Below are 55,659 nucleotides of genomic sequence, written 5' to 3'. Positions count from 1 at the left end.
TATCGCATCCGCCTCGACAGTAAAGTGGGGCCCAACACGCGCATCGAAGTGGTCACCGAAGGCATCCTCACCCGCCGCCTGCAGGACGACCCGGCGCTGGACGGCGTGGGCCTGCTGATCTTCGACGAATTCCACGAACGCAGCCTCGACGCCGACCTGGCGCTGGCCCTGAGCCTGAATGGCCGCGACCTGTTTCGCGATGAGCAGCCGCTGAAAATCCTGCTGATGTCCGCCACCCTCGAAGGCGAGCGCCTGGCCGCGCTGCTGGACAACGCGCCGATCCTGCGCAGCGAAGGGCGTATGTTCCCGGTGCAGATGCGCTGGGGGCGGCCGTACCAGGCCGGTGAATTCATCGAGCCGCGCCTGGTGCTGACCATCCTCGACGCTTTGCATGACGAAACCGGCAGCGTGCTGGTGTTCCTGCCCGGCCAGGCGGAGATCCGCCGGGTCAACCAGCAACTGGCGGACGCGCTCGGTGATCGCCGCGATGTGCTGCTCTGCCCGCTGCATGGCGAACTCGACCTGAACGCCCAGCGTGCCGCCATCGACCCGGCGCCCGCCGGCAAGCGCAAAGTGGTGCTGGCCACCAACATCGCCGAGACCAGCCTGACCATCGATGGCGTGCGCGTGGTGATCGACGCCGGGTTGGCGCGTGTGCCGCGTTTCGACCCCGGCAGCGGCATGACCCGCCTCGACACCCAGCGCATCTCCCGCGCCAGCGCCACTCAGCGTGCCGGCCGGGCCGGGCGCCTGGAACCGGGCGTGTGCTATCGCTTGTGGTCCGAGGACCAGCACGAAGGCCTGGCCGCCTATGGCAGCGCGGAAATTCTCGCCGCCGACCTCGCCGGGCTGGCCTTGCAACTGGCGCGTTGGGGCGTTGCGCCCGCGCAGTTGGTGTGGCTCGACATGCCGCCCGCTGCCGCGTATGCCCAGGCCCAGGACCTGCTGCAACGCCTCGGCGCCTTGAATGACGACAAACTGACCGCCCACGGCCAGAAGATGGCCGAGCTGCCGGCCCATCCGCGCATCGCCCATCTGCTGCTGCGCGGGCAGGATCTGGGGCTGGCGGCCAGCGCGTGTGATGTCGCCGCGCTGCTGGGCGAGCGCGATATCCTGCGCGGGGGCGGCGCGGATCTGCACAGTCGCCTGGCGTTATTGTCCGGTGAAGAACGCGCGCGGGGCACTCAGGGTGGTGTTCAGCGCGCCAAGCAGTTGGCCCGGCAATATCGCGGCTATTTGCGCGGCCAGGCGACCCAGCCGGTGGCCGACCCCGAACACCCGCGTTGGCTTGGCGCGCTGCTGGCGTTGGCCTATCCCGACCGCGTGGCCCAACAACGCCGCCCCGGCGGCGCCGAATACCGCCTGGCCAATGGCCGCGCCGCCTTGTTCGCCGAGGCCGATAGCCTGATGAAACAAGCCTGGCTGGTGATTGCCGACCTGGGCAGCCGCCAGGGCCAGCGCGAAGAACGCATCTACCTGGCGGCGGATTTTGATCCGGCGCTGTTCGACACGGTCCTCGCCGAACAAGTACGCACCGTCGACCAATTGGATTGGGACGAGCGCGAAGGCGTGCTGCGCGCCGAGCGCCAACGCAAAGTCGGCGAACTGGTGCTCAGCCGCGAACCCCTCAGCGGCCTCGACGAAAACGCCCGCAGCCAGGCGCTGGTCAACCTGGTCCGGCGCAAAGGCCTGGAGCTGTTGCCCTGGACGCCGGAACTGCGCCAATGGCAGGCCCGTGTGATGTTGCTGCGCCAGCTGGACACCGGCAACACCAGCGAATGGCCCGACGTCAGCGACAGCGCCTTGCTCGCCGGCCTGGAGCACTGGCTGATGCCTTACCTGGGCAAGGTCTCGCGCCTCAGTCATTTCGCCAATCTGGATATTTCCAGCTACCTGCACAACCTGTTGCCCTGGCCGTTGCCCCAACGCCTGGACGAACTGGCACCGCACCATTTGAAAGTGCCGTCGGGTTCGTCGGTGCGCTTGGACTACAGCGAGCATCCGCCGATTCTGGCGGTGCGCCTGCAGGAATTGTTCGGCCTGGCGGATACACCGCGCATTGCCGGCGGGCGCCAGGTGGTCAAGTTGCACCTGCTGTCCCCGGCGCGACGGCCGGTGCAGGTGACCCAGGATCTGGCGAACTTCTGGCGCAGTACCTACGCCGAGGTGAAGAAAGATCTGAAAGGGCGCTATCCCAAACATTACTGGCCGGATGACCCGTTGGTGGCCGAGGCCACCGCCCGAATCAAACCCCGCAAGTAAGCGTGACCGCGACTCAAATGTGGGAGGGGCGGTTATTGCGCGGCGGGCAGCAGGAAGCGGGCGATGACCGGCAGATGGTTGGAAATGCGCAACGTATCCGCCTGGCGCACCTTGGCTTCTACACGCTTGATCCGCGAGCTGTAGAACAGGTAATCGACGGTGCGATCCGGCCCGTCCAGGCTCGGGTCATTCGGAAAGTGCGTCAGCCACTGCTCACGATCAATCCCGGTGGATTCGCTGTTGCTCGGGATCATCGGGTATTTGTCCCACAGCAGATGCAGTTCGCTGTCCGGTGAATACTGCCCGCGTTTACCGGCATCCAGGCGCAGGAATTGCCCCAGCGGCAGCAAATTGAAATCCCCACCGATCAACCACGGCGTACCGCGGCTTTCGAACTTATCCAGCAGTTTCACCGTGGCCTGGACTTGTGCTTGCACCGCACTGCGCCCGGGTGCGTCGCCCTCCAGGCGAGTGTTGAGCACCGCCAGTTGGCCGCCGTCGCTCAAGGGCAGATAGGTCAGCAGCAACGCCGGTTTGGGTTGGAACTGACGGCTGATGAAATCCGCGGGCGGTACGGGCAGTTGCAGGCGTTCGGCGTGTTCGATCTGGTAGCGGCTCAGGGTCACCAGCTTGCGGCCGACGCTGCCGAAAATATGCAGGTTGGGGATAAAGTCGGCTTTCCAGTCGAAGGCCTGGGCGCTGCAGGGGTAGAGATCGACGAGCCGCTCTTGCAGCAGCGCCACCTGATCCTGGTAGTGGGACGGCTTGGCGCCTTCGTCGAGTTCCTGCAACAGCAGGATGTCGGGCTGTTCGTCGCGAATCACCCGGGCCACTTCGTCGAGGCTGAAGGCCATGTCTTCGACGGTGGGGCGGTCGTCCGGGCCGCTGCCGTCGGCGGTGTCGTACCAGAACACGTAGTTCTTGCCGGCCAGGTACTGCACGTTCCAGGTCATCACCTTGAGCGCCTGCCCGGGCAGCAGGGTCGGCGCACGTGGCGCGATGCAGCTCACGGGCAGGGTTTGCTTGTCGGCGGGGCGCCAGGTCAGGCTGTAGATCAGGGCCGTCAGCAGGCCCGCGATGATCAGCAGGCCCAGCAAGGTGAGGCGCAATAAACGGGTCATCGGCTCGGCTTATAGCGTGTCAGAGGTGACACGGAGCATATCACCGCACGTCGGCGTCGCCACCGATCAGCATAAATAAACGGAACAGCACCACACTGGTAAACAGCTGCAGGAAGCTGTGCGCGCTGTCGATCAGCACGCCCAGCAACGGCGCGGGCTCGGGATACGCGGCCATGCTGGCGCCTTTGAGCAGCCACAGTGGCGTCATTACGCACAGCAGGCACACCAGGATTCGCCAGAAATGCCCGCGGGTCAGACGCAAACTTTCCTTCATCGCCGCCAGTGCGGACATGCCGCGCAGCACCAGCAGGTACTCGGCGAACGCCAGCACCACCATCAGCCACAGGCCCGGCAGGAAATACAGCGACAGCCCGAGCAATATCAGCAGGGTGCTCATCGCCGTCAGCAGGGCGAAGCGCGGCCACAGCGTCAGGGCCATGGCCCATACATCCTTGGTGCGCGGCGATTCGCCACGGGTGCGGGCGTCGAGAAACAGGATCAGCGCCCCGGTGTACAGCGGATACACCAGCAACCCCACCACCACGCTGTAGCCGGGGAAGGCATCCGGGCCGAGCGTGTGGTCGAGCACCTGTTGCAGCAGGGCTTCGAGGATCACCAGCGGCAGGCACAGCTGGACGATGGCGCCCAGGTTGCGCTGGGTGAAACGGAGGGAGTCGCGCAGCACATCTAACGGATTCATCAGAGTCATCACAGGCCGAAAAAAAGCAGGGGCACACTTTAACCGATAGGTGCCGTGAGCAAGCAAACGTAAACCTTGAGTAAAGACCATTGAAACAACTGGTAACACCCCCATAACTAGCAGGACCGAGCCTGATCACAGGCCGGACCATGATTTCTACCGGCAATCTAACGAGGTCGCCATGAACAGCGAAGAGCAAACCCTGATCGATGGACTGTTTTCACGGCTGCAACAGGCCGAAACGGACTCAGCCCCCCGCGACGCGCAGGCCGAAGCGCGGATCAAGGAGCATATGACGCGCCAACCGGCGGCCGGGTACTACATGACCCAGTCGATCCTGGTGCAGGAACACGCGCTCAAGAGCCTCGACGCGCAGAACAAGCAGCAGGCGCAACAGATCCAGCAATTGCAGGACGAGCTGCAGCGGGCCAAGTCCCAGGCGGCACAACCGGCGCCGAGCAGCGGTGGCTTTCTGTCGAGCATTTTCGGCGGCGGTTCCCGTGACGCGCAACCGCCACAGAGCGCTCCGGCCTCATCCGGCGGCGGTTGGCGTGAACCGGCTCGGCCGTCTTTCGGACAACCTGCACCGCAACAAAACTACGCCGCCCCGCAGCAGAATTACCAACAGCCGCAACAACCCGCCGCCGCCCCCATCGGCAGTGGCTTTCTCGGTGGCGCCCTGAAAACCGCAGCGGGTGTGGCCGGTGGTGTGATGCTGGCGGAAGGTATCAGCAGCCTGTTCAACCACAACTCGCAACAGCCGCAAGTGGTGGAAGAAATCATCCGTGAAGTGCCCGCGCCTGCCAGTGACAACAGCAACTGGGGCAACGATGACCAGAAGTTTGCTGGCAATGACAACTGGGGCAGCAACAATTCCGACAGCTTCGCGGACAGTGATTATTCCGACAACTCGTCCTCCTTCGACGACGACGATTCCTTCGTCTGACGCATCCAGGCCGGGGCGCTTTGCCGCCCCGGGCTGATTTTTCCCGGAAACTTTCCCGTGGCTGGCATACTGGCAACCTTTGCGGACCTTCGCGTCCGGGGTCCAAGCGGCAGTCATGGGGAAGTGCGGTGAAGAAAATTGCAGTGTTCGCCGATGTACAAAACCTCTACTACACCGTGCGCCAGGCGTATGGCTGCCACTTCAACTACGCCGCCCTGTGGGCTGACATCAGCTCGCGCGGGCAGATCGTCGAGGCGTATGCCTATGCCATCGACCGTGGTGACAGCAAGCAGCAGCAATTCCAGCAGATCCTGCGCAACCTGGGCTTTACCGTGAAGCTCAAGCCCTACATCCAGCGCAGCGACGGCTCGGCCAAGGGCGACTGGGACGTGGGCATCACCATCGACATCATGGACGCCGCCGCTAACGTTGACGAAGTGGTGTTGGCTTCCGGCGACGGTGATTTCGACATGCTGCTCGACCGCATCATCCACAAGCATGGCGTTGAAGCCGTGGCCTACGGCGTGCCGGGGCTGACGGCCAACTCACTGATACGCGCCGCCAGCCGCTACGTGCCGATCGAAGGCGCGTTGCTGCTCAAATAAGCGCTGCGGTTCAATAGATAAATGCTTAGACGGAGTTGGAACAGGTTTGGAACGTATAGCGGTCATCGACTTTGAAACCACCGGCATCACCCCGAGCAGCCACTGCCGGGCCACGGAAATCGCGGTGGTCATCCTCGAACGTGGCCAGATCGTGGACCGCTACCAGAGCCTGATGAACGCAGGTGTGCGCGTGCCGGGCTTTATCGAACAGCTCACCGGCATCAGCAACGCCATGCTGCGCAGCGCGCCGCCGGCCGAGCGGGTGATGAACGAAGTCAACGAGTTCGTCGGCACCACACCGCTGCTGGCGCACAACGCCGCGTTCGACCAGAAGTTCTGGGACTTCGAACTGGGCCTGATCCGCCGCACCCGCCTGCAAAAATTCGCCTGCTCGCTGCTATTGGCCCGCCGCCTCATGCCGGCTGCACCCAACCACAAACTCGGCACCCTCAACAGCTACGCCCAACTGCCCCACACCGGCCAGGCTCACCGGGCCATGGCCGATGCGGAGATGGCGGCTAACCTGACGGCGCACCTGGCCGAGCAACTGCGACGGACCCATGGCTTGCGCGAGCTGTCCCACGACCTGCTGTGTACCTTGCAGAAAGTCCCGGCGGCGAAGATCAATGAGCATTTGAAGAAGCATCGCGGGTTCTGATAGAACAACGCCGTTCAAAATGTGGGAGGGGGCTTGCCCCCGATTGCGGTGGGTCAGCTACACATAAGCTGACTGATCCACTGCTATCGGGGGCAAGCCTCCTCCCACATTTTGACTGTGTTCATCCATCAAAGTGGGAGGGCGGTGCGACGATTCGACTTGCCCCCGATGGCGTCAGAGGCCGCACTGCAGATTTGAACGCTGAACGATCAAGTCGACAATTTGCTCAAGGGTGGTGATGTGATCCCAATCTGCCTGCGTCGCGCGCAGTTTGAATTGCCACTTGATCTGCATGACAAAGCAAGTCAAATCGTCATCGATGATCTTGAAGTCATGGATGAAATCCGTTTGTTCCGTCACCTGGCTGCGGTCGATGAAGCCGATGATATCGACGAACAGTTGAATGACCTTTTCGCTGATCTCGGCTCGGGTCAGATTACTTTCCATTTCTTGCCTCGTAGGCACACTTACCAATACTGATTAGATCAAAGACAGCCAACCCCGCAGCCACGAAGGGAATGCCTCGCCCGATCTGGCGCCATGGGTCCGGCCTGGCGAATTAGGCAAAGCCATGACTGCCGGGCAGCTTGTCATTGTGTTTCCCATATGAAACGCCATGCTTGAAGTTGAGCCGAAATCGATGCCCTTGCTTTCGAGCTCAAACTTGCTTCGCATGATTGCTGTATGAAGATCGCTTTCCTGCATGCCGTAGTCCCTGTACGTAAATGACAGGCGGATAGTAAGTTTCAGCAAAGGGCGATTGGTGGTTGGCGGGAAAAACCAGAAAGGTCCGACGAAGCAGTAGCGCTTAGCCTACTGACGTTTCAGAAGACCGCTAAAAGCCTCCACAAAGAACTGATGTTTTAGTGGCAAGCAAGACCAATCCCTTTCATTTGCGGGACGTTTCCTAGAGAATTCCACGGCCTTGCGCCCCTCGGATCAGGTAGCTAGTCTCGCCTCGTCATCGAATCATCGATGATCGGACGTGCAAGTCCGGTTCGCAAAGGTGCACTAGCGCCCTACATCTCAACGCCTGGTTTTTAGTGGTCGGCGTTTATCTGTTATGGCGGCTGTGCGCTGGAGACCTTCGGGGTCTGCCGGGTTTCCTTTGCCCCGGTCTTGCACACCTGCGTACAGCTGCCACCCTCATTCGCGTGCAAGCGAACGGTGACGGCCTCTTACTTCAGAGGAATTACACCATGGTCAAAGTCACCCCCGATCCACCAGACTTCTTGAGCGAAGACGCCCTGCTCAACCGCCGCGCCATCGACTACTACCTCAAAGCGTCCGCCCCGGATGCACCCACCTTCATCCTGAATGACAACCTGAGCCTAGAAGATGCCCTCGCCCATGCGGCGGACTTGCTGCATTGCGCGGTGAAAACTGCGCACTTGCCGGGTGAGGCGATGAACGCGCAGCAGCGTGCGGTGATGCATTTGGTGGAAATGGCGAAGGGAGTGGTGGATCGGGCGCTGGAGTGTGTGCAACCTCGTTGAACCACACATAACGAATGTGGGAGGGGGCTTGCCCCCGATTGCGGTGGGTCAGCTACACATAAGCTGACTGATCCACTGCTATCGGGGGCAAGCCCCCTCCCACATTTTGACTGTGTTCATCCATCAAAGTGGGAAGGGCGGTGCGACGATTTGACTTGCCCCCGATGGCGCTGGATCAGCCACCACTTTTCCCATTCCCCTCCAACTGCCCCAACGGCACCCGCCGCTCTATCGCGCTCGACAAAATGATCGAGGTCTTGCTGAACCCGAACTTCGCTATCCGATTAATCAAACTCTCCAGCTCCGGCATGGTGCCTACCGCCGCTTGCATGATCACGCACGGATCGCCCGTGACCCGGTGGCATTCGGTCAGTTCGGGGATTTCGGCCAGGGCGTCGTACACCTTCTGGCTGCCATGGTTGGTCAGGCGCAGTTCGATCACGCACTGGATCGGCAAACCCACTTTGGACAGGTCCACCTTGGCCTGGTAGCCGGTGATCACGCCGCTGGCTTCCAGCTTGGCCACGCGCTCGGCCACGGCGGGGGCGGAGAGGTTGACCGTGCGCGCGAGTTGCGCGTAGGACGCGCGGCCGTCTTCGAGCAGGGCGCTGAGGAGCATGCGGTCGTATTTGTCCATGAAAAGGCTCCAGCGTCAGGTGGCTTTCGAAAGCATGGTTTATAGCCCTCATAACCATGCTTTGAAAAGTGTATGGGCGGTTTAAACAGGTTTTGTAACTTATGTTTATGCACCTGTCTTTTTAGAATAAGCCTCTCTTTTTCTGCCGCAGAGCTGCCCAATGCCTGGCCCACGTCGCTTTCCCTTACCGTTGATCGCCGCCTTTTTTGCGCGGTATGTGATTTGGGGGTCTACCTACCTGGTGATCCGGATCGGTGTGGAGTACTGGCCACCGCTGTTGCTGGCGGGGATTCGGTTCTGTACGGCGGGGGCGCTGATGTACGCGTTTTTGCGCTGGCGTGGAGTGCCAGCGCCGACGTGGGTGCAATGGAAGTCTGCCGGGATGATCGGGATTTTGCTGCTCACTTTCGGTAATGGCGGCGTCACGTTGGCGGAGCACGCGGGGGTGTCGTCCGGTGTCGCTGCGCTGGCCGTGGCGACCGTGCCGCTGTTCACCTTGCTGTGCGGTTATTTCTGGGGCGCGCGTAATACCCGTCTGGAGTGGGCGGGGGTGATCCTGGGCATTATCGGCATTGCCATGCTCAACATGGGCAGCACCTTGCAATCGAGCCCGATCGGCGCGGCTTTATTGCTGTTTGCCGCCGCCTCGTGGGCGTTCGGTTCGGTGTGGAGCCGGCAACTGCCGCTGCCCCAGGGCGCCATGGCCAGTGCGGCGGAGATGCTGGTGGCCGGTGCGGCCCTGTTGCTCGGCAGCGCGGTGTCCGGTGAGCACCTGCAAGCCATGCCGCCGCTGGAGGGCTGGCTGGCCCTGGCCTACCTGACGGTGTTCGGTTCGATCATCGCCTTCAACGCGTATATGTACCTGCTCAAGCACGTGCGTCCGGCTGCCGCGACCAGCTATGCCTATGTGAACCCGGCGGTGGCGGTGTTGTTGGGGATCGTGTTTGTCGGCGAGTCCATCGGCATCGAAGAGGCACTGGCCATGTTGGTGATCATCAGCGCCGTGCTGTTGATCAGCCTGCCCCAGTGGCGAAAGCCTGGGCCGAAAATAAGGTAAACTGCCGCGCATAACGCCTTTTTACCCGCTTAGGCGCTGAATTTCCCCTACGGTAACCACATGACTTTCGCCACACTTGGCCTGATCGAACCCTTGCAGCGCGCCCTTGAGACGCTCGGCTACCAGACCCCGACGCCGGTGCAGGCGCAAGCCATTCCGGCGGTGCTGGCCGGCCGCGACCTGATGGCCGCTGCCCAGACCGGCACCGGCAAGACCGCTGCTTTCGCCGTGCCGCTCCTGCAACTGCTGACCATGGAAGGGCCGAAAGTCGCTGCCAACTCGGCGCGTGCGCTGATTCTGTGCCCGACCCGCGAGCTGGCCGAGCAGGTTCACGCCAGCGTTGCTGAGTATGCCCAGCACCTGCCACTCACCACCTACGCGGTGTACGGCGGCGTGAGCATCAACCCGCAGATGATGAAGCTGCGCAAAGGCGTCGACGTGTTGGTCGCCACGCCTGGCCGCCTGATCGACCTGTTTCGTCAGAACGCGCTGAAACTCAATCAGCTGCAAACCCTGGTGCTCGACGAAGCCGACCGCATGCTCGACCTGGGCTTCTCCGAGGAGCTGGCGAATATTTACCGCATGCTGCCGAAAAAGCGCCAGACCCTGCTGTTCTCCGCGACCTTCTCCGATGAAATCCGCACGCTCGCCGGGCAAATGCTCAACGACCCGCTGAGCATCGAAGTCAGCCCGCGCAACGTCGCCGCCAATACCGTCAAGCAATGGGTGGTGCCGGTGGACAAGAAGCGCAAGCCGGAGCTGTTTGTCCACCTGATGCGCAAGGGCCGCTGGAAGCAGGTGCTGGTGTTCGCCAAGACCCGTAACGGCGTGGACGCGTTGGTGGATAAGCTGCAGGGCCTGGGCATCAATGCTGACGGCATCCACGGCGACAAGCCGCAGGCGACCCGCCAACGCGCGCTGGACCGCTTCAAGTCGAGCGACGTGCAGATCCTGGTGGCCACCGACGTGGCGGCCCGTGGCCTGGATATCGAAGACCTGCCGCTGGTGGTCAACTTCGACCTGCCGATTGTGGCTGAAGACTACATCCACCGTATCGGCCGCACCGGCCGCGCGGGCAACACCGGCGAGGCGATTTCCCTGGTGTGCGCCGATGAAGTGAACATGCTGTCGGCCATCGAGATGCTCACGCGTCAGACCTTGACCCGGCATATGGAACAGGATTTCGAGCCGGAACACCGCGTGCCGGACACCGATGCCAGTGGGCAAGTGGTGAAGAAACCGAAAAAGCCGAAGAAGCCCAAGGCTTCCGGTGGTGGCGGCAAGCGCAACCTGGGCAAGTGGGTGGACAGTGGCGAGGTTGCGCCTGCCGAGCCGTCGATCAAGCCGGTGCGCAAGGTGCCGGTGTTCAATACCGGGCCGCGTAAGAAGAAGTGATTTTGCGGCGTGGCTGATGGCCTCATCGGGGGCAAGCCCCCTCCCACAGTTTTGATCTGTGAATACATTCAAAATGTGGGAGGGGGCTTGCCCCCGACGACGGCTTTGAATTCACCACAGATCTCAGCGCTTAAGCCACTCCAACATCCCCCGCCCGGCCGCTCTGCCACTGGCAAAACACCCCGTCAGCAAATACCCGCCGGTCGGCGCCTCCCAGTCCAGCATCTCCCCCGCACAAAACACCCCCGGCAATTGCTTGAGCATCAACTGCTCATCCAGCGCCTCAAACGGCACACCGCCCGCCGTACTGATCGCTTCATCCATCGGCCGGGTTTTCACCAGGCTCAGGGGCAATGCCTTGATAGCCACAGCCAATTGCGCCGGGTCGTTGAAGTGTTCGGCGGGTGCCAGCTCACGCAACAACGCCGCCTTGACCCCATCCAACCCCAACTGACTGTGCAGATGCTTGCTCATCGAGCGCGACCCACGCGGCTTGGCCAAGGCGGCCTGGACCTTGTCCAGCGGCTTGCTCGGCAGCAGGTCGATGTGCACCGTGGCGGCGCCATTGCGATTGATCGCCTCACGAATCGGTGCCGACAGCGCATAGATCAGGCTGCCCTCGATACCGCTGGCGGTGATCACGCATTCGCCGAGGCGCGGCTTGTCATCTCCCAGGCCGATAGCGACGTTTTTCAACGGTGCGCCAGCGAATTTGCTGACCATCAGTTCGCTCCAGGCCGACACCTCGAAGCCACAATTACTCGGCTGTAACGGCGCGCAGGGCACGCCTTTAGCTTCCAGCCGCTTGAGCCAGGTGCCGTCGGAGCCCAGGCGCGACCAACTGCCGCCGCCAAGGGCAAGCAGCACGGCGTCGCTGTGGATGGTTTTTTCGCCGTCCGGGCTGTGGATAAGTAAACCGCCGTCCGCGCTCCAGCCCAGCCAGCGATGGCGGGTGTGGATAACCACGCCGTGGTCGCGCAGGCGCTTGAGCCAGGCACGCAACAGCGGGGCGGCTTTCATGTCTGTGGGAAACACCCGGCCGGAGGTGCCGACAAAGGTGTCGATGCCCAGGCCATGAATCCATTCGCACAGCGCTTGCGCACCAAACGCACGCAGCAACGGCGCCATCTGCGGCGCACGTTCGGCATAGCGTGACAGGAACGCCGGGTAAGCCTCGGAATGGGTGATGTTCATGCCGCCCACACCGGCCAGCAGGAACTTGCGCCCCACCGAGGGCATGCCGTCGTACACGTCCACCCGCAGGCCCGCCTGGCTCAGGATTTCAGCGGCCATCAGGCCGGCAGGGCCGCCGCCGATAATGGTGACGTGTTGGGCAGGGGTCTGAGGCATGGGCAGGGCTACGGTCGCGTGAATAGGCCGAGCATTCTACCCGAGGACGGCGCAAGTTCCTGATCAAAAAACGTACAGCTTCCTACAGGCTATGCGGTTACTGGCTTTCAGACGTTTACGCTCAAGTTATCCACAGGCCGTTCCACAGGCATTGTGGGTAACGCCCATATTTCAATGACAACCTGATGACGTCCACACCCGTTGCGCGCTGTGGTGCAGGATGCCGTGGCGGCGAGCCAAGGCCACACGGTCTTTGCTGTAGCCGCCGCCGATCACGCCCATCACCGGAATGTCGCGGCCCAGGCAATGGCGCATCACGCTCTCATCGCGGGCGGCGACGCCTTCGTCCGTCAGCTTGAGGTAGCCGAGGGCGTCGTCCTTATGCACGTCGACGCCTGCGTCGTACAGCACCAGGTCCGGTTGGTACAGCGGCAGCAGGTAGTTGAGCGCGTCGTCCACCACCTTGAGGTAATCGGCGTCGCCCATGCCCATGGGCAGCGGGATGTCCCAGTCGCTCTGGGCCTTGCGCGCGGGGAAGTTCTTCTCGCAGTGCAGCGACACGGTGATCGCGTCCGGCGTGTCGTGGAGGATGCGCGCGGTGCCGTCGCCCTGGTGGACGTCGCAGTCGAAGATCAGCACGCGGTTGACCCGGCCGCTGGCCAGCAGGTAATGGCTGATCACGGCCAGGTCATTGAAGATGCAAAAGCCCGCCGGGTAATCGTAGTGGGCGTGATGGGTGCCGCCCGCCAGGTGGCAGGCCAGGCCGTGCTCCAGCGCCTGCTCCGCCGCCAGGATCGAACCGCCCACCGCGCGCACGGTACGCCGCGCCAGGGCTTCGCTCCAGGGCAGGCCGAGGCGCCGTTGGTCTTCGCGGGACAACTCGCCGCTCATGTAGCGTTCGATATACCCAGGTTCATGGGCCAGGGCCAGAATGTCCGCCGGGCACAGCGGAGGGCGCAGTAATTGGCTGTCCTGGGTCAGCCCGGTGGACACCAAGTGGTCACGCAACAGGCGGAACTTGTCCATCGGGAAGCGGTGTTCCGCCGGGAACTCGGGGCTGTAATCATCGTGGTAGATCAATGGCAAAGGCATGGGATTTTCTGACGGGAACCTGCGACGGATCTTAACAGCGCGGTACACTCACGCACATGGCAAGGGAGGGGGACCCATGGAGCCGATACTGGAATTGCACAGCGCACGCCTGGTGCTGCGCCAATGGCGCGATGCCGACCTGCCGGCGTTTGCGCACATGTGCGCCGACCCGCAGGTGATGCGTTATTTCCCGGCCCGATTGGACCGCCTGGAAAGCGCCGCGTTGATCGGCCGGATTCGTGGGCATTTCGCCGAATACGGCTTCGGCCTGTGGGCCTTGCAGCGCAAGGACAGCGGCGAGTTCATCGGCCTGACCGGGTTGCAGAATGTCAGCTTTGAAACCGCCTTCACCCCTGCGGTGGAAATCGGCTGGCGCCTGGCGCGTGAGCATTGGGGCCTGGGGTATGCCAGCGAGGCGGCATGGACCGCGTTGCGTTGTGGTTTCGACCGCCTGCAGTTGGACGAAATCGTCGCCTTCACCACCCAAACCAATCTGCCATCACAAAAAGTCATGCAAGCCATCGGGATGCATTACGATCCCCAGGCAGATTTTGAACACCCCAAGGTCGCGGCCGATGACCCGCTGCGCCCGCATGTTTTGTACCGCATCACCCGCGCCCAATGGTTGGACACGCTGCACGGATAAGCAGCCCGGAATGCCCCATAGATTGTAGGAGTTGCTCTATGAGCCAAGTATTGGAAGATCTGGTGGACTTGCTGACCCTGGAGCCGATCGAGGAAAACCTCTTTCGCGGCCGCAGCCAGGACCTGGGTTTTCGCCAACTGTTCGGCGGGCAAGTGCTCGGCCAGTCGCTGTCGGCTGCCAGCCAGACCGTAGAGGCCGAGCGGCACGTGCATTCTTTGCACGGTTATTTTCTGCGCCCCGGCGATGCCGCATTGCCGGTGGTGTATTCGGTGGACCGCGTGCGCGATGGCGGCAGCTTCAGCACACGCCGGGTGACGGCGATCCAGAAGGGCCACCCGATTTTTACCTGCAGCGCGTCATTCCAGTACGACGAAGCCGGCTTCGAGCACCAGACCAGCATGCCTGCGGTGGTCGGTCCGGAAAACCTGCCGTCGGAGCTGGAACTGACCAAGCAGCGCGTCCACCTGATCCCCGAGCACATGCGCGACAAGCTGCTGTGCCCCAAGCCGATCGAAGTGCGCCCGGTGACCGAAAAAGACCCGTTCAACCCGCAGCCGTCCGACCCGGTCAAGTACGTGTGGTTCCGCGCCGACGGCGCTTTGGCCGACACGCCGGCGCTGCATAAGTACCTGCTGGCCTACGCCTCGGACTTCGGCTTGCTGACCACGTCGCTGCTGCCCCATGGCAAGACCGTGTGGCAGAAAGACATGCAGGTCGCCAGCCTTGACCATGCGCTGTGGTTCCACGCCGACCTGCGCGCCGATGACTGGTTGCTCTATGCCATGGACAGCCCGTGGGCTGGTAATTCCCGTGGTTTCTCGCGGGGCAGCGTGTACAACCGCGCTGGGCAACTGGTGGCCTCGGTCACTCAGGAAGGCCTGATCCGCCACCGTAAGGACTGGGCGTGAGCCTGGCGCAGATTAAACATTGGGTGTTCGACATGGACGGCACCCTCACGGTGGCCGTGCATGATTTCGCGGCCATTCGCGTAGCGCTGGATATTCCGCCCGAGGATGACATCCTCACCCACCTCGCAGCATTGCCGGCGGATGTCGCGGCGGCCAAACATGCCTGGTTGCTGGAGCATGAGCGCGAGCTGGCGCTGGGTTCGGTCGCGGCGCAAGGCGCGGTGGAACTGGTGCGGGAATTGGCCGGGCGGGGTTGTCGCCTGGGCATCCTGACCCGCAACGCGCGGGAGCTGGCGCATGTGACGTTGGAAGCGATTGGCCTGGCGGACTGCTTTGCCGTCGAGGATGTACTGGGGCGCGATGATGCGCCGCCCAAGCCCGACCCAGGCGGCCTGCTGAAACTGGCGGCGGCCTGGGATGTATCGCCCAGTGCGATGGTGATGGTGGGGGATTACCGCTTTGACCTGGATTGCGGCCGCGCAGCGGGGACCAGAACAGTGTTGGTCAACCTGCCGGAGAACCCGTGGCCCGAGCTGGCTGATTGGCATGCCGCAGACTGCGCGGTACTGCGCCGGATGATCCAGCCCGGGCAATAAAGATCAAATGTGGGAGGGGGCTTGCCCCCGATAGCAGTCTGTCAGTTAAAAAATTGCTGACTGTTACACCGCAATCGGGGGCAAGCCCCCTCCCACAGGTTGAGCCGGTTTCTGCAGGTGTTACTGAGAGAACAGTGCCTTCTGCCCTTCAGGCGAAGTGAAGATCCCATCGCCGTTATGCCCAACCCCCGGCACTTCCACCAGCTTCTGGGTCAGTTGCGGGTGGCGCTGCTTGAGGTAGTCGAAATAGTTGTGCCCGCGAATCAGGCGGTATGCGCCCTGGGTCTCGGCTTCGCAGCTTTTATCCAGCGCCGGGTGGTTCGGGTCGGTGTCTTGCCGGCCCAGCAGGTAGGTGATGTCACGCGACACATAGGCCTGTTCCAGTTGCTCGGCGCTTTGCCCCTTGGCATAGGCGGGCAGGTGTTGCATGCCGTACTTCCAGTCATTGAAGCCAGGGCAGTCGGCGACCTTGAACGGCACCGGGCGCTGCGGGCTGAAGTAGGCGTAGGACGACGGGTTGGCCACCACATAGCGCAGGCGGATGCCCGCGCTTTGCAGGCTCGGTTGAGCATGGCCGGTGAGCGCGAAGCGCTGCACCACCTGGCCGCCGCCGGAATGGCCGGCCACCACAATCTCTTTCAGTGCCGGGAACACGGTGCGGTTGCCCAGGTGCTCGATAATCTGGTCCAGGGCGCCGTAGGAACTGACCTGGCCTGGGCCCGTGGAGGGCTCGCCGGCCATCCAGTCATTGCCGTTCCAGCGCAGCACTTGCGGGGCCAGGTGATGGCGTTTCACGTCCGAGTCATTGAGAAACTGCGGCGCGACCACCAGCGTCGTGCCGCCAACCCCGGCATGTTCGGCGGCGTCTTCAGCGCTCTGCAGGTAGGTCTGTGCGTTGCGCAGGCGACCATGCACGATGATCAACGCACGGGTGACGTTGGGCAGGGGTTTACTCCAGTCCTGGCTCAAGCCGAGGCTGAGGTCGCCGGCCGGCAGGTGAACGCGCTCGGGGCTGACCGCCTTGACCCCCTGCTCGGCGGCCCAGGTGGAGGCGCTGCAGGCGACCAGCACACCCAGCAGCATTCGCAATCGCGTATGCATTTAAAGGCTCTTGGCCGCGAAGGTGTCGCATTGAGTGATCTGGCCTTGGGCAAAGCCGGTCTTGAACCAACGCACGCGCTGCGCCGAGGTGCCGTGGGTAAACGAGTCCGGCACGACACGGCCCTGGCCCTGTTGCTGCAAACGGTCATCGCCAATCGCGTTGGCCGCATTCAGCGCTTCTTCGATATCGCCGGGTTCCAGCCAGTTCAGGCGTTTTTGCGCGCGGTTGGCCCACACGCCGGCAAAGCAGTCGGCCTGTAGCTCCTGACGCACCAGCAGGCCGCCGTCGCCTTGCATCTGCCGGCCTTGCTGGCGCGCAGCCTGGATCTTCGACGAGATGCCGAGCAAGGTCTGCACATGGTGCCCGACTTCGTGGGCGATCACGTAGGCCTGGGCAAAATCGCCGGCGGCCTGGAAGCGTTGCGACATTTCCCGGAAGAAATCCAGGTCCAGGTACACCTGCTGATCCGCCGGGCAATAGAACGGGCCGCTGGCGGACGTGGCGCCACCGCAGGCGGAATTGACCCGGCCACGGAACAGAATCAGTTTCGGGTTCTTGTAGGCCAAGCCGTTTTCCTGGAACACCTGGGCCCAGGTGTCTTCGGTATCGCCGAGCACCGCACGGACAAAGTCGGTCTGCTCATCATTGGCCGGCGGCGCCTGGCGCGACGGGGTGCTCACCGAGGGCGCCTGCTCCAGCTGGCCGGTCAATTGGCCGAGGATCTGCAGCGGGTCCTGGCCGGTCAGCCAGCCGATGCCGACGATCAACACAATCGCGGTCAGGCTCAGGCCCTTGCCGCCGCCAAAACGCATGCCGCCACCACCACCGCCACTGTCATCGCGGGCATCCACCACGTTGTCGCTGCGTCGGCCTTTTTTCCATAGCATGGGGCAATCCTCTGTGTGCTAAGCGTGATTGATTATGGTCGTGATTAACGGCAATAGCCTTCGCCGGTGGCGACGATCAGGCAGTTCTTTTTATCCGCCAGCCATTTCAACCCGGTTGCCGCACCGTCACCGGCGCGCAGCTGTTGCGGGCCATCGGGGCGGGTGAAGGCGATGCCGTCTTCGGCCGCTTCACCTTTGAAGGTGCCGGCGGCGTCGGCGTCGAGGCCGTATTGCATGGTAAGAAGGTAGTGGCCACGGCCGATGCTGTCGTCCTTGGCGATGGTCAGGTGCAAGCCTTCGACGCCGATCCATTTGCCGACCCAGCTGTCGGTGGGTGGGGTTTGCGGCACAAGGGTCGCTTGCACGGAAGGCGGCGCCGGTTTGGCGGGCGCCTTGGACTCTTGGTTGCACGCGGTGAGCAGGGCAAGGGTAGACAGAAGAAAGACAGTTTTTTTCATAGCGGCAAGGCCTTGGTTAAAAAGTGTGCAACGCCGGGGCGAACGTGCAGCGTTGGACTCGATTGCAGTGATTTAGTGCGCTGTTCGCACGGTGTTTGGTTATGCTCTTGGGGCAGACGCATGCCCGACTGCTAGATTAACGGGTTGAGTACCACCGCGTTCAGCCCGCCACGCAAGAGAATTCAATGACTGTCAGCACCCCACTTTCCGGCGTCAACCATCCCTTCAAAGGCATTCTGCTGATTGTGGTGGCGACTTTTCTGTTCTCCAGCCACGACGCCTTGTCCAAATTCCTGGCCGGGTTCTACCCGATCGTGATGGTGGTGTGGGCGCGTTACCTGGTGCATACCTTGTTGATGGCCGGGATTTTCCTGCCGCAATCGGGCTTGCGCGTGCTGCGCAGCAAGCGGCCGGGGATGCAGGTGGTGCGGGCCTTGTGCCTGTTGGGTACCAGCCTGTTTTTTACCGCCGCGCTGCATTACATCCCGCTGGCGGAAGCCACCGCAGTGAACTTCCTCGCGCCGATCCTGGTGACGGCGCTGTCGGTGCCCCTGCTCGGTGAACACGTGACGCGTGGCCAATGGCTGGCGGTGATCTGCGGGTTTGTCGGGGTGCTGGTGATCATCCACCCGGGCGGTGAACTGTTCACCCCGGCGGTGCTGCTGCCGCTGTGCTCGGCGTTGTTCTTCTGCTTCTACCAACTGCTCACGCGCATCCTCAGCCAATACGACACGCCCACCACCAGTAACTTCTTCGCCGGCCTGTGCAATACCTTGGTGATGAGTGCGATGGTGCCGTTCTTCTGGCAAGTGCCAACCCTGTGGCACGGCGTGTTGATGCTGGCGTTGGGCACCTGCGGGATGACCGCGCACTTGCTGCTGACCCAGGCCTTCCGCTTCGCGGCGCCGGCCTTGCTGGCGCCGTTCGGCTATTGCCAGATCGTGTTTGCGGGCGTGTTGGGCTGGCTGGTGTTTGCGCATACCCCCGACCTGACCACGGTGGTCGGCATCGGGGTGATCTGCATGAGCGGGTTGGCCGCTGCCTGGCAGCAGCGGCGGCGCTGAATCAGGCGTCGACCCTGGGAATCTTGCGCGGTGCCATGAAGTACATCCAGGTCAGCGCGATGAAGTACATCGCCGGGATCAGGGTGAACAGCACGGTGTAGTTGTTGTTCGTCACGGTCAGGATGTGGCCGACAATCTGGGTCATGAACATGCCGCCGATGGCCGCGCACATGCCGCCGAAGCCGAACACTGTACTCATCATGTGCTTGGGCGTGTAGTCCATCACCAGGCTCCAGATGTTGGCGGTCCAGGCCTGGTGTGCGCCAATCGCCAGGGAGATGGCGAACACCGCGACCCACAACTGGCTGGAGCCGGCGGCCATGATCACCCCGATGATGCAGCAGGCGAACAGCAGCATTGACAGCAGCCGCGCCTTGATCGAATTCATCCCGCGGCCGATCAGGAACGACGACAGAATCCCACCGCCCACGCTGCCGAAGTCGGCGGTCAGGTAAATGATGATCAGCGGGATACCCATCTGCGTGACGTTGATGCCCAGGTTGTATTGCTGGTTCAAGAACGGCGGCAGCCAGTACAGGTAGAACCAGAACACCGGCGCGGTCAGCGAGTAGGCGATGGCGAAGGCCCAAGTACCGCGCATGCGCAGGATACGGCTGAAGGGGACGCGGGGCTGTTCCGGTTCGACTTCCCGTTGCACGTAGTCCAATTCGGATTGCTTAACCGTTGGATGCTCTTCCGGGTTGTAGTACTTCAAGCCCCAGAACAGCAGCCAGATCCCACCGAGTGCCGACATGCACAGGAACGCCGCTTGCCAGCCCCATACGTGCAGGATCAACGGCAGCAGCATCGGCGTCATCATCGCGCCGACGTTGGTGCCAGCGTTGAAGATGCCGGTGGCCACTGCGCGCTCGCCGGCAGGGAACCACAGGCGGGTGGTCTTGACGCAGGCCGGGTAGTTGGCGGCCTCGGTCAGCCCGAGGATAAAGCGGCAAACCATGAAGCCGACGGCCGAGGTGGCCAGGCCGTGGGCGCCGGTGGCCACGCTCCACAGCAGCACCGCGCAGAAGAACACGCGCTTGACACCTACGCGGTCGATCAGCCGGCCTTGCAGCACAAAGCCAATCGCGTAGCCGACCTGGAACCAGAAGTTGATGTTGGCGTAGTCCATCGCCGTCCAGCTCATTTCTTTGGCCAGGATCGGTTGCATTACGCCGAGGGCGGCGCGGTCGATGTAGTTGAGTGTGGTCGCGAAGAACACCAGGGCCAGCATGCCCCAGCGAGTTTTACCGACGGCCATTGCACCGCGGATCTTGTCGCCGATGCCGGCGTGCGGGTTGGCCGGGCGCGCAGCCAGGACTGAGTTTTGCGAAGGCATGAGGGTTTACCCGTTTTTGAAATTTTTATGGTGTGTTCTGGGTTTTGTTACGGAATCGATGGTGCGCAGTGGCTAAAAAATCGTCAATTCGCCAATGGCCATTGTGTTCGATAATCGCCCTGAAAACTAACCGGTTCGTACATTTCAATTGCTGCATTAGGCTAGGGGGCGAATAATTTACTGTAAATAACAATTGCCGGGAGTCGCCCCATGCAACGTTCCATCGCCACTGTTTCCTTGAGCGGCACCCTGCCGGAAAAGCTCGAAGCCATTGCCGCCGCCGGGTTTGATGGGGTCGAGATCTTCGAGAACGACCTGTTGTATTACGACGGCAGCCCGCGGGAAGTCAGGCAAATATGCACTGACTTGGGCCTGGCCATCACCTTGTTTCAGCCATTCCGCGACTTTGAAGGCTGCCGCCGCGACCGTCTGGCGCGCAACCTGGAGCGCGCCGAGCGTAAATTCGACCTGATGCACGAGCTGGGCACCGACCTGGTGCTGGTGTGCAGCAACGCCTCGGCCGATTGCGTGGGCGATGAACGTATTCTACTCGATGACCTCAGCCTGCTCGCCGAACACGCCGGCCGCCGTGGCTTGCGCATCGGCTATGAAGCGCTGGCCTGGGGCCGGCATGTGAACACCTGGCAGCAGGTGTGGAACCTGGTGCGTCAGGTCGATCACCCGAGCCTCGGGGTGTTGCTCGACAGCTTCCACACCCTGTCGCTCAAGGGCGACCCGAGCGCCATCGCCGAGATCCCCGGCGACAAGATCTTCTTTGTGCAGATGGCCGACGCACCGATCCTGGCCATGGATGTGCTGGAGTGGAGCCGACACTTCCGTTGCTTCCCCGGCCAAGGCGAATTCGACCTGGCGGGTTTTCTCGCGCCGATCATCAAGAGCGGCTATACCGGGCCGCTGTCCCTGGAAATCTTCAACGACGGCTTCCGCGCCGCGCCAACCCGAGCCAACGCGGCGGACGGCCTGCGCTCGCTGCTCTACCTCGAAGAGAAAACCCGCCAACGCCTGGCGCAGGAACGCCCTGCCGTACCGCTGGATATTCTCTTCGAAACCCCGCCCGCCAGCGAATACGACGGCATCGAGTTCCTTGAGTTTGCCGTGGACGAAGACCTCGGCGCCAAGCTCACCCAATGGCTGGAGCGCCTGGGCTTCGTCAAGGCCGGCCAGCATCGCTCCAAGAGCGTCAGCCTGCTGCGTCAGGGCGATATCAACCTGATCCTCAACTGCGAGCCCTACTCCTTCGCCCACAACTTTTTCGAGGCGCATGGGCCGTCGCTGTGCGCCACCGCGATTCGGGTCAAGGACAGCGCCAAGGCCCTGGAACGGGCGGTGGCCTACAAGGGCCAGCCGTATCGTGGCCTGGTCGGGCCGAATGAACTGGAATTGGCGGCGGTGCGCGCGCCGGACGGTAGCCTGATTTACCTGGTGGACCCAAGCGAAGGCGTATACGACACCGATTTCAATCTGCAACCGGGCGCTGCCACCAGCGGCGGGCTTTTGCGCATCGACCACATGGCGATGGCCTTGCCTGCCGACAGCCTCGACAGCTGGGTGCTGTTCTACAAGAGCTTGCTGGATTTCGAGGCCGATGACGAAGTGGTGCTGCCTGATCCGTATGGCCTGGTGAAAAGCCGTGCGCTGCGCAGCCGTTGCAGCTCGATTCGTTTGCCGCTGAATATTTCCGAAAACCGCAACACCGCGATTTCCCACGCGCTGTCGAGCTATCGCGGCTCGGGTGTGCATCACATTGCCTTCGACTGCGCGGATATTTTCGCCGAAGTACGCCGAGCCAAGGAGGCGGGTGTGCCGCTGCTGGATATCCCGCTCAACTACTACGACGACCTGGCGGCGCGCTTCGATTTCGACGACGAGTTCCTCAGCGAGCTGGCGTACTACAACGTGCTGTACGACCGCGACGCCCAGGGCGGTGAGTTGTTTCATGTGTACACCGAGCCGTTCGAAGGGCGGTTTTTCTTCGAGATCATCCAGCGCAAGCATGGCTACGCCGGCTACGGTGCGGCCAATGTGGCGGTGCGTCTGGCGGCGATGGCCAAGTCGCGCAGTGGTGCGGTACGCCAGGCACGGTTGTGACGGCAGGGCCGGTGCTTCCTTCGGGGAGCGCCGCGGCCCATAATCGCGGCCTGCACAATAAAAAACGGCCGTGAGCGCACCATGACCTTGACTCCCGATCTCTCCGCAGTGTCAGACGCACCGCGCAAGAGTCGCAAGAACAACCCGGAAAAGACCCGCGAAAACATACTGCAAGAAGCCATTGTCGAGTTTGTTCAGCAGGGCCTGTCCGGCGCTCGCGTGGATGCGATCGCCGAGCGTATCCACACCTCCAAACGCATGATCTATTACTACTTCGGCAGCAAGGAGCAGTTGTACGTCGAGGTGCTGGAGAAGCTCTACGGCGATATCCGCAACACCGAATCACGCATGAACCTCACGGCCCTGGAACCGCGCGAAGCGATCAGTCGGCTGGTGGAATTCACCTTCGATCACCACGACCGGAACGTGGATTTCGTGCGTATCGTCTGCATCGAAAATATCCACAATGCCGAGTACGTGAAGCGCTCCGATTCAATCAAGGCGATGAACAGCAACATCCTGGACGCGCTGGGCACGACCTTGCGCCGTGGCGCCGAAATGGGGCTGTTCCGCGAGGGGCTGGAGCCGCTGGACGTTCACCTGCTGATCAACTCATTCTGTTTTTACCGCGTATCCAACCGCCATACGTTCAGTGAGATTTTTCAGATCGAATTGTCGGACGAGGCCGTTAAGCAGCGGCATCGACAGATGATTTGCGAGTCGGTGCTGCGTTACCTGCAAACCTGAGGTTGGCGCGGATTCACGGTGGGAGGGGCAAACACCCTCCCACATTTGGATGCGGTTTCGGCCGTCAGCTGTTCATGCTCTGGAAGTGCGCCAACATTCTGTGTGCATCCGGCACCACGCCACTGAACAATTCGAACGCCTTCACCGCCTGAAATACTGCCATGTTGCCGCCATCCAGGGTGCGGCAACCCAAGGCGCGGGCGTTGCGCAGCAGTTCGGTTTCCAGTGGGAAATACACGATTTCCGCGACCCACAATTGCGCGTGCAGCAAGGCCGGTGGCACGGGCGTGCCGGGCAGTTTGGCCATGCCCATCGGCGTGGTGTTCACTAACCCGTCGGCCTCGGCCATGGCGTTTTCCAGATGAGTGCCGACCTGGGCCCGTCCCGGGCCGAAACAGTGTGCGAGGTTATCCGCCAGGCCCTGGGCACGGCTGGCGTCCACGTCGAAAATGCTCAAGTGCTCAACGCCTTCCGCCAGCAGCGCATGGGCCACCGCCGCGCCTGCGCCGCCGGCGCCCATCTGGACCACGCGTCGCCGAACGACATCCTGCAAGTTGCGCCGGAAACCTTCGGCGAACCCCAGGCAGTCGGTGTTATGGCCGATGCGTTTGCCCGCTTTGAACACCACGGTGTTGACCGCCCCAATGCCCCGGGCCTCGTCGGACAATTCATCGAGTAGAGGCAGGATCGCCTGCTTGCACGGGTAGGTAATGTTCAACCCGGTGAAGTTCATCTGCTCGGCGGCCTGCAGCAGGTCGGGCAGGGCATTGATGTCCAGCTGCAGCGGTTCCAGGTCGATCAGGCGATACAGGTAGCGCAGGCCTTGGGCGTCACCTTCCTGTTCATGCAGGGCGGGCGTGCGGGAGGCCTGGATGCCGGCACCGATCAGGCCGGCGAGGACGCGCGGTTTCATCGGGCTCATCCTTTCACCGTGCGGCTGAAATGTTCCAGGGCCAGGTGATAGCCGTGGCTGCCAAACCCGGCGAGTACCGCCTTGGCGATGGGCGACACGAACGAGTGATGACGAAACGCCTCGCGCGCATGCACGTTGGATAAATGCACCTCGATCACCGGCACTTCACTGGCCACCAGCGCATCGCGAATCGCCACCGAGGTGTGGGTCCAGGCCGCCGGGTTGATCACGATACCGGCGCAACGGGCGCGGGCGCCGTGAATCCAGTCGAGCAATTCGCCTTCGTGGTTGGTTTGGCGAAATTCGATGGTCAGCCCCAGTTGCTCGGCACTGCGGCCACACAGCGCGGCGATGTCGGCCAGGGTTTCATGGCCATAGGTGGCGGGCTCACGGGTGCCGAGCAGGTTGAGGTTGGGGCCGTTGAGCACCAGCACGATGGGCGGCATAAGGGGATCTCCACAGTTATTGTTCGTTGTGCGGATAAAATGTACTGAATGGTTAATTTGGTCAATCGATGGCGGTAGATGTGTTCGATTATCGAACCGTTAATCAGTGAGACCGGGCATTTCCAGGTGCTGCCATGAGTCGTTACAAGACCGTATTCGACGGTTTGCCCGCTGTTACTACGCTGTGAAAAACGCCCTGATCAAGGAGCCGGTTGTCGGGTGATGCATGGAAAAGTGTTACCCGGCGGAAAATAACCTAACGGATGGGTTAAGATGAAAATAGGCACATACAAAGGACATGTGATTGCGGTGTTTCTCAGGGATGAGCATTGCCCGCCTCACGTGCATGTCAGGGGAAAGCAATGGGATGCGCGTTTTCGTTTCAGCTTTCTGGATGGGCGAGTGGAGCTTTGGGATGTAGACCCCGAACGGCGGCGGCCACCCCCCGGGATTCTGGAGGGCATTCGCCAGACGTTGATGCAGCGACACGTCCTGGCTCGTGTACGAAGGATCTGGTGGGAAAAACTGCAAACGGTTTGCCTGGAGAACCATTCCTGGGATTGGGACGCCGACGAGGTGGTGCCGGGGTTGATCATTCGGCGTGGCGTCTATGTGATTGCAAACGCCCGACACGATGTGGCGGGGCAGCGAACCCTTTTGAATCTGGTCAGGGCGCCAGATTGTGTGGAGATTGATCTATGAAAATCGTAAAAGCCAAAACTTTGCCCGATGTACCGATCACTGAGGCCGATATCGATAAGGCCATAGTGCGGGGGCGCAAACTGAAGCGTGTGTACGCCAATGCCTGCTCGGTGCGTTACGAGGATGACTGCATCTCCATCGGCTTCAGCGATGGCAGTCGCATCATGTTGCCGGTGGCCGGTCTTCCGGAGTTCGGAGGGTTTTCCGCGCAGGACCTCGAGCAATTGGAGGTCGGCTTTGGCGGCAAGGCGCTGTGCTGTGAAGCCCGCGACCTGCATGTTTCCATCACCGGCCTGATTGCGACCAGCCAGCCCTTGATGGATCTGGCCGTGAGCCTGGTGGCGTCGCACAACGGCCGCAAAAGCAGCGCGGCCAAATCCGCCGCCGCCCGAGCCAATGGCAAGAAGGGCGGTCGGCCGCGCAAGGAGCCGTAAGGGAGGTTATCGACGGGTCAACAGCACCCCGGACTCCATATGGTGCGTCCATGGGAACTGGTCGAACATCGCGCATTGGGTAATCCGGTGCGTGTCATGCAGTTGCGCAATGTTCGCCGCCAGGGTTTCCGGGTTGCAGGAGATGTAGAGGATGTTGTCGAAGCGCCGGGTCAGTTCGCAGGTGTCCGGGTCCATGCCGGCGCGCGGCGGGTCGACGAAGACGCTGCCGAATTCGTAGCTTTTCAGGTCGATGCCGTGCAGGCGTCGGAACGGGCGCACGTCGTTCAGCGCTTCGGTGAGTTCTTCGGCGGAGAGGCGCACCAGGGTGACGTTATCCACTGCGTTTTCATCGAGGTTGCTCAGGGCTGCGTTCACCGAGGTCTTGCTGATTTCGGTGGCGAGCACGTTGCGCACGCGGGTGGCCAGCGGCAGGGTGAAGTTGCCGTTGCCGCAGTACAGCTCCAGCAGATCGTCCGGGCGATCGCCGAGTGCGTCGTATGCCCAGTTGAGCATCTTCTGGTTCACCGTGCCGTTGGGCTGGGTGAAGGCGCCTTCGGGTTGGCGATAGCTGAAGGTGCGGCCACCGACGTCGAGTTTTTCCACCACGTAGTCATGGCCGATCACATCGCGTTTGCCCTTGGAGCGGCCGATGATGCTCACGTTCAAGTCGGCGGCCAGCTGGTTCGCGGCGGTGTGCCAGTGCTCGTCCAGCGGGCGGTGATAGCACAGGGTGATCATCGCGTCGCCGGCCAGGGTGGTCAGGAACTCCACCTGGAACAGCTTGTGGCTCAGGGCGGCGCTGGCTTGCCAGGCGGCCTTGAGCTGCGGCATCAACTGGTTGATGCGCTGGCTGGCGATGGGGAACTCGTCGATCAGGATCGGCGTGCGCTTGTCGTCCTGGGAGAACATTGCGTAGTGGCGTTCCCCTGCTTCGCGCCACAGGCGGAACTCCGCGCGCAGGCGGAAGTTCTGCAGGGGCGAGTCGAAGACCTGAGGCTGTGGTGCGTCGAACGGTGCCAGCAGGTCACGCAAGCGCGTGACCTTGTCTTGCAGTTGAACGGTGTAGCTTGCGGCGTCAAAAGTCATGCGTTGAACCAGCCCAGCTTGATCACAAACAGAATCGACAGAATCACCAGCGCCGGGTTCAGCTCACGGTAGCGGCCCGAAAGCAGCTTGATGGCGGTCCAGGCGATGAAACCGAAGGCGATGCCGTTGGCGATGGAGTAAGTGAAGGGCATCGCCAGGGCGGTGATCACCACCGGCGCTGCAACAGTGATGTCATCCCAGTCGATTTCCGCCAGGCCCGAGGTCATCAGCACGGCCACGAACAGCAACGCCGGAGCGGTGGCGAAGGCCGGTACGCTGGAGGCCAGTGGCGAGAAGAACAGCGCCAGCAGGAACAGGATCGCGACCACGACCGCGGTCAAACCGGTGCGGCCACCGGCACTCACGCCCGCGGCGGATTCGATGTAGCTGGTGGTGGTCGAGGTGCCCAGCAGCGAACCGGCCATGGCGGCGGTGCTGTCGGCGATCAGCGCACGGCCCATTTTCGGCATGTGGCCATCCTTGTCCATCAACCCGGCGCGCTTGGCCACGCCGATCAGGGTGCCGGAGTTGTCGAACAGGTCGACGAACAGGAACGCGAAGATCACGCTGACCAGGCCGATGTCCAGCGCGCCCTTGATATCCAGCTGCAGGAAGGTCGGGGCCAGGGACGGTGGCATCGAGGTCACGCCGCCGAACGGGGTCACGCCGAGCAGAATGGAGACAATGGTCACCGCCAGGATGCCGATCAGCACCGCGCCGCGTACCGCCAGGGCTTCCAGCGCGACGATCAGCGCGAAACCGAGGGCGGCGAGGATCGGCGCCGGTTGTTTCAGGTCGCCCAGGCCGACCATAGTGGCCGAGTTGCTCACCACGATCCCGGCGTTGTGCAGGGCGATCAGCGCCAGGAACAGGCCGATACCGGCAGCAATCGCCGAGCGCAGGGGCAGGGGGATGCTGTTGATGATCCATTCACGGATGCGGAAGATCGACAGCATGAAGAACAGCACCGCCGAAATGAACACCGCCCCCAGCGCCACTTGCCAGGTATGGCCCATGTGCAGGACCACGGTGTAGGTAAAGAAGGCATTGAGGCCCATGCCCGGCGCCAGCGCGATCGGGTAGTTGGCGATCAAGCCCATCACGGTCGAACCGATGGCCGCTGCCAGGCAGGTGGCGACGAACACTGCGCCCTTGTCCATGCCGGTTTCGCCGAGGATGCTCGGGTTCACGAACAAAATGTAGGCCATGGCCAGGAATGTCGTGATGCCCGCGAGGATCTCGGTTCGCACGTTCGTGTTGTGTGCTTTGAGTTGAAACAGCTTTTCCAGCATGCCTGCTCCCTGTGACGCTATGTTGCGTCGTTATTTGTTGACCTCTAAGTCAAAGCACAAATTGCGCCAAGCGCCTGTGGTTTCAGAGAGGATCGGAAAAAGCGGCGCATCATACCAGCAGCCGAGGCCGTGTGGCGCACGGGCTTGGCTTTGTGGCGCATGGCTGTGAATCATGGCCTTGAGGCATACTGCGCCGATGTTCAATTCAGGGTCATCGACAGCATGAAAAAAGCCAACCGGTGGAGTCTAGCTCTGATCGCTTGTATCAGCGCGTGGTTAGGTGCGGCACCGGCGTGGGGCGCGACTGCACCGGCCTTGAGCGAGGTGCGGGTGTTCAAGGTCGAGTCGGCCGGGTGTGTGGAAACGATTCCGGAGCGCTCCCAGAGCACACAGATGTGTACGCACCGTGGGCCTACCCAGGTGTCGGTGATGGAGGTTGGCCTGGGCAACAATCCGATGGGGCGCTTCAATGGCGCGGTACTCAACGGGCAACGCACTGCGGTGTGTCAGGTAGGCAACGTCAGCCAGGCCTGCAATGGCGCGGGCACGTTGATGGGCTACATCTATGTGTTCGACCTGAATGTCGAAGCCCAAGGCTGGTTCGAATACAGCAACACGTCGATCAACGCGCCGCGAAATACCTTGAATACCCAGCTCAATATCCGCTGATCAATGGCCCTGAACGTCACGGATATCCGCACCGGCTGGTGGTGAGGTTCAGCCCTTGGCTTCGTCCAGCGGCACATGCATGCGGTCGCGGTGAGCCAGGGTCGGGAACAGTTTGATCCACGTCCCGGTCACCACCAACGTGCCGATCCCGCCCATGACCACGGCGGGCACGGTGCCGAACCAGTGGGCGGTGATCCCGGATTCGAACTCGCCCAGTTGATTCGACGCGCCGATAAACAGGCCGTTGACCGCACTGACCCGCCCGCGCATGTCGTCCGGGGTTTCCAATTGCACGAAGGATGCGCGGATCACCATGCTGATCATGTCGGCCGCGCCCAGCACCACCAGCACCGCCAGGGAAAACCAGAACGAGGTGGACAGGCCGAAAGCGATGGTCGCCACCCCGAACACCCCGACGGCGGTAAACATCACACGGCCCACATGTCGGTCGACCGAGAAGCGCGCCAGCCACAACGACATCAACAGCGCGCCCACCGCCGGCGCCGAACGCAGCAGGCCCAGGCCCCAGGCGCCGGTCAGCAGGATGTCCTTGGCGAACACCGGCAGCAACGCGGTGGCACCGCCGAGCAGCACGGCGAACAGGTCGAGGGAAATCGCTCCGAGGATGTCCGGGCGGCTGCGGATAAAGCGAATCCCGGCCAGCAGCGAGTCCATCGTGGCCTTGGCCTTGTTCAGCGGCGTCTGGCGCGCGGGCAGGTTGAGGGTCAGCGTGCAGGCAATGAGGTACAGCACCACGGTCGGGCCATACACCCACACGCTGCCGAACGCATAGAGCAAACCGCCGAGGGCCGGGGCGACGATGGTTGCCAGTTGCTGGGCCGATTGCGACGAGGCCACGGCGCGCGGGAACAGCGTGCTGGGCACGATGCTCGGGAGCAGCGCTTGGGTGGTGGGCATTTCAAAGGAGCGCGCGGCGCCGAGCAGGAAGGCGAGGATAAAGATCATCTCGCGGGTCACATTGCCGGTCAGGCCGCCAATGGCCAGGGACACGGCAATCAGCGCCTGCACGGTCTGACAGATAGCCGCCACCTTGCGCCGATCATAGCGGTCGGCCACATGCCCGGTGTGCAGCATGAACAGCACGCGGGGAACGAATTCCACCAGGCCAACCAGGCCCAGATCCAGCACGTTGCCGGTCAGTTGATAGAGGTTCCAGCCGATGGCCACGGTGAGCATTTGGAAGCCGCTGGCGGTGAAGATCCGCGCCAGCCAGAACGCGATGAAAGGGCGGTGGTGACGCAACAGCAACGCGGGTTCATTGGGCATCGGGAGTTCGGGCCAGCGCGGTAGGGAAGCCCGAGATTAGCATCAAGCTGTAACAAACAGTTGCAGAAACTGCGCTGAGGCAAGCTGTCACGCGGCAAAAGACCACACAAGCCAATTACCAAAATGGGACTACTCTTTTGACTGTGATTGATCCAGATCAAAGCTATTTCAGGATTTGTTCTGGCGGCCGCAAGGCCTGACTCCCTACGTGGTTGGTAAAAAAAGAAACGAATTGAAATTCGCCACACTCCATATCCGTGGGGGCAGTGGATGCGGCCTCCAGCCAGCATTCGGTATTACCTGACAGAGGAAGACTTATGTTCGGTTTGGAGGCGCTAGATCTCGCCCGAATTCAGTTCGCGTTTACTATCTCGTTCCACATCCTGTTCCCGGCGATCACCATCGGCCTTGCGAGTTACCTTGCGGTGCTGGAAGGCTTGTGGCTCAAGACCCATAACGATACCTACCGTGACCTCTACCATTTCTGGTCGAAGGTCTTTGCCGTCAACTTCGGCATGGGTGTGGTCTCTGGCTTGGTCATGGCGTACCAGTTCGGCACCAACTGGAGCCGCTTCTCGGACTTCGCCGGCTCCGTCACCGGGCCGCTGCTGACGTATGAAGTGCTCACGGCCTTCTTCCTCGAGGCCGGTTTCCTCGGCGTGATGCTGTTCGGCTGGAACAAGGTGGGGCGCAAGCTGCACTTTTTCGCGACCGTGATGGTGGCCGTCGGCACGCTGATTTCGACCTTCTGGATTCTCGCCTCCAACAGTTGGATGCAGACTCCCCAGGGCTTTGAAATCATCGACGGCCGCGTGATCCCCACGGACTGGCTGGCCGTGATCTTCAACCCCTCGTTCCCCTACCGCCTGATGCACATGGCCACGGCGGCGTTTGTGGCGACGGCGTTCTTCGTCGGTTCTTCGGCGGCCTGGCATTTGCTGCGCGGCAAGGATAACCCGGCGATCCGCAAGATGCTGTCGATGGCCATGTGGATGGCGCTGATCGTCGCGCCGATCCAGGCAGTGATCGGTGACTTCCACGGCCTCAACACCCTGCAGCACCAGCCGGCGAAAATCGCCGCGATCGAAGGCCACTGGGAAAACATCGGCAACGAGCCGACGCCGCTGATCCTGTTCGGCTGGCCCGACATGAAGGCGGAAAAAACCAAGTACGCGGTGGAAATTCCCTACCTCGGCAGCCTGATCCTGACCCATTCCCTGGACAAACAGGTACCGGCGCTCAAGGAGTTCCCGCCTGAGGATCGCCCCAACTCGACCATCGTGTTCTGGTCGTTCCGGGTCATGGTCGGCCTGGGTTTCCTGATGATCTTCACCGGCCTGTTCAGCCTTTGGCTGCGTCGGGGCGGCAAGATGTATACGTCCCGGCCGTTCCTGTACCTGGCGTTGTGGATGGGCCCGTCCGGCTTGATCGCGATTCTCGCCGGTTGGTTCACCACCGAGATCGGCCGCCAGCCGTGGGTGGTCTATGGGCTGATGCGGACTGCGGATGCGTCCTCCGGGCATAGCCTGGCGCAGATGAGCATCACCCTGGTGCTGTTCGTGGTGGTGTACTTCGCGCTGTTCGGCGCCGGTTTGGGCTACATGATGCGCCTGGTGCGCAAAGGCCCGGTGGCCCACGACGGCATCGAGCCAACCCACGGTGGCCCAGGCCAGAAACGCACACCGGCGCGGCCGTTGTCGGCGGCCGATGACGGCAGCGATGACGATCACGTCGACCTCCAGCATAAGGGGCATTGAGATGGGTATTGATCTTCCGCTGATCTGGGCCGTGATCATCATCTTCGGCATCATGATGTACGTGGTCATGGACGGTTTCGACCTGGGCATCGGCATCCTCTTTCCGTTCATCCCCGGCAAGACCGACCGTGACGTAATGATGAACACCGTCGCCCCGGTCTGGGACGGTAACGAAACCTGGCTGGTACTGGGCGGCGCGGCATTGTTCGGCGCGTTCCCGCTGGCCTATTCGGTCGTGCTGTCGGCCTTGTACCTGCCGTTGATGCTGATGCTCATCGGGCTGATCTTTCGCGGCGTGGCCTTTGAGTTCCGCTTCAAGGCCAAGGACCACAAGCGTCACCTGTGGGACAAGGCGTTCATCGGCGGGTCGCTGGCGGCCACGTTCTTCCAGGGCGTCGCGTTGGGTGCGTTCATCGACGGCATCCCGGTGGTCGATCGCCAGTTTGCCGGTGGCTCACTGGATTGGGCGACGCCGTTCACGATGTTCTGCGGCGTGGCGCTGATCGTGGCCTACGCGTTGCTCGGTTGCACCTGGCTGATCATGAAGACCGAAGGCAAGTTGCAAGAGCAGATGCACAACCTGGCGCGGCCCTTGGCCTTCGTGGTGCTGGCGGTGATCGGTATCGTGAGTATCTGGACACCGCTGTCGCACCCGGAAATCGCCTCGCGCTGGTTCACTCTGCCGAACCTGTTCTGGTTCCTGCCGGTGCCGATCCTGGTGCTGGTGACCATGTACGGGCTGATCCGCGCCGTGGCGCGCAACGCGCACTACACGCCGTTCCTGCTGACGCTGGTGCTGATCTTCCTCGGCTACAGCGGCCTGGGGATCAGCCTGTGGCCGAACATCATCCCGCCGTCGGTATCGATCTGGGACGCTGCCGCGCCGCCGCAAAGCCAGGGCTTCATGCTGGTGGGCACGTTGTTCATCATCCCGTTCATCCTGGGCTACACCTTCTGGAGCTACTACGTGTTCCGCGGCAAGGTCACCCATGAAGACGGTTATCACTAGGAGGGTCGTTTCATGTCCGGCAAACCTTCGTTGCACGAGATTGAACAGGCTGAGAAGCAACCGCTGTGGCGGCGCCTTGGTTGGTTGGCGATGATCTGGAGCGGCAGCGTGCTGGCCCTGTTCATCGTGGCCAGCCTGATGCGCCTGTTCATGAGCGCGGCCGGCCTGACCACGCACTGACATCCCATCCCGTTGCCTTGCGGCACGGTTTTTGACCCTGCCCCTCTTTGGAGGGGCGGGGTCTTTTTTTATTTGCGCGCTTTGAGAATGACGAATTTGGGCGTGGCGGCCACTTGCTCGACGCCCCGGAACAGCCGCGCCAACTTGCTGTGATAACCCAGGTGACGGTTGCCGACTATATAGAGGGCGCCGCCGACCACCAACGCTTCGCGCGCCTGCTGGAACATGCGCCAGGCGAGGAAGTCGCCGACCACCTGTTGCTGGTGGAACGGTGGATTGCACAGCACCACATCCAACGATTGCGGTGCCTGCCCGGCCAGGCCATCGTCGGCGCGGACGATGACCTCGCGATCACCCAGGGCCGCTTGCCAGTTCTCGGCGGCCGATTGCACGGCCATGTAGGACTCGTCCACCAAGGTGTAATGCGCGTCCGGGTTCTGCAGGGCGCTGGCAATCGCCAGTACGCCATTGCCGCAACCCAGGTCGGCGACTCGCGCACTGCCAAGGCCCGTGGGCAAGTGTGGCAGGAAGGCGCGGGTGCCGATGTCCAGGCTTTCGCGGCAGAACACGTTGGCGTGGTTGAGCAGGGCGATGGCTGGAGTGTCCAAGGCGTAACGGGTGGGGTAGGGCGAGACGGCGGCCGGGCGCTCCCCAACGGTGGCGATCAACAGCCGCGCCTTTTTGACCGCGAGGGACGCGTGCATCGGCCCGATGTACTGCTCCAGCAATTCACCGGCGGCCCGTGGCAGATGCTTGACCATCGCTGCGGCGACAACTTCGGCGCCTGGCGCCAGTTGGCCCTGCAGGCGGATCAACTGTTCTTCGAGCAGCGCCAGGGTTTTCGGCACGCGGATCAGCACCCGGTCGAATGGCCCGACAGGCACTTGGCTGGCGGGGATGAACGACACCGCATCGAACGCCTTGCCGTTGCGCAGCAGGTTTTTTCCCAGGCCTTGGGCGGCGAGAAACGAGTCGCCGCTGGATGTCACCTGCACATGGCCCTCAAGGCTGGCGGCCAATGCGCCAAAGCTATCGTTAAGCACCAGCACGCGAGTTGCGGCGTTCGGTTGCTGTTCGGCCAGGTAGCTGAGCAGATACTCGTCGGCGGCGTCGAAGGCCTGCAGCGGATCATTGTGCTGCTCGGGTTGGCGGATCAGATCGAGCTGGGCGAACGGGCTTTCGAGCAGGGGCATGGCGGGGGAGGCTCTGGGTAATCGATGGGTGTTCGGCAGGCGCTGTGGCGGCCGGCGGAACCGTCTGAGTGAACTACGAGGCGGCACCGAGGGGCTGCGTCAACACTCAGAGTTGGCCGTAAATGTTACTTTTTTTTTGGAGTGATTACATGCGGTGTTTCAAAGCGGGTTAAAACAAGCCTGCTTTCGAGGCACAGAGCACCGCAGCGATTTTGTTATTGACGCCCATTTTGGTGAAGATGCTTTTGAGATGAAAACCAATGGTGCGTTCCGACAGGCACAGTATGGCGGCGATATCGGCAGCCGTTTTGCCCAGGGCTGACCATTTGAGGATTTCTGTCTCCCGTGGTGTCAATTTGCAGGCCGAAGGCGCGTTGGGCTTGTCGGCATATTTCTGTGCGACCACCGCATGCATCGCATGACAGAGCCACAATACCTGGCCGGCCTTTTCGTACAGCTCTTCCGGGCTGACCTCGCCCTTGCTGCGTCCCAGGGTCAGCATGCTGAACACGCCCTGGAAATCGTGGACCGCCTGGGTCCACCCCAGATGCACGCCAGAGGACCGGGCCAGTTCCCACAAATTCGGCGCGGCGCCGAACACTTTTTCCTCCCAGACGATCGGTAATACGCAACGTTTGCAGTGGGTGACAACCGGGTCTACGTCGAAAAAGTGGGCCTGGTCGTACAGGGAGTTCCATTCATTTGGGTAGTTGTTGAGGCAAATCGGTTTGCATGGGTGTGTGGGTCGCTGTGAACTCATCGTGAAGGAACAGAATTGGAAGCCAAGCTCGTAGGTTTTGTTGATTACCATTTCAAATACACTGGTGATCTTGTCCTCGCCTTCCAGTTTAGGGAGTCGTGTATTGCGCCAGTTGACCATCGGAAGCTCTCCATGGAGTTCTTTGTGACTTGGGTACGTCCTGGCCCCCAATGTTGCACGCAAATTAGTGTAGGACACGGACTACACTTGTAGCGGAAGTTTTCGTTCTTGTTCGTCGTGTTCTAAGACTCTTTAAGCAGGTGTGCAACTTCCGTCCGCAACTTTTTGCGAAGTTTTGCCCTTTTTTAGTGGGTTTTAGCGTCTGTTATGCGTCACTGACAATCGCACTATGGGGCGATGTTGTGATGTGTCTTGGACTAATAGCCAAATGTTTAGTAGTGCAATTAAATAGCCATCAACTTGTGGGGTTTTTGCTCTATTCACAATGCCACTACCGACTACGGGTGTTTCCGCACGTGACTTTGGGGGACACTAGGGCACCTGTAGAACGGAGCTCCCCATGACGGCCAGTGCTGAGAAATTTACCCGCCAGACCCTGCTCGACGTGCAATCGCTGACCCCCAGCCTCTTCACCCTGCGCACCACCCGTGACCCGGGCTTTCGGTTCACCGCCGGCCAGTTCGTGCGCCTGGGGGTGACCAAGGCCGATGGCAGCACGGTATGGCGCGCGTACTCCGTGGTGTCGTCGCCGTTTGATGAGTACCTGGATTTTTTCTCGATCGTGGTGCCCGGTGGCGAGTTCACCAGCGAGCTGAGCCGTCTGCGCGTCGGCGATACGTTGATGGTCGAGCGTCAGGCCACAGGCTTCCTGACCCTGAACCGGTTTGTCGACGGTCGTGACTTATGGTTGCTGGGCACCGGCACCGGAGTGGCGCCGTTCCTGTCGATCCTGCAGGACTTCGAGGTCTGGGAAAAATTCGAGCGCATCATCCTCGTGTACAGCGCCCGGGAAGCCAGGGAGCTGGCCTATCAGTCGCTGATCCAGGGGCTGGCTCAGCGTGAGTACCTGGCCGAGTACGCCCACAAGCTGACCTATCTGCCGCTGGTCACCCGCGAGCAGCACCCCGGCGCCCTGCACGGGCGCATTACCACCCTGATCGCGAATGGCGAGCTGGAGCGCGCAGCCGGCGTCGCGCTGACCCCAGAGCATTCGCGCGTGATGATTTGCGGCAACCCGCAGATGATCGACGACACCCGTCAGTTGCTCAAACAACGCGATATGCAATTGAGCCTGTCCCGGCGCCCCGGCCAGGTGGCGGTGGAGAACTACTGGTAACAAAAAAGGCGCCCCTGGAGGCGCCTTCGTTCAAACCGATACGGCTTATAGCGGTTTGTCGTTCTGTGCCTTGAGCAGATCGCGGATCTCACCCAGCAACACTTCTTCCTTGCTCGGCGTCGGCGGCAGGCTGGGGGCCACGGCTTCTTCGCGTTTCAGGCGGTTGATGGCCTTCACCCCCATGAAGATCGCAAACGCGACGATCAGGAAGTCGATCACGCTCTGGATGAACTTGCCGTAGGCCAGCACGACCGCCGGGACATCGCCCTGCGCAGCCTTGAGCGTCACCGCCAGATCAGCGAAGTCCACACCGCCGATCAACAGACCGATCGGTGGCATCACCACGTCGCCTACAAACGAGGAAACAATTTTGCCGAAGGCGGCGCCGATGATAATCCCGACGGCCATGTCGACCACATTACCTTTGACCGCGAAGGCCTTGAACTCACTGATCACGCCCATAGGTTATTCCTTGTTACAGATGAGAAGGGTGGAAGTCAGTGTAAGTCAGTCGTAGCGGGCTTGCCTGACACAACTGTTAACACTGTCGGTTTTTATCGACACATTAAATCGCAAATAGTTTGCAAAGTGCCATCAATCGCGCGCGAAATACCCGCGATTTCAGTGAGTTACCAGATTATTTTCTCAATCGACCCGTTGGGGTTTTTCTATTTATCTTCTGACTCGCGGGTCACTAGCCTCTGGCAAGCACAACTGAATGTGCATTAAAAAAACCAGAGGAAACCTCGATGAACAACCCAATGAGCCGCGCGCCCGTTCTGGCGCGACATGCGCTGGTGCTGGCAACCGTCAGCCTGCTTTCCCTGTCTGTGCAAGCTGCCAACTTGACCCGCGACAATGGTGCCGCCGTCGGCGACAACCAGAACTCGCAAACCGCGGGCGCCAACGGCCCGGTGCTGCTGCAAGATGTGCAACTGATTCAGAAGCTGCAACGCTTCGACCGCGAACGCATCCCCGAGCGCGTGGTACATGCCCGTGGCACCGGCGCTCACGGCACGTTTACCGTCACCGATAACCTCAGCGACCTGACCAAGGCCAAAGTTTTCGCCGCCGGTGAGGCAACCCCGGTATTCGTGCGGTTCTCGGCGGTGGTACACGGCAATCACTCCCCGGAAACCCTGCGCGACCCTCGCGGCTTCGCCACCAAGTTTTACACCGCCGACGGCAACTGGGACCTGGTCGGCAACAACTTCCCGACGTTCTTTATCCGAGACGCCATCAAGTTCCCGGACATGGTCCACGCCTTCAAACCCGACCCGCGCACTAACCTGGATGATGACTCGCGTCGTTTCGACTTCTTCTCCCATGTTCCCGAAGCCACCCGCACCCTGACCGAGCTGTACTCCGACTCCGGCACGCCGGCCAGTTACCGCGAAATGGACGGCAACGGCGTACATGCCTACAAGTTGATCAACGCCAAGGGCGAAGTGCATTACGTCAAGTTCCACTGGAAGAGCCTGCAAGGCATCAAGAATCTTGATCCCAAGCAAGTCACTGAGGTGCAGGGCCGTGACTACAGCCATATGACGAATGACTTGGTCACCCATATCAACAAGGGCGACTTCCCCAAGTGGGACTTGTACGTGCAGGTGCTCAAACCTGAGGAACTGGCCAAGTTCGATTTCGACCCGCTGGACGCCACCAAGATCTGGCCCGGCATACCCGAGCGCAAAGTCGGGCAGATGGTGTTGAACCGCAACCCGGCCAATGTCTTCCAGGAAACCGAGCAAGTGGCCATGGCCCCGGCCAATCTGGTGCCGGGTATCGAGCCGTCGGAAGACCGCCTGCTGCAAGGCCGGGTGTTCTCCTATGCCGACACGCAGATGTACCGCCTGGGCGCCAACGCCCTGCAACTGCCGATCAACGCGCCACGGGTCACCGTCAACAATGGCAACCAGGACGGCGCGATGAATTCCGCCAAGACCAGCACCGGCGTGAACTACCAGCCAAGCCGCCTGCTGCCACGGGAAGAGCCGCAAACCGCGCGCTACAGCCAGTCGCCGCTGGCGGGCAGTACCCAGCAGGCGAAGATCCAGCGTGAGCAGAACTTCAAGCAGGCCGGTGATCTGTATCGCTCCTACAGCAAGAAAGAACGTCAGGACTTGATCGACAACTTCGGCGGCTCCCTGGCCACCACCGACGACGAGAGCAAGCACATCATCCTGTCCTTCCTCTATAAAGCCGACCCGGAATACGGCGCCGGCGTGACCAAGGTCGCCAAAGGTGACCTGGCCCGCGTGAAAGCGCTGGCACAAAAACTCACCGACTAACCCCACGCCCCCCTGTAGGAGCGAGCTTGCTCGCGAAGATCTGCCAGGCAACGCGTGCATCCAGGATGCACGCGTCATCGTTGACGTTTTTCGCGAGCAAGCTCGCTCCTACAAGGGTTTTGCAGAGGAGTTGAATCAATGCGTACCTTCATCGGCGCGCTGCTGGCCTGCTGGTCGCTGAGCGGGGTTGCCGGGCAGCCTGCGCCCAATGACGCAGCGGCGCTCAAGGCGCAATTGCAAGGCTACTATTTCGATGCCGCACGTCGCGGCGACCTGCCCATGCTCGATACCTTCATCGACGCCGGCTTCCCCCTCAATACCCAGGACGACAAGGGCTACACCGCACTGATCCTCGCCGCCTACCACGGCGAAAGCGCCTACGTTGAACGTCTGCTCGCCGCCGGCGCCGATGCCTGTGTGCAGGACAAGCGCGGCAACACCGCGCTGATGGGCGCGATTTTCAAGGGCGAGCTGAAGATTGCCCAGCGCCTGCTGGCCACCGACTGCAACCCCGACCAGCGCAACGGCGCCGGGCAGACCGCCGCCATGTACGCCGGGCTGTTCAAGCGTCTCGAACTGCTCGACGAATTGAAGGCCAAAGGCGCCGACCTGAATGCCGAAGACCCGATCGGCAACAGTGCTTCACGATTGGCCAGCGGTGAAATCCGGACCCCGGCGCCGCGCTGAGCTATCATCGCGGTTTTTCGGTTGGAGGTTCTCAAATGGCAAAGGCCAAGCGCATGTACGGCTGCACCGAGTGCGGCGCGACCTTTCCCAAGTGGGCCGGCCAGTGTACCGAGTGCGGGGCGTGGAACACCCTCACCGAAACCATGATCGAAAGCGGCGGCGCCGCGGCCCCCAGCGGCCGTGCCGGCTGGACCGGGCAACAGGCGCAGATCAAGACCCTGGCCGAAGTCAGCGTCGAGGAAGTCCCGCGTTTCTCCACCGCGTCCGGTGAGCTCGACCGCGTGCTGGGCGGTGGCCTGGTGGACGGTTCGGTGGTGCTGATCGGCGGCGACCCCGGTATCGGCAAGTCGACCATCCTGTTGCAAACCCTGTGCAGCATCGCCAGCCGCATGCCGGCGTTGTACGTCACCGGCGAAGAATCCCAGCAACAAGTGGCCATGCGCGCACGCCGCCTGGGCTTGCCCCAGGACCAACTGCGGGTGATGACCGAAACCTGCATCGAAAGCATCATCGCCACCGCGCGGATCGAAAAACCCAAGGTCATGGTGATCGACTCGATCCAGACGATTTTCACCGAGCAACTGCAATCGGCCCCGGGCGGCGTGTCCCAGGTGCGTGAGAGCGCGGCGCTGCTGGTGCGCTATGCCAAGCAGAGCGGCACGGCGATTTTCCTGGTCGGTCACGTGACCAAGGAAGGCGCGCTGGCCGGGCCACGGGTGTTGGAGCACATGGTCGACACCGTGCTGTATTTCGAAGGCGAGTCCGACGGCCGTTTGCGTTTGCTGCGCGCCGTGAAGAACCGCTTCGGCGCGGTGAACGAGCTGGGCGTATTCGCCATGACCGACCGCGGGCTGAAAGAAGTCTCCAACCCCTCGGCGATTTTTCTGACCCGTGCCCAGGAAGAAGTCCCCGGTAGTGTGGTGATGGCAACGTGGGAAGGCACCCGCCCGATGCTGGTGGAAGTGCAGGCGCTGGTGGACGACAGCCATTTGGCCAACCCGCGTCGAGTGACCCTGGGCCTGGACCAGAACCGCCTGGCGATGCTGCTCGCGGTACTCCACCGGCACGGCGGCATCCCGACCCATGACCAGGACGTGTTCCTTAACGTGGTGGGCGGGGTCAAGGTGCTGGAGACCGCGTCCGACCTGGCGTTGATGGCAGCGGTGATGTCCAGCCTGCGCAACCGGCCGCTGCCCCACGACCTGCTGGTGTTCGGCGAAGTTGGCCTGTCGGGCGAGGTGCGCCCGGTGCCCAGCGGTCAGGAGCGTTTGAAGGAAGCGGCCAAACACGGCTTCAAGCGCGCGATCGTGCCCAAGGGCAACGCGCCGAAGGAAGCGCCGCCGGGGTTGCAGGTGATCGCGGTGACGCGGCTGGAGCAGGCGTTGGATGCACTTTTCGAGTAGCCCGCAACACCGCAATACACATGTGGGAGGGAGCAAGCCCCTTCCCACCGGTGGTCAGTGCTCCAGCAAAGCGCCCAACTGCCGCTCCAGTTCTGCCTGATCCCCCAGGTTCAACTCGATCAAGCGTCGCAAATGGCTGATCGATTCCAGACTGATGTGCTCGCATTCAAACCCCAGGTGACCGTTCTGGTCATGGGTCAGCCTGACCTGCATCTGCACATCGGTATTGGCGTCCAGGTGGATATCCACATCGAACGACTCGGTGCCGATGCTGTGCCAGGGCGTCGGTTTCTGCACCAACAAGCCCTTCAGCGATAAGTCCACCAGTTGCACCGACCATTTCCGACCGTTCTGCCGGAGTTCAGTCTTGGCATCAAAGGCAATCCGGCGAAAACGACGGCGGTCAGACGCATGTTCGGTCATGGTGAAACCCTCTGTGGATGAAGGGATTGTAGCCCTACGCCATTATTGAGGCTTTATTTCTGCTTTTTTTGCCATGGGAAGGCTCTAGACCAATGTAGGGGGCTGGCCTTTAAGGCCAGTAGCGCTAAACTCGAGCTGGTTGTCCTTTCTGTCCACCCTGGCTGGAATACAAAAAATGAAAAATAATAATAGCCTGCTACGCCACTTACCCTGGCTGGTACTGGCCATAGTAGGTGCGTGCGCCCTGGGCGTAGTGGCCCTGCGCCGCGGCGAGGCGATCAATGCCTTGTGGATCGTCGTCGCAGCAGTGGCGATCTATCTGGTTGCCTATCGCTACTACAGTCTGTTCATCGCCAACAACGTGATGCAACTCGATCCGCGACGGGCCACCCCCGCAGTGGTCAATAACGACGGTCTGGACTTCGTACCGACCAACAAACACATCCTTTTCGGTCACCACTTTGCGGCGATTGCCGGTGCAGGCCCCTTGGTCGGCCCGGTGCTGGCGGCGCAAATGGGTTATCTGCCCGGAACCCTGTGGCTGATCGCCGGCGTGGTACTGGCCGGTGCGGTGCAGGACTTCATGGTGCTGTTCCTGTCTACCCGTCGTAACGGCCGTTCCCTGGGGGATATGGTCCGCGAAGAGATGGGCCGCATTCCCGGGACCATCGCGCTGTTCGGCTGCTTCCTGATCATGATCATCATCCTCGCGGTGCTGGCGCTGATCGTGGTCAAGGCCCTGGCCGAAAGCCCGTGGGGCATCTTCACGGTGATGGCGACCATCCCGATCGCGATGTTCATGGGCATCTACATGCGCTACATCCGCCCGGGCCGTATCGGTGAGATTTCGATCGTCGGCGTGCTGTTGTTGCTCGGTTCGATCTGGCTGGGTGGGCAGATTGCCGCCGACCCGGTCTGGGCCAAGGTCTTCAGTTTCACCGGCATCCAGATCACCTGGATGCTGATCGGCTACGGTTTCGTCGCGGCGGTACTGCCGGTGTGGCTGATCCTGGCCCCGCGTGACTACCTGTCGACCTTCCTCAAAATCGGCACTATCGTCGCCTTGGCCATCGGTATCCTGGTGACCATGCCCGACCTGAAAATGCCGGCGCTGACCCAGTTCATCGATGGCACCGGCCCGGTGTGGAAGGGCGGTCTGTTCCCGTTCCTGTTCATCACCATTGCCTGCGGTGCGGTCTCGGGCTTCCACGCGCTGATCTCTTCAGGCACCACGCCGAAGTTGCTGGCCAGTGAAGGCCACGCCCGGTACATCGGGTATGGCGGCATGTTGATGGAGTCGTTTGTGGCCATCATGGCAATGGTTGCCGCTTCGGTGATCGAGCCGGGTGTGTACTTCGCCATGAACAGCCCGGCGGCGATCGTCGGCTCGGACGTGGTCACCGTCGCTCAAACCGTCAGCAGCTGGGGCTTTGCGATTACGCCTGAGGCGCTGTCGGCCGTTGCCCATGACATCGGCGAAACCACCGTACTGGCTCGTGCCGGCGGTGCGCCGACGCTCGCGGTGGGTATCGCGCAGATCCTGCACAGTGTGCTGCCGGGTGAAAACACCATGGCGTTCTGGTACCACTTTGCGATCCTGTTCGAAGCGCTGTTCATCCTGACGGCAGTCGACGCCGGTACCCGTGCCGGGCGCTTCATGCTGCAGGACCTGCTGGGCTCCTTCGTGCCGGCGCTCAAGCGCACCGAGTCCTGGACGGCCAACCTGATCGCGACCGCCGGTTGTGTGGCGATGTGGGGTTACCTGTTGTATCAAGGCGTGATCGACCCGCTGGGCGGCATCAACACCTTGTGGCCGCTGTTCGGTATCTCCAACCAGATGCTGGCAGGTATCGCGCTGATGCTGGCGACCGTCGTGCTGATCAAAATGAAGCGTCAACGCTACATCTGGGTGACCATGCTGCCGGCCGTCTGGCTGCTGATCTGCACCACCACGGCGGGCTTCATCAAGCTGTTCGACGCCAACCCGGCGATCGGCTTCCTGTCGCTGGCGAAGAAGTACAGCGATGCGCTGGCCAACGGCCAGATCCTCGCCCCGGCCAAGAGCATCGACCAGATGCAGCATGTGATCTGGAACGCCTACACCAACGCAACGCTGACGGCGCTGTTCCTGTTCGTGGTCTTCAGTATCCTGTTCTATGCGCTCAAAGTCGGCGTCGCCGCCTGGGGCAACAAAGAGCGCACGGATAAAGAAGCCCCGTTCCAGGCCGTACCGGACGCATGATCGAGGATTGCAGCCATGTTCAATGACATCAGTCGCCTCGGTAAATACCTCGGTCAGGCCGCGCGCCTGATGGTCGGCATGCCCGACTACGACACTTACGTCGAGCATATGCAAACCAAACACCCGGACAAGCCGATGATGGACTACAAGACGTTCTTCCGGGAACGCCAGGAAGCCCGTTACGGCGGCAAGGGTGGGCCCAAGTGCTGTTAAGTTGGTAAAACCGCTTTACCTGTAGGAGCGAGCTTGCTCGCGAACAACGCAAGGACACCACGTGCATCCAGATAGCACGGGTTATCGTTGACGTTATTCGCGAGCAAGCTCGCTCCTACAGTTGTTTTTACCTCCCCATTTTCAGGAGAACTGTCTTTGTCCTCTCCCATTCCCGTCACCGTCCTCAGCGGTTTCCTCGGCGCCGGCAAGACCACGTTGCTGCGTCACCTGCTCAAAGCCGAGCACGGCTTGAAAATCGCCGTGATCGAAAACGAATTCAGCGACGCCGGTATCGACACCCAGCTATTGGGCAACGAGCCCGTGCAAGTCATGACCCTGTCCAACGGCTGTGTGTGCTGCACCATCCACACCGACCTGACCAAAGCCCTGTACCTGCTGCTGGAACGCCTGGACAGCGGCGAAATCGCCTTCGACCGCCTGGTGATCGAATGCACCGGCCTGGCCGACCCGGCCCCCGTGGCCCAGACCTTTTTCATCGATGAAGAGCTGCGCGAGCGCTACATCCTCGACGGCATCATCACCCTGGTGGACGCGGCCCACGCCGAGCACCACCTGACCCAAACCATCGCCCAGGCACAGATCGGGTTTGCCGACCGCCTGCTGGTGAGCAAGCGCGACCTGGTGGACGACGCTAGCTTCGATGCCCTCAGCCAGCGCCTGACCCGCATCAACCGCCGCGCGCCGATTCGCGTGGTCGACCACGGCGCCATCGACCTGGCCGAGCTGCTCGACGTGCGCGGCTTCAACCTCAACGCCGGCATGAACCTGCGCCCGGTCAGCGCCGCGCCGTCCATCGACCGCATCTCCAGCCTGGTGCTGCGCACCGAACAGCCGCTGGATATCGACCGCCTCAGCGAGTTCATGAACGAGTTGTTGGAAGACCACGGCAAGCAACTGCTGCGCTACAAGGGCGTGCTGAACATCGCCGGGGAAGACCGGCGCATGGTGTTCCAGGGCGTGCTGAAGCTCTACGGTTTCGATTGGGATACCGAATGGGCCGAGGGCGAAACGCGGGAGAGTGTGATTGTGTTTATTGCCGATGAGTTGCCGGAAGACAAGATTCGCGAGGGTTTTGCGAAGGTCTATCAAGCCTAACTTGGAAATACGATCAAAAATGTGGGAGGGGGCTTGCCCCCGATAGCTGTGTGTCAGCCATACATGTGTCGACTGACCCACCGCCATCGGGGGCAAGCCCCCTCCCACATTGGCCGGTATTCCAAATCCTGATCTGCATAAAAAAGCCCGGCTCAAGAGCCGGGCTTCTTATTCAAGCAACTGCAATCAAGCGCCGTACACCGGCAGCTTTTTGCAGATGGCCTTGACCTTCTCACGGACCGCGTCGATCACGGCGTCGTTGTTCAGGTCAGCCAGGATGTCGCAGATCCAGCCGGCCAGTTCCTTGCACTCTGCTTCCTTGAAGCCACGAGTGGTCACGGCCGGGGTGCCGAAACGCAGGCCCGAGGTGACGAACGGCGAACGTGGGTCGTTCGGCACGGAGTTTTTGTTCACGGTGATGAAGGCTTTGCCCAGGGCGGCGTCAGCATCTTTACCGGAGATGTCCTGCTTGATCAGCGACAGCAGGAACAGGTGGTTTTCAGTCCCGCCGGAGACCACGTCAAAACCGCGTGCGATAAACACTTCGGCCATGGCCTTGGCGTTTTTCACCACTTGTTGCTGGTAAGTCTTGAACTCAGGCTGCAGGGCTTCTTTGAAGCAGACCGCTTTGGCGGCGATCACATGTTCCAGCGGGCCGCCTTGGGAGCCTGGGAATACCGCAGAGTTGAGCTTCTTCTCGATCTCGGCGTTGGCGCGCGCCAGGATCAGGCCGCCACGCGGACCGCGCAGGGTCTTGTGGGTGGTGGTGGTGACCACGTCAGCGAACGGCACCGGGTTCGGGTAGACGCCAGCGGCGACCAGACCGGCCACGTGGGCCATGTCGACGAACAGGTACGCGCCCACTTTGTCGGCGATGGCGCGGAAACGTGGGAAGTCGAGGATCTGCGAGTAGGCAGAGAAACCGGCCACGATCATTTTTGGCTTGTGCTCGACCGCCAGGCGCTCGACTTCGTCGTAGTCGATCAGGCCGTTGGCATCGATACCGTATTGAACGGCGTTGTACAGCTTGCCGGAGGACGAAACGCTGGCGCCGTGGGTCAGGTGACCGCCGTGGGCCAGGCTCATGCCCAGGATGGTGTCGCCGCCTTGCAGCAGGGCCAGGTACACGGCGCTGTTGGCTTGGGAGCCGGCGTGTGGCTGGACGTTGGCGTAGTCGGCGCCGAACAGTTGCTTGGCGCGGTCGATGGCCAGTTGCTCAACCACGTCGACGTATTCGCAGCCGCCGTAGTAGCGCTTGCCTGGGTAGCCTTCGGCGTACTTGTTGGTCAGAACCGAACCTTGAGCCTCCATTACCGCAGGGCTGGTGTAGTTTTCCGAAGCGATCAGCTCAATGTGCTCTTCCTGGCGCACGGCTTCTTGCTCCATGGCGGCGAAGAGATCGGCGTCGTACTTGGCAATGGTCAAATCACGGCTGAACATGGCGGTCCTCAAGGATCGGGGGGCAGAAAAGGAAGGCATTCTAACCTAATGGGTTTTAGATGGCATATGAAAGGACGTCATGTCGCGGACAAGTGGTGTTCATCTGGCGGGGGGGACTGTGCCGCTGCCATCGGGAGCAAGCGCCCTCCCACATTTGAATGTATTCACAAATCGAAGTGTGGGAGGGGCGGTGCGACGATTCGACGTGCTCCCGATGGGGCCGCCGGCTTCACCACAAAATCTCAGTCGAACATGAACAGCGCATCATTGCTGAACTGCGCCGCGAACCGATTCGGCGGCATCGGCCGCCCGAACAGATAACCTTGCACCTCATCGCAGCCATGCTCGCGCAGGAAGTCCAGTTGCTCATGGGTCTCCACGCCCTCGGCGATCACCGCCAGGTTGAGGCTGTGGGCCATGGCGATGATCGCGCGGGCGATTTGCGCATCCTGCTCGCCGGACGGCAGGCCGTCGACGAAGGTACGGTCGATCTTGAGCACGTCGATGGGGAATTGCTTGAGGTAGTTGAGCGACGAATAACCGGTGCCGAAGTCGTCCACCGCAATGCTCAGGCCGAGGTTTTTCAGGCTGGCGAGGATCTGCATGGCTTCGTTGACTTCGCGCATCAGGATACTTTCGGTCAGCTCCAGCTCCAGGCACGCCGGCGGCAGGCCGGTGTCCTCGAGGATGCTGGCGATGCGCTCACCCAACTGACCATCGGAGAATTGCCGCGCCGAGATGTTCACCGAGACTTTCGGCACCCGCACCTTGTTCTGGTGCCAGCTCTTGAGCTGACGGCAGGCTTCGCTGATCACCCAGTCGCCCACGTCCACCACCAGGCCCAGCTCTTCCAGCACCGGAATGAAGTCCCCTGGCGGCACTAGGCCACGGCGCGGGTGTCGCCAGCGCAGCAAGGCTTCGGCGCCGGTCAGGCGTTTGCCGTCGCCGCTGAATTGCGGCTGGTAATAGAGCACGAATTCGTTCTGGTCGAGGGCGTGGCGCAGGTCGCTTTCCAACTCCAGGCGCTCCAGGGCGCTGGCGTTCATGTCGGCCTGGTAGAACTGGAAGTTGTTCTTGCCACGCTCCTTGGCGTGATACATCGCAGTGTCGGCGTTTTTCATCAACTGGCTCAGCTCGTTGCCGTCCTGCGGGCTGAGGGCGATGCCGATACTTGCTGTGACGAAAAACTCGCGGCCTTCCAGCACGAACGGTCTGACCAGGCTGGCGAGGATTTGCTCGGCCACGTGAATCGCGCGGTTCAGCGCCATTTCGCGGCTGATCCGCGGCTGCAGGAGTAGGGTGAACTCGTCACCGCCCATGCGCGCCACGGTGTCGTCTTCGGCCACGCAACCGAGCAGGCGGGTAGCCATCTCCTTGAGCATGCGGTCGCCGGCGGCGTGGCCCAGGGAGTCGTTGATCGGTTTGAAGCGGTCGAGGTCGAGGAACATCAGCACCACCCACGACTTCTGCCGTTCGGCCGACTGCAGCGCGGTGTGCAGGCGGTCCTGGAACAGCGTGCGGTTGGGCAGGTGGGTCAGGGCGTCGTAATAGGCCAGGCGGTGGATGCGCTGTTCGCTGGCCTTGCGCTCGCTGATATCGCTGAAGAAGCAGACGTAGCTGGCCAGGTCGCCTTCATCGTCGAACACGGCGGTAATGCCGACCCAGGCCGGGTAATGCTCGCCGTTGCGGCGCTTGAGCCACACTTCGCCTTCCCAGGTGCTGTGCTGGTGCAACTGCTTGAGCACATAGCGCAGGTGGGCTTCCTGCTGCTCGTCGACGGTGAGCATGTTCGGCAACTGGTCGAGCACGTCCGCCACGGCGTAGCCACTGACGCGGCTGAACGCCTCGTTGGCCTGCACGATATAGCCGGCCGGGTCGGTGATCAGGATCGCCGACGTGGAGTGCTCGAATACCGTGGCGGCCATGCGCAGGTCTTTCTCGGCGCGGCGCTGCTGGCTGATATCGCGGCCGACGCCGAGGATGCCCTCGAAGGCGCCGTGTTCGTCCCACACCAGCACCAGGCGCAGCTCGATCGGAACTTTACGCCCGTCGGCGCGCAGGCAGTCGAACAGGTACAGTTGGGTGTGGATGTCATCGCGCAGCTTGGCCAGCGCCTCGGCGTCGCCCAAGGCCCGGCTGACTTGCTCGACCAGGCTGTAGATGCCGGCCAATTGCTGCGGGTTGGCGATGATCGACTGCCAGCCATTCTTGAACACCCAGTCCACGTCATACCCCAGCACGGCGTTGACCGAGGGGCTGATGTAGTTGAGGGCGAGGCGGCTGTCGGTGGAGCAGATCACGTCGCTGATGCTTTCGGCCAGCATGCGGTAGCGCTGTTCGCTGTCACGCAGGGATTCGCTGGCCTCGATCTGATCGGTAATGTCCTTGGCCACGCCGATGATGCGCGTGACCTGCGCGGTCTTGTCCCCGGCCAGGGCTTGCTCGCGGATATCGAAGCGGCGCCATTGATTGTTGCGGTGGCGAAAGCGCAACTGGCATTGCAGTTGGTTCGAATAACCGGCCTGGCGCTGCTGCTGGCGCAAGTCGTGGTAATGCTCGGCGTCCTCGGGGTGTAGCAGGATTTCCCAGAAGTACTCGCCCATTTGCTGCAATTCGGCCTTGTTATAGCCGAGGGTGTGGCCCAGGTGGTGGTTGCTGAAAATCATCCGCTGGCTGATCACATCCTGCACATACAGGTGATCGGGCACGGTTCGCACCACGTCCGACCAGAAACTTTCGCGCTCCACCAGCGACAGTTCGATCAGCTTGCGGCTGGTGATGTCGCTGATGCTGAGGATCACCGCCTTGAAGTCGTCGCGCTGTTCCGGCAGGCGCATCACCAGCCACAGGTATTGGTTGTTGCCGAGCACATCGTTGAGCTGGATTTCCAGTTCCAACTGGTTCTGTTGGGTCAGCACCGCCTCGAGCACCTGATAGCCGATAGCCGTGGCGTTGCGTGGGCAGTCATCGATCAGGCGTTCCCAGGCTTGCTCGCACGAGCTGACGTTCAACAGGCGCACCGCCACCTGGTTGACCTCGGTGACGCGCAGTTCCTTGAGCAACTGGCGACGCGCTTCGGGGTTGCCCTGCAGCCACCCGTGCAATTGCTCGCGCGTGCGGATCTTGGCCTTGTCGAAGAACGCGTTGAGCCCCGACAGGTCAAGCACGCACAGGGCCACGCCGGTGCCTTCGAAAATATCCTGATAACGCCGCCGACCTTCGTTCACCTGGCGCTGGCGGCGGCGCATATTCAACAGCACGATCACCGGCACCAACGAGAAGGCCAGGCCCAGCAGGCACTTGCCGATAAACGCCGGCAGCAATTGTTCCAGCACGGCGTTACGGTCGAAGAGGCCGCGCAGTTGCCAGTCGCTTTTGCTCAGTGGCGTGACCAGCACGCTTTTTTTCAACTCGTCCGGGGTCAGGGCGGCGGCCAATTGTGTTGGCATGCCGCTATCACGGCTGACCACATGGTGGTTCAGGCGATTCTCGACGGCCCACATCGGCCGCTGGCCCTGGCCATCCTGGCGGGTAAGGTTGGCCAGGTAGTTCGGCGCCAGGCGCAGCGCCCAGTACATTTTCGAATCGCCACTGGGCTGATGCAGCAGCAGATAGATGATGGTGCCGTTGTTGTCGTTGCTCAGGTAGTAGGGCTGGGAATGGCTGCGCTTGACCAGTTCCTCGAGGAAGTCGCTGTCCTGGCTGTCTTTGGCCGTGTCGCGGATCATCGCGCCGCTCGGGGCGAGCAGCGCGAAGCTGCGCAGTTCCGGCAGAGAGCGTTGCAAGCTGAGCATCAACGCCTGTTGCTGTTCGTCGTTGCGCGGCGGCTCGACCATTGGCAACAGATTCAGCGCGATCTGTGCGCTCAGGGCCATGTTCAGGCTGATCTGTTCCGCCAGGTCGGCGCTGTAGTCGATGGTGTATTGCTGCTGGTTTTTCTGGTTCTGCTGCAGTTGGTCGAGCAGTTGCCAGAACAATAACGCGAGCAACATGAGGACAAGCGTCGCCAATGCGCCTTTGAGGGTGCCGTGCAGGGGCGCTCCCGGCGCTATGTGAGCGGCGCGCAGGGGAGTAGGCGGCGTGACGTTGGACAAACTGTGATCCTGCGGTTTGGCTGGACTGGCGCGCGACATGCACTATAAGCCGGGCGCCCGGAGGGCGGCTAGCATGCCTTGACTTGTGGCAAAGTGCCAGTCCTGCCTGGCTGGACTGCCCTGGCGCATTCAGGTAGCTTTGCCGGTTACGCGGGGGCGTTCCAGCCCCAGACAATCAGGCTTTTTCCGCTCGCAGGCATTGATCAAGGTCAACGGCCCGCGCGGCGCATGGTCTGGCACGGGCTTCGCCCGCTCAATTCATCAGTCACTGACGCTAGGTTCACCATGGCTCAATACGTCTTCACCATGCATCGGCTGGGCAAAGTTGTTCCGCCGAAGCGGGAAATCCTGAAAAATATTTCGCTGTCTTTTTTCCCCGGCGCCAAGATCGGCGTGCTCGGCCTCAACGGTTCGGGTAAATCCACCCTGTTGAAAATCATGGCCGGCGTCGATACCGAGTTCGAAGGCGAAGCCCGCCCGATGCCCGATCTGAACATCGGCTACCTGCCGCAAGAACCGATCCTGGACCCGGCCAAGACCGTGCGCGAAGTGGTCGAAGAAGCCGTCAGCGTGATCAAGGACGCCCAGGCCCGCCTGGACGAAGTCTACGCCGCCTACGCCGAACCGGATGCCGACTTCGACAAGCTGGCCGCCGAACAGGCCAAGCTCGAAGCCATCCTGCAGGCTGGCGACGGTCACAACCTCGATCGCCAGCTGGAAGTCGCCGCCGATGCGCTGCGCCTGCCGGCGTGGGACGCCAAGGTTGAACACCTGTCCGGTGGTGAGAAGCGCCGTGTGGCCCTGTGCCGCCTGCTGCTGTCGGCTCCCGACATGCTGCTGCTCGACGAACCGACCAACCACTTGGACGCTGATTCCGTCGCCTGGCTGGAACATTTCCTTCACGACTTCCCGGGCACCGTGGTTGCGATCACGCACGACCGGTACTTCCTGGACAACGTCGCCGGCTGGATTCTCGAACTCGACCGTGGCGCCGGCATCCCTTACGAGGGCAACTACTCCGGTTGGCTCGAAGCCAAGTCCGACCGTCTGGCCGCCGAATCCAAGCAGCAATCGGCCCACGAAAAAGCCATGAAGGAAGAACTGGAGTGGGTGCGCAAAGGCGCCAAGGCCCGCCAGTCAAAATCCAAGGCACGTCTGCAACGCTTTGAAGAAATGCAGTCGCAGGAATTCCAGAAGCGCAGCGAAACCAACGAGATCTACATCCCGGCCGGTCCGCGCCTGGGTGACAAGGTCATCGAATTCAAGAACGTGTCCAAAGGCTATGGCGACCGCGTGTTGATCGACAACCTGTCGTTCTCCATGCCAAAAGGCGCGATCGTCGGCGTTATCGGCGGTAACGGTGCGGGTAAATCCACACTGTTCCGCATGCTGATGGGCAAGGAAACCCCGGACTCGGGCACCATCGAAGTCGGTGAAACCGTGCAACTGGCCTGCGTGGACCAAAGCCGCGAAGACCTCGACGGCAGCAAAACTGTGTTTCAGCAGATTTCCGACGGTTCCGACCAGATCCGTATCGGCAACTATGAAATCCCGTCGCGCACCTACGTCGGCCGTTTCAACTTCAAGGGTGGCGACCAGCAGAAGTTCGTCAAGGACCTGTCCGGTGGTGAGCGTGGTCGCTTGCACCTGGCCCTGACCCTGAAAGAGGGCGGCAACGTCCTGCTGCTCGACGAACCGTCCAACGACCTCGACGTTGAAACCCTGCGTTCCCTGGAAGAAGCCCTGCTGGACTTCCCGGGCGCCGCCATTGTGATCTCTCACGATCGGTGGTTCCTCGACCGCGTCGCGACCCACATCCTCGCGTATGAAGATGACTCGCAGGCGGTGTTCTTCGAAGGTAACTACACCGAGTACGAAGCGGATCGCAAGAAACGCCTGGGCGAAGCCGCTGCCCAGCCGCACCGTGTACGGCACAAGAAACTGGCCTGATTCGGGTCGGTTTGGAAAAGCGGAGCCTTCGGGCTCCGTTTTTTTTGCCCATGACTTCCTGACGAACATCGATCAAATGTGGGAGGAGGCTTGCCTCCGATAGCGGTTTTTCAGTTGGTGCATGGCGCCGTTTTGAAATCCCCTTTTAGGTGCGACAAATGCCTGTTTTTCAGGTTTATTTATATCCAATGCACCATTTAAATTCACAAAGGCGACATTTTGCCCTGTCGCGGTGCGACATGAATTGATAAAGTCCGGCTCAATCGCCCTTAACGACAATAAATTTGCCGAGACTTTTCATGATCGAATCCGTTGAATCCTTTCTTGCCCGCCTGAAGAAACGCGACGCCGACCAGCCGGAATTCCACCAGGCCGTAGAAGAAGTCCTACGCAGCCTGTGGCCGTTTCTTGAAGCCAATCCTCACTACCTGACCTCGGGCATTCTTGAGCGCATCTGCGAGCCGGAACGTGCGATTACTTTCCGGGTGTCGTGGGTCGATGATCACGGCAAGGTTCAGGTCAACCGCGGTTTCCGTATCCAGATGAACAGTGCCATCGGCCCGTACAAGGGCGGCCTGCGCTTTCACCCGTCGGTCAACCTGGGCGTATTGAAATTTCTCGCCTTTGAACAGACCTTCAAAAACTCCCTGACCTCGTTGCCCATGGGCGGCGGTAAAGGCGGCTCGGACTTCGACCCCAAGGGCAAGAGCGACGCCGAAGTGATGCGCTTCTGCCAGGCGTTCATGAGCGAGTTGTACCGCCATATCGGCGCGGACGTGGACGTCCCGGCCGGCGATATCGGCGTGGGTGCCCGCGAGATCGGTTTCCTGTTCGGCCAGTACAAGCGCCTGAGCAACCAGTTCACCTCCGTGCTGACCGGCAAAGGCATGACCTACGGCGGCAGCTTGATCCGCCCCGAAGCCACCGGTTTCGGTTGCGTGTACTTCGCTGAAGAAATGCTCAAGCGCGATGGCCTGCGGGTCGAGGGCAAGCGCGTGGCGGTCTCCGGCTCCGGCAACGTGGCGCAATACGCGGCGCGCAAGGTCATGGACCTGGGCGGCAAGGTGATTTCGTTGTCCGACTCCGAAGGCACCCTGTACGCCGAGAACGGGTTGACGGAGGAGCAATGGTCGGCGTTGCTGGAGCTGAAAAACGTCCAGCGCGGTCGCATCAGCGAACTGGCGGCCCGTTACGGCCTGGAGTTCCGCGCCGGTAAAACCCCGTGGGAACTGGCGTGCGACATCGCACTGCCATGCGCCACCCAGAACGAACTCAACGCCGACGCTGCGCGCGCCCTGTTGCGCAACGGCTGCCTCTGCGTGGCCGAAGGCGCCAACATGCCGACCACCCTGGAGGCTGTGGATATCTTTATCGACGCAGGCATTCTGTTCGCCCCGGGCAAGGCGTCCAACGCCGGCGGCGTGGCGGTGAGTGGCCTGGAAATGTCGCAGAACGCCATGCGCCTGCTGTGGACCGCCGGTGAGGTGGACAGCAAACTGCACAACATCATGCAGTCGATCCACCACGCGTGCGTGCATTACGGTGAGGAAAACGGCCGGATCAACTACGTGAAAGGCGCGAATATCGCCGGCTTCGTCAAAGTCGCCGACGCGATGCTGGCCCAAGGCATCGTCTAGGTCTCGGCCTCGATGCGCAGCACTTCGATCAACTGATCGCCGACGGGGCGCTGCCACAGCACCTCGTCGCCCACCCGGGCCCCGAGCAGCGCCCGACCCAGGGGCGAACCCCAGTTGATCAGGCCCGCACCGGCATCGGCCTGGTCTTCACCGACCAACTGAATGCGTTGTTGCTCGTCCTGCTCATTGGCAAAGGTCACCCAACTGCCGATCTGCACCTTGTCGGTGGACACGGCCGGCGCCACCACCTGGGCACTCTGTAGCCGCTGGTTGAAGTAACGCAAATCCCGCTCAAGGTCGGCCTGGCGCTGTTTGTCGGCCTGTTCGCCCTTGGCGGATTCGACGCTGTATTCCTGCTGCAACTGCGCGACCTTGGCCTGTAACTGCGCCAACCCGCGCGCGGTGAGGCGATTGGGTTGCTCGCTGACCTGACGCTCGACCGGTGGGTCGGCCTGGGCGGCGGCGCTGTCTTCATTCACAAAAGCTCGGCTCATGACAGGCTCCCTCTATAGCGTTTGGGCCATGTTCGCCGCACTTAAGTTTCGACGAATGTCTGAAAGCGACCTATTGCGAGCGATAAGCCTTGGCTGCGTCGCGATCCTTCTCCTGCTGCCAGGCGCGCTCGCGCTCGTCCCAGTGACGATCTTTGTAGTCGCGCAACTCTTCGTTTTCGCGCATGGCCTTGCACTGGCGAAAGCCATCTTCCCAGCCTTCGGCGTATACGCGGTCTTTCAGATAACGCGGCACATTCTTACGAAACTCCCCGGTGATCACCCCCGCTGCCTGGCGACCACTGCTGCAACCGTCATCGAAGCCATCGGCAAACGCCGGTGGATAACCCTTGGCCAGCAACTCCTGATGGGTCGATTGGCAACCCGACAACCCCAGCACCGCACACAGCATTACTGCATACCGCCACATTACTCGCTCCCTGGCCGTTTCACGGCTGATAGGGGAAGTCTAGAAGGGGATTCGTCGGGGGGATGTGAAAGGGGGGTGAGAAAGGTGTTGGGTTAAAGGGCCATCAATGACGATTCTCTTTAAATTGCAGGACGATTCCTAGAGAATCTCTGCCCTATTGCGCCTTAGGGTTTGGATCACTAGCCTCCTGACTTCGCTGTGAAAACAGTGACCGGGTTTAGCGACCCGAACCACCGAGACGCATCCTCTGTACACATTAGGCCGGCGGTTTTTACGTTCGTCGATATCGTGTTATGGCGGCTGTGCGTGGGAGATCTTCGGATCTGCCGGGTGTCTAGGTGACCGGTTCGCTAACCTGCGTACAGCTGCCACCCCTTCATGTTTAGCGACGTGTTGTGGTGGTCCTTTATTTCACTTAGAGGTGCATCATGACTAAAGTCGTGCCCGATCCACCACAGTCCTCAATCACTACCCTAGGCGTCGTTACGTTCGGCGACTACGGCGAAAACGAAAAACCGTTGTTTCGCGTCAATGCCGGCATGCCCATTGATGAAGCGCTAGAGCACGCCTCCACCCTGCTTTACTACTCTAAGAAACTTGCAATGGAAGCCGCCATGGATGTCCGTGGCGAACAATATGCCTGGGCTGCGCATTTTTTATGTGAGATGGGCAAGGCTGTAGTGGATGATCTGACTCAGGCGCTAACACCCGCAGCCTAAAGGTAGACACTGTTCCTGTGGCGAGCGGGTAAGCCCACTTGCCACAGGTTTATCGATAGCCTTGTAAGAGGCTTCCCGCTATCACCCTGCAACCATCAAGCGTAATAACCCACGGTCTTTTTCAGCTGATCTGCGTATTCGTATATCTCATCAATGGAAGAGATCGCATGACGTGTCTCGTTTTTTTCTTCGTCAAAAATCCCGAGGTACTTCTGGCTTCGGTTGAAGTGAAGACGACAAATTGGTTTGCGGTTGTTGTCATCCAACAATATCCCAAAATAGCTTTGGGTATCTCGCTGAACAATTCGTTTGGCATCGACCACTGA

Annotated in this window: 53 protein-coding genes (2 of these 53 running past the window's edge); 29 read left to right on the top strand and 24 right to left on the bottom strand. The window is 61.5% G+C overall.

Annotation, left to right across the window (positions count from 1 at the left end; all coding sequences use genetic code 11):
• Positions 1-2,262, top strand: partial view of an ATP-dependent helicase HrpB gene (gene hrpB / locus INT12_RS02435; RefSeq protein ID WP_193039723.1) — the 3' portion only. 246 nt of this gene lie to the left of the window's left edge; only the last 2,262 of its 2,508 coding nucleotides appear in the window; its start codon lies off the left edge, out of view; the stop codon is at positions 2,260-2,262.
• Positions 2,263-2,294: 32 nt separating this feature from the next.
• Here hrpB and INT12_RS02430 read toward each other — a convergent pair whose 3' ends face one another.
• Together INT12_RS02430 and INT12_RS02425 are read right to left on the bottom strand one after the other, a co-directional pair.
• Positions 2,295-3,383, bottom strand: a complete 1,089-nt coding sequence (locus tag INT12_RS02430; RefSeq protein ID WP_017848311.1) for an endonuclease/exonuclease/phosphatase family protein — start codon at positions 3,381-3,383, stop codon at positions 2,295-2,297.
• A 40-nt stretch (positions 3,384-3,423) separates the two neighbouring features.
• Positions 3,424-4,083: a YciC family protein gene (locus INT12_RS02425; protein ID WP_017848310.1), complete on the bottom strand. Its 660-nt coding sequence runs from the start codon at positions 4,081-4,083 to the stop codon at positions 3,424-3,426.
• 181 nt (positions 4,084-4,264) lie between these two features.
• Here INT12_RS02425 and INT12_RS02420 point away from each other — a divergent pair, with 181 nt between their 5' ends.
• The 3 genes from INT12_RS02420 (at position 4,265) to INT12_RS02410 (ending at position 6,292) form a co-directional block, all read left to right on the top strand.
• On the top strand, positions 4,265-5,029 hold the full coding sequence (locus INT12_RS02420) for a DUF2076 domain-containing protein (RefSeq protein ID WP_193058749.1): 765 nt from the start codon (positions 4,265-4,267) through the stop codon (positions 5,027-5,029).
• Positions 5,030-5,157: 128 nt separating this feature from the next.
• On the top strand, positions 5,158-5,634 hold the full coding sequence (locus INT12_RS02415) for an NYN domain-containing protein (RefSeq protein WP_017848308.1): 477 nt from the start codon (positions 5,158-5,160) through the stop codon (positions 5,632-5,634).
• Positions 5,635-5,680: 46 nt separating this feature from the next.
• Positions 5,681-6,292, top strand: a complete 612-nt coding sequence (locus INT12_RS02410; protein ID WP_017848307.1) for a PolC-type DNA polymerase III — start codon at positions 5,681-5,683, stop codon at positions 6,290-6,292.
• Between the two features lie 174 nt (positions 6,293-6,466).
• Here the strand turns inward: INT12_RS02410 and INT12_RS02405 are convergent, their stop codons facing one another.
• Positions 6,467-6,739 carry an acyl carrier protein gene (locus INT12_RS02405; RefSeq protein ID WP_017848306.1) on the bottom strand — a complete coding sequence of 91 codons (273 nt, stop codon included), beginning with the start codon at positions 6,737-6,739 and terminating at the stop codon, positions 6,467-6,469.
• Between the two features lie 752 nt (positions 6,740-7,491).
• Here INT12_RS02405 and INT12_RS02400 point away from each other — a divergent pair.
• Positions 7,492-7,788 carry a DUF6124 family protein gene (locus INT12_RS02400; protein WP_017848305.1) on the top strand — a complete coding sequence of 99 codons (297 nt, stop codon included), beginning with the start codon at positions 7,492-7,494 and terminating at the stop codon, positions 7,786-7,788.
• 175 nt (positions 7,789-7,963) lie between these two features.
• On the opposite strand, the gene INT12_RS02395 is transcribed toward INT12_RS02400, so the two are convergent.
• Positions 7,964-8,425 carry an Lrp/AsnC family transcriptional regulator gene (locus INT12_RS02395; protein ID WP_046381959.1) on the bottom strand — a complete coding sequence of 154 codons (462 nt, stop codon included), beginning with the start codon at positions 8,423-8,425 and terminating at the stop codon, positions 7,964-7,966.
• Positions 8,426-8,585: 160 nt separating this feature from the next.
• Here INT12_RS02395 and yedA point away from each other — a divergent pair, with 160 nt between their 5' ends.
• Complete coding sequence (gene yedA / locus INT12_RS02390; RefSeq protein ID WP_193058748.1) at positions 8,586-9,482, top strand: drug/metabolite exporter YedA; 897 nt, start codon at positions 8,586-8,588, stop codon at positions 9,480-9,482.
• Between the two features lie 60 nt (positions 9,483-9,542).
• Positions 9,543-10,877 carry a DEAD/DEAH box helicase gene (locus INT12_RS02385; protein ID WP_017848302.1) on the top strand — a complete coding sequence of 445 codons (1,335 nt, stop codon included), beginning with the start codon at positions 9,543-9,545 and terminating at the stop codon, positions 10,875-10,877.
• Between the two features lie 123 nt (positions 10,878-11,000).
• On the opposite strand, the gene INT12_RS02380 is transcribed toward INT12_RS02385, so the two are convergent.
• Together INT12_RS02380 and INT12_RS02375 are read right to left on the bottom strand one after the other, a co-directional pair.
• The gene (locus tag INT12_RS02380; RefSeq protein ID WP_193040354.1) at positions 11,001-12,227 is read right to left on the bottom strand and encodes a TIGR03862 family flavoprotein; all 1,227 of its coding nucleotides are present in this window, start codon (positions 12,225-12,227) and stop codon (positions 11,001-11,003) included.
• A gap of 171 nt (positions 12,228-12,398) precedes the next feature.
• A complete protein-coding gene (locus INT12_RS02375) occupies positions 12,399-13,319 on the bottom strand; it encodes a histone deacetylase (RefSeq protein WP_193040355.1) in 921 nt (306 codons plus the stop codon).
• 76 nt (positions 13,320-13,395) lie between these two features.
• Between INT12_RS02375 and INT12_RS02370 the strand changes: the two genes are divergently transcribed.
• The 3 genes from INT12_RS02370 to INT12_RS02360 are packed head-to-tail and all read left to right on the top strand — an operon-like array spanning position 13,396 to position 15,469.
• Entirely contained in the window at positions 13,396-13,965 is a 570-nt protein-coding gene (locus INT12_RS02370) for a GNAT family N-acetyltransferase (protein ID WP_046381964.1), read from the top strand.
• A gap of 38 nt (positions 13,966-14,003) precedes the next feature.
• Positions 14,004-14,873: an acyl-CoA thioesterase II gene (gene tesB, locus INT12_RS02365; protein WP_046381965.1), complete on the top strand. Its 870-nt coding sequence runs from the start codon at positions 14,004-14,006 to the stop codon at positions 14,871-14,873.
• Positions 14,870-15,469, top strand: a complete 600-nt coding sequence (locus INT12_RS02360; protein WP_102616976.1) for an HAD family hydrolase — start codon at positions 14,870-14,872, stop codon at positions 15,467-15,469. Before tesB ends, INT12_RS02360 begins: the two co-directional genes overlap by 4 nt.
• Before the next feature lie 120 nt (positions 15,470-15,589).
• Here INT12_RS02360 and INT12_RS02355 read toward each other — a convergent pair whose 3' ends face one another.
• The 3 genes from INT12_RS02355 to INT12_RS02345 are packed head-to-tail and all read right to left on the bottom strand — an operon-like array spanning position 15,590 to position 17,916.
• Entirely contained in the window at positions 15,590-16,570 is a 981-nt protein-coding gene (locus INT12_RS02355) for an alpha/beta hydrolase (RefSeq protein WP_193058747.1), read from the bottom strand.
• Positions 16,571-17,458 carry a neutral zinc metallopeptidase gene (locus tag INT12_RS02350; RefSeq protein ID WP_017848295.1) on the bottom strand — a complete coding sequence of 296 codons (888 nt, stop codon included), beginning with the start codon at positions 17,456-17,458 and terminating at the stop codon, positions 16,571-16,573.
• A 44-nt stretch (positions 17,459-17,502) separates the two neighbouring features.
• Positions 17,503-17,916 (bottom strand): lipoprotein, encoded by a 414-nt coding sequence (locus INT12_RS02345; protein ID WP_046482185.1) that lies wholly within the window; start codon positions 17,914-17,916, stop codon positions 17,503-17,505.
• A 185-nt stretch (positions 17,917-18,101) separates the two neighbouring features.
• On the opposite strand from INT12_RS02345, the gene INT12_RS02340 reads away from it, so the two are divergent.
• Positions 18,102-18,980 carry a DMT family transporter gene (locus INT12_RS02340; protein ID WP_017848293.1) on the top strand — a complete coding sequence of 293 codons (879 nt, stop codon included), beginning with the start codon at positions 18,102-18,104 and terminating at the stop codon, positions 18,978-18,980.
• 1 nt (position 18,981) lies between these two features.
• Here the strand turns inward: INT12_RS02340 and INT12_RS02335 are convergent, their stop codons facing one another.
• Positions 18,982-20,316, bottom strand: coding sequence for an MFS transporter (locus INT12_RS02335; RefSeq protein ID WP_046381969.1), 1,335 nt, complete (start codon positions 20,314-20,316; stop codon positions 18,982-18,984).
• Between the two features lie 210 nt (positions 20,317-20,526).
• Here INT12_RS02335 and quiC point away from each other — a divergent pair, with 210 nt between their 5' ends.
• Positions 20,527-22,425, top strand: coding sequence for a 3-dehydroshikimate dehydratase QuiC (quiC, locus tag INT12_RS02330; protein WP_017848291.1), 1,899 nt, complete (start codon positions 20,527-20,529; stop codon positions 22,423-22,425).
• Positions 22,426-22,506: 81 nt separating this feature from the next.
• Entirely contained in the window at positions 22,507-23,172 is a 666-nt protein-coding gene (locus tag INT12_RS02325) for a TetR/AcrR family transcriptional regulator (protein WP_017848290.1), read from the top strand.
• Between the two features lie 64 nt (positions 23,173-23,236).
• Here INT12_RS02325 and INT12_RS02320 read toward each other — a convergent pair whose 3' ends face one another.
• Both INT12_RS02320 and aroQ read right to left on the bottom strand, forming a co-directional pair.
• On the bottom strand, positions 23,237-24,085 hold the full coding sequence (locus INT12_RS02320; protein ID WP_193040356.1) for a shikimate dehydrogenase: 849 nt from the start codon (positions 24,083-24,085) through the stop codon (positions 23,237-23,239).
• Between the two features lie 5 nt (positions 24,086-24,090).
• Complete coding sequence (aroQ, locus tag INT12_RS02315) at positions 24,091-24,531, bottom strand: type II 3-dehydroquinate dehydratase (protein WP_102616974.1); 441 nt, start codon at positions 24,529-24,531, stop codon at positions 24,091-24,093.
• Between the two features lie 273 nt (positions 24,532-24,804).
• Between aroQ and INT12_RS02310 the strand changes: the two genes are divergently transcribed.
• Both INT12_RS02310 and INT12_RS02305 read left to right on the top strand, forming a co-directional pair.
• Positions 24,805-25,233 carry a DUF4160 domain-containing protein gene (locus INT12_RS02310; protein ID WP_193040357.1) on the top strand — a complete coding sequence of 143 codons (429 nt, stop codon included), beginning with the start codon at positions 24,805-24,807 and terminating at the stop codon, positions 25,231-25,233.
• Entirely contained in the window at positions 25,230-25,667 is a 438-nt protein-coding gene (locus tag INT12_RS02305) for a DUF2442 domain-containing protein (RefSeq protein ID WP_169883837.1), read from the top strand. Before INT12_RS02310 ends, INT12_RS02305 begins: the two co-directional genes overlap by 4 nt.
• Before the next feature lie 6 nt (positions 25,668-25,673).
• Here INT12_RS02305 and trmA read toward each other — a convergent pair whose 3' ends face one another.
• Both trmA and INT12_RS02295 read right to left on the bottom strand, forming a co-directional pair.
• Positions 25,674-26,753, bottom strand: a complete 1,080-nt coding sequence (trmA, locus tag INT12_RS02300) for a tRNA (uridine(54)-C5)-methyltransferase TrmA (RefSeq protein WP_046381974.1) — start codon at positions 26,751-26,753, stop codon at positions 25,674-25,676.
• Positions 26,750-28,045 (bottom strand): NCS2 family permease, encoded by a 1,296-nt coding sequence (locus tag INT12_RS02295; RefSeq protein WP_017848284.1) that lies wholly within the window; start codon positions 28,043-28,045, stop codon positions 26,750-26,752. The genes trmA and INT12_RS02295 overlap by 4 nt, the downstream gene beginning before the upstream one ends.
• Before the next feature lie 222 nt (positions 28,046-28,267).
• Between INT12_RS02295 and INT12_RS02290 the strand changes: the two genes are divergently transcribed.
• Positions 28,268-28,714 (top strand): DUF4879 domain-containing protein, encoded by a 447-nt coding sequence (locus INT12_RS02290; protein ID WP_046482566.1) that lies wholly within the window; start codon positions 28,268-28,270, stop codon positions 28,712-28,714.
• A gap of 48 nt (positions 28,715-28,762) precedes the next feature.
• Here the strand turns inward: INT12_RS02290 and INT12_RS02285 are convergent, their stop codons facing one another.
• On the bottom strand, positions 28,763-30,001 hold the full coding sequence (locus tag INT12_RS02285; RefSeq protein WP_017848282.1) for an MFS transporter: 1,239 nt from the start codon (positions 29,999-30,001) through the stop codon (positions 28,763-28,765).
• Positions 30,002-30,318: 317 nt separating this feature from the next.
• Between INT12_RS02285 and INT12_RS02280 the strand changes: the two genes are divergently transcribed.
• Genes INT12_RS02280 through INT12_RS02270 form a run of 3 tightly spaced genes read left to right on the top strand, consistent with a single transcriptional unit; the run spans position 30,319 to position 32,947 of the window.
• The gene (locus tag INT12_RS02280) at positions 30,319-31,758 is read left to right on the top strand and encodes a cytochrome ubiquinol oxidase subunit I (protein WP_017848281.1); all 1,440 of its coding nucleotides are present in this window, start codon (positions 30,319-30,321) and stop codon (positions 31,756-31,758) included.
• Between the two features lies 1 nt (position 31,759).
• Positions 31,760-32,767, top strand: coding sequence for a cytochrome d ubiquinol oxidase subunit II (gene cydB / locus INT12_RS02275; RefSeq protein ID WP_017848280.1), 1,008 nt, complete (start codon positions 31,760-31,762; stop codon positions 32,765-32,767).
• A gap of 12 nt (positions 32,768-32,779) precedes the next feature.
• Positions 32,780-32,947 (top strand): DUF2474 domain-containing protein, encoded by a 168-nt coding sequence (locus tag INT12_RS02270; RefSeq protein ID WP_017848279.1) that lies wholly within the window; start codon positions 32,780-32,782, stop codon positions 32,945-32,947.
• Positions 32,948-33,015: 68 nt separating this feature from the next.
• Here INT12_RS02270 and INT12_RS02265 read toward each other — a convergent pair whose 3' ends face one another.
• A complete protein-coding gene (locus INT12_RS02265) occupies positions 33,016-34,140 on the bottom strand; it encodes a methyltransferase (protein ID WP_193040358.1) in 1,125 nt (374 codons plus the stop codon).
• A 169-nt stretch (positions 34,141-34,309) separates the two neighbouring features.
• A complete protein-coding gene (locus INT12_RS02260) occupies positions 34,310-35,020 on the bottom strand; it encodes a helix-turn-helix transcriptional regulator (protein ID WP_046381979.1) in 711 nt (236 codons plus the stop codon).
• Between the two features lie 400 nt (positions 35,021-35,420).
• Here INT12_RS02260 and INT12_RS02255 point away from each other — a divergent pair, with 400 nt between their 5' ends.
• Positions 35,421-36,197, top strand: coding sequence for a ferredoxin--NADP reductase (locus INT12_RS02255; RefSeq protein WP_046381980.1), 777 nt, complete (start codon positions 35,421-35,423; stop codon positions 36,195-36,197).
• A 45-nt stretch (positions 36,198-36,242) separates the two neighbouring features.
• Here the strand turns inward: INT12_RS02255 and mscL are convergent, their stop codons facing one another.
• Positions 36,243-36,659, bottom strand: a complete 417-nt coding sequence (gene mscL / locus INT12_RS02250; protein WP_104904397.1) for a large-conductance mechanosensitive channel protein MscL — start codon at positions 36,657-36,659, stop codon at positions 36,243-36,245.
• Between the two features lie 287 nt (positions 36,660-36,946).
• Here mscL and katB point away from each other — a divergent pair, with 287 nt between their 5' ends.
• The 3 genes from katB to radA all read left to right on the top strand — a co-directional run bounded on the left by katB (position 36,947) and on the right by radA (position 40,578).
• A complete protein-coding gene (gene katB, locus INT12_RS02245) occupies positions 36,947-38,488 on the top strand; it encodes a catalase KatB (RefSeq protein WP_126588656.1) in 1,542 nt (513 codons plus the stop codon).
• Between the two features lie 138 nt (positions 38,489-38,626).
• The gene (locus INT12_RS02240; protein ID WP_046381982.1) at positions 38,627-39,175 is read left to right on the top strand and encodes an ankyrin repeat domain-containing protein; all 549 of its coding nucleotides are present in this window, start codon (positions 38,627-38,629) and stop codon (positions 39,173-39,175) included.
• Between the two features lie 35 nt (positions 39,176-39,210).
• Entirely contained in the window at positions 39,211-40,578 is a 1,368-nt protein-coding gene (gene radA / locus INT12_RS02235) for a DNA repair protein RadA (protein ID WP_017848272.1), read from the top strand.
• 54 nt (positions 40,579-40,632) lie between these two features.
• On the opposite strand, the gene INT12_RS02230 is transcribed toward radA, so the two are convergent.
• Positions 40,633-41,001: a PilZ domain-containing protein gene (locus INT12_RS02230; RefSeq protein WP_017848271.1), complete on the bottom strand. Its 369-nt coding sequence runs from the start codon at positions 40,999-41,001 to the stop codon at positions 40,633-40,635.
• 175 nt (positions 41,002-41,176) lie between these two features.
• On the opposite strand from INT12_RS02230, the gene INT12_RS02225 reads away from it, so the two are divergent.
• The 3 genes from INT12_RS02225 to yjiA all read left to right on the top strand — a co-directional run bounded on the left by INT12_RS02225 (position 41,177) and on the right by yjiA (position 44,572).
• Positions 41,177-43,243, top strand: a complete 2,067-nt coding sequence (locus INT12_RS02225; protein WP_017848270.1) for a carbon starvation CstA family protein — start codon at positions 41,177-41,179, stop codon at positions 43,241-43,243.
• A 15-nt stretch (positions 43,244-43,258) separates the two neighbouring features.
• Complete coding sequence (locus tag INT12_RS02220) at positions 43,259-43,456, top strand: YbdD/YjiX family protein (protein ID WP_017737420.1); 198 nt, start codon at positions 43,259-43,261, stop codon at positions 43,454-43,456.
• A 156-nt stretch (positions 43,457-43,612) separates the two neighbouring features.
• Positions 43,613-44,572 carry a GTPase gene (yjiA, locus tag INT12_RS02215; protein WP_169881766.1) on the top strand — a complete coding sequence of 320 codons (960 nt, stop codon included), beginning with the start codon at positions 43,613-43,615 and terminating at the stop codon, positions 44,570-44,572.
• A 186-nt stretch (positions 44,573-44,758) separates the two neighbouring features.
• On the opposite strand, the gene glyA is transcribed toward yjiA, so the two are convergent.
• Positions 44,759-46,012, bottom strand: coding sequence for a serine hydroxymethyltransferase (gene glyA, locus INT12_RS02210; protein WP_017848268.1), 1,254 nt, complete (start codon positions 46,010-46,012; stop codon positions 44,759-44,761).
• 242 nt (positions 46,013-46,254) lie between these two features.
• Positions 46,255-50,106, bottom strand: coding sequence for a bifunctional diguanylate cyclase/phosphodiesterase (locus tag INT12_RS02205; RefSeq protein ID WP_026140186.1), 3,852 nt, complete (start codon positions 50,104-50,106; stop codon positions 46,255-46,257).
• 285 nt (positions 50,107-50,391) lie between these two features.
• Here INT12_RS02205 and ettA point away from each other — a divergent pair, with 285 nt between their 5' ends.
• Together ettA and gdhA are read left to right on the top strand one after the other, a co-directional pair.
• On the top strand, positions 50,392-52,056 hold the full coding sequence (ettA, locus tag INT12_RS02200) for an energy-dependent translational throttle protein EttA (protein ID WP_017848266.1): 1,665 nt from the start codon (positions 50,392-50,394) through the stop codon (positions 52,054-52,056).
• Positions 52,057-52,355: 299 nt separating this feature from the next.
• A complete protein-coding gene (gene gdhA / locus INT12_RS02195; RefSeq protein WP_193041053.1) occupies positions 52,356-53,693 on the top strand; it encodes an NADP-specific glutamate dehydrogenase in 1,338 nt (445 codons plus the stop codon).
• Here the strand turns inward: gdhA and INT12_RS02190 are convergent.
• Both INT12_RS02190 and INT12_RS02185 read right to left on the bottom strand, forming a co-directional pair.
• On the bottom strand, positions 53,690-54,187 hold the full coding sequence (locus tag INT12_RS02190; protein ID WP_017848264.1) for a GreA/GreB family elongation factor: 498 nt from the start codon (positions 54,185-54,187) through the stop codon (positions 53,690-53,692). The two genes, gdhA and INT12_RS02190, sit on opposite strands and share 4 nt — an antisense overlap.
• 70 nt (positions 54,188-54,257) lie before the next feature.
• Positions 54,258-54,614, bottom strand: a complete 357-nt coding sequence (locus INT12_RS02185; RefSeq protein ID WP_026140185.1) for a hypothetical protein — start codon at positions 54,612-54,614, stop codon at positions 54,258-54,260.
• 428 nt (positions 54,615-55,042) lie between these two features.
• On the opposite strand from INT12_RS02185, the gene INT12_RS02180 reads away from it, so the two are divergent.
• On the top strand, positions 55,043-55,333 hold the full coding sequence (locus INT12_RS02180; RefSeq protein WP_017848262.1) for a DUF3077 domain-containing protein: 291 nt from the start codon (positions 55,043-55,045) through the stop codon (positions 55,331-55,333).
• Positions 55,334-55,428: 95 nt separating this feature from the next.
• Here the strand turns inward: INT12_RS02180 and INT12_RS02175 are convergent, their stop codons facing one another.
• Positions 55,429-55,659, bottom strand: partial view of a type I restriction endonuclease gene (locus tag INT12_RS02175; RefSeq protein ID WP_193058746.1) — the 3' end only. 855 nt of this gene lie beyond the right edge of the window; the window shows 231 of its 1,086 coding nt (coding positions 856-1,086); its start codon lies beyond the right edge, outside the window; the stop codon is at positions 55,429-55,431.

It is taken from the genome of Pseudomonas sp. K8 (genome assembly GCF_014889455.1).
In the GTDB taxonomy this organism is placed as follows: domain Bacteria; phylum Pseudomonadota; class Gammaproteobacteria; order Pseudomonadales; family Pseudomonadaceae; genus Aquipseudomonas; species Aquipseudomonas veronii.
The sequence above is the reverse complement of the archived record's forward strand: the minus strand, read 5'-3'. Positions and strand labels throughout refer to the sequence as shown.

What these genes read in the sequence shown, in the direction of transcription:
- INT12_RS02430 (WP_017848311.1), bottom strand. Translation starts at nt 3,383, where the DNA reads ATGACCCGTTTATTGCGCCTCACCTTGCTGGGCCTGCTGATCATCGCG.
- INT12_RS02425 (WP_017848310.1), bottom strand. Translation starts at nt 4,083, where the DNA reads ATGAATCCGTTAGATGTGCTGCGCGACTCCCTCCGTTTCACCCAGCGC.
- INT12_RS02420 (WP_193058749.1), top strand. Translation starts at nt 4,265, where the DNA reads ATGAACAGCGAAGAGCAAACCCTGATCGATGGACTGTTTTCACGGCTG.
- INT12_RS02405 (WP_017848306.1), bottom strand. Translation starts at nt 6,739, where the DNA reads ATGGAAAGTAATCTGACCCGAGCCGAGATCAGCGAAAAGGTCATTCAA.
- INT12_RS02400 (WP_017848305.1), top strand. Translation starts at nt 7,492, where the DNA reads ATGGTCAAAGTCACCCCCGATCCACCAGACTTCTTGAGCGAAGACGCC.
- INT12_RS02395 (WP_046381959.1), bottom strand. Translation starts at nt 8,425, where the DNA reads ATGGACAAATACGACCGCATGCTCCTCAGCGCCCTGCTCGAAGACGGC.
- yedA (WP_193058748.1), top strand. Translation starts at nt 8,586, where the DNA reads ATGCCTGGCCCACGTCGCTTTCCCTTACCGTTGATCGCCGCCTTTTTT.
- INT12_RS02385 (WP_017848302.1), top strand. Translation starts at nt 9,543, where the DNA reads ATGACTTTCGCCACACTTGGCCTGATCGAACCCTTGCAGCGCGCCCTT.
- INT12_RS02380 (WP_193040354.1), bottom strand. Translation starts at nt 12,227, where the DNA reads ATGCCTCAGACCCCTGCCCAACACGTCACCATTATCGGCGGCGGCCCT.
- INT12_RS02375 (WP_193040355.1), bottom strand. Translation starts at nt 13,319, where the DNA reads ATGCCTTTGCCATTGATCTACCACGATGATTACAGCCCCGAGTTCCCG.
- INT12_RS02370 (WP_046381964.1), top strand. Translation starts at nt 13,396, where the DNA reads ATGGAGCCGATACTGGAATTGCACAGCGCACGCCTGGTGCTGCGCCAA.
- tesB (WP_046381965.1), top strand. Translation starts at nt 14,004, where the DNA reads ATGAGCCAAGTATTGGAAGATCTGGTGGACTTGCTGACCCTGGAGCCG.
- INT12_RS02355 (WP_193058747.1), bottom strand. Translation starts at nt 16,570, where the DNA reads ATGCATACGCGATTGCGAATGCTGCTGGGTGTGCTGGTCGCCTGCAGC.
- INT12_RS02350 (WP_017848295.1), bottom strand. Translation starts at nt 17,458, where the DNA reads ATGCTATGGAAAAAAGGCCGACGCAGCGACAACGTGGTGGATGCCCGC.
- INT12_RS02345 (WP_046482185.1), bottom strand. Translation starts at nt 17,916, where the DNA reads ATGAAAAAAACTGTCTTTCTTCTGTCTACCCTTGCCCTGCTCACCGCG.
- INT12_RS02340 (WP_017848293.1), top strand. Translation starts at nt 18,102, where the DNA reads ATGACTGTCAGCACCCCACTTTCCGGCGTCAACCATCCCTTCAAAGGC.
- INT12_RS02335 (WP_046381969.1), bottom strand. Translation starts at nt 20,316, where the DNA reads ATGCCTTCGCAAAACTCAGTCCTGGCTGCGCGCCCGGCCAACCCGCAC.
- quiC (WP_017848291.1), top strand. Translation starts at nt 20,527, where the DNA reads ATGCAACGTTCCATCGCCACTGTTTCCTTGAGCGGCACCCTGCCGGAA.
- INT12_RS02325 (WP_017848290.1), top strand. Translation starts at nt 22,507, where the DNA reads ATGACCTTGACTCCCGATCTCTCCGCAGTGTCAGACGCACCGCGCAAG.
- INT12_RS02320 (WP_193040356.1), bottom strand. Translation starts at nt 24,085, where the DNA reads ATGAAACCGCGCGTCCTCGCCGGCCTGATCGGTGCCGGCATCCAGGCC.
- aroQ (WP_102616974.1), bottom strand. Translation starts at nt 24,531, where the DNA reads ATGCCGCCCATCGTGCTGGTGCTCAACGGCCCCAACCTCAACCTGCTC.
- INT12_RS02310 (WP_193040357.1), top strand. Translation starts at nt 24,805, where the DNA reads ATGAAAATAGGCACATACAAAGGACATGTGATTGCGGTGTTTCTCAGG.
- INT12_RS02305 (WP_169883837.1), top strand. Translation starts at nt 25,230, where the DNA reads ATGAAAATCGTAAAAGCCAAAACTTTGCCCGATGTACCGATCACTGAG.
- trmA (WP_046381974.1), bottom strand. Translation starts at nt 26,753, where the DNA reads ATGACTTTTGACGCCGCAAGCTACACCGTTCAACTGCAAGACAAGGTC.
- INT12_RS02295 (WP_017848284.1), bottom strand. Translation starts at nt 28,045, where the DNA reads ATGCTGGAAAAGCTGTTTCAACTCAAAGCACACAACACGAACGTGCGA.
- INT12_RS02290 (WP_046482566.1), top strand. Translation starts at nt 28,268, where the DNA reads ATGAAAAAAGCCAACCGGTGGAGTCTAGCTCTGATCGCTTGTATCAGC.
- INT12_RS02285 (WP_017848282.1), bottom strand. Translation starts at nt 30,001, where the DNA reads ATGCCCAATGAACCCGCGTTGCTGTTGCGTCACCACCGCCCTTTCATC.
- INT12_RS02280 (WP_017848281.1), top strand. Translation starts at nt 30,319, where the DNA reads ATGTTCGGTTTGGAGGCGCTAGATCTCGCCCGAATTCAGTTCGCGTTT.
- cydB (WP_017848280.1), top strand. Translation starts at nt 31,760, where the DNA reads ATGGGTATTGATCTTCCGCTGATCTGGGCCGTGATCATCATCTTCGGC.
- INT12_RS02270 (WP_017848279.1), top strand. Translation starts at nt 32,780, where the DNA reads ATGTCCGGCAAACCTTCGTTGCACGAGATTGAACAGGCTGAGAAGCAA.
- INT12_RS02265 (WP_193040358.1), bottom strand. Translation starts at nt 34,140, where the DNA reads ATGCCCCTGCTCGAAAGCCCGTTCGCCCAGCTCGATCTGATCCGCCAA.
- INT12_RS02260 (WP_046381979.1), bottom strand. Translation starts at nt 35,020, where the DNA reads ATGGTCAACTGGCGCAATACACGACTCCCTAAACTGGAAGGCGAGGAC.
- INT12_RS02255 (WP_046381980.1), top strand. Translation starts at nt 35,421, where the DNA reads ATGACGGCCAGTGCTGAGAAATTTACCCGCCAGACCCTGCTCGACGTG.
- mscL (WP_104904397.1), bottom strand. Translation starts at nt 36,659, where the DNA reads ATGGGCGTGATCAGTGAGTTCAAGGCCTTCGCGGTCAAAGGTAATGTG.
- katB (WP_126588656.1), top strand. Translation starts at nt 36,947, where the DNA reads ATGAACAACCCAATGAGCCGCGCGCCCGTTCTGGCGCGACATGCGCTG.
- INT12_RS02240 (WP_046381982.1), top strand. Translation starts at nt 38,627, where the DNA reads ATGCGTACCTTCATCGGCGCGCTGCTGGCCTGCTGGTCGCTGAGCGGG.
- radA (WP_017848272.1), top strand. Translation starts at nt 39,211, where the DNA reads ATGGCAAAGGCCAAGCGCATGTACGGCTGCACCGAGTGCGGCGCGACC.
- INT12_RS02230 (WP_017848271.1), bottom strand. Translation starts at nt 41,001, where the DNA reads ATGACCGAACATGCGTCTGACCGCCGTCGTTTTCGCCGGATTGCCTTT.
- INT12_RS02225 (WP_017848270.1), top strand. Translation starts at nt 41,177, where the DNA reads ATGAAAAATAATAATAGCCTGCTACGCCACTTACCCTGGCTGGTACTG.
- INT12_RS02220 (WP_017737420.1), top strand. Translation starts at nt 43,259, where the DNA reads ATGTTCAATGACATCAGTCGCCTCGGTAAATACCTCGGTCAGGCCGCG.
- glyA (WP_017848268.1), bottom strand. Translation starts at nt 46,012, where the DNA reads ATGTTCAGCCGTGATTTGACCATTGCCAAGTACGACGCCGATCTCTTC.
- ettA (WP_017848266.1), top strand. Translation starts at nt 50,392, where the DNA reads ATGGCTCAATACGTCTTCACCATGCATCGGCTGGGCAAAGTTGTTCCG.
- gdhA (WP_193041053.1), top strand. Translation starts at nt 52,356, where the DNA reads ATGATCGAATCCGTTGAATCCTTTCTTGCCCGCCTGAAGAAACGCGAC.
- INT12_RS02190 (WP_017848264.1), bottom strand. Translation starts at nt 54,187, where the DNA reads ATGAGCCGAGCTTTTGTGAATGAAGACAGCGCCGCCGCCCAGGCCGAC.
- INT12_RS02185 (WP_026140185.1), bottom strand. Translation starts at nt 54,614, where the DNA reads ATGTGGCGGTATGCAGTAATGCTGTGTGCGGTGCTGGGGTTGTCGGGT.
- INT12_RS02180 (WP_017848262.1), top strand. Translation starts at nt 55,043, where the DNA reads ATGACTAAAGTCGTGCCCGATCCACCACAGTCCTCAATCACTACCCTA.